General features: G+C 70.4%; 57 protein-coding genes (1 of these 57 cut by a window edge). 44 read left to right on the top strand and 13 right to left on the bottom strand.

Annotated elements, in window-relative coordinates; translation table 11 throughout:
- On the bottom strand, positions 1–675 hold the 5' portion of the coding sequence (locus BLR46_RS05560; protein ID WP_093249785.1) for a DsbA family protein. It extends 141 nt beyond the left edge of the window; the window shows 675 of its 816 coding nt (coding positions 1–675); it begins with the start codon at positions 673–675; its stop codon lies beyond the left edge, outside the window.
- A gap of 170 nt (positions 676–845) precedes the next feature.
- On the opposite strand from BLR46_RS05560, the gene BLR46_RS05555 reads away from it, so the two are divergent.
- From BLR46_RS05555 to BLR46_RS05540, 4 genes are read left to right on the top strand one after another with little or no spacing between them, the layout of a single operon-like run.
- On the top strand, positions 846–2,186 hold the full coding sequence (locus BLR46_RS05555; RefSeq protein ID WP_093250727.1) for a bifunctional folylpolyglutamate synthase/dihydrofolate synthase: 1,341 nt from the start codon (positions 846–848) through the stop codon (positions 2,184–2,186).
- Entirely contained in the window at positions 2,176–2,523 is a 348-nt protein-coding gene (locus tag BLR46_RS05550; protein WP_093249783.1) for a DUF4233 domain-containing protein, read from the top strand. The genes BLR46_RS05555 and BLR46_RS05550 overlap by 11 nt, the downstream gene beginning before the upstream one ends.
- Entirely contained in the window at positions 2,520–2,930 is a 411-nt protein-coding gene (ndk, locus tag BLR46_RS05545; RefSeq protein ID WP_093249781.1) for a nucleoside-diphosphate kinase, read from the top strand. Before BLR46_RS05550 ends, ndk begins: the two co-directional genes overlap by 4 nt.
- A 24-nt stretch (positions 2,931–2,954) precedes the next feature.
- Positions 2,955–4,895: a TIGR03960 family B12-binding radical SAM protein gene (locus BLR46_RS05540; protein WP_093250725.1), complete on the top strand. Its 1,941-nt coding sequence runs from the start codon at positions 2,955–2,957 to the stop codon at positions 4,893–4,895.
- A gap of 47 nt (positions 4,896–4,942) precedes the next feature.
- Here BLR46_RS05540 and ald read toward each other — a convergent pair whose 3' ends face one another.
- Both ald and BLR46_RS05530 read right to left on the bottom strand, forming a co-directional pair.
- Complete coding sequence (ald, locus tag BLR46_RS05535) at positions 4,943–6,058, bottom strand: alanine dehydrogenase (protein WP_093249779.1); 1,116 nt, start codon at positions 6,056–6,058, stop codon at positions 4,943–4,945.
- A gap of 92 nt (positions 6,059–6,150) precedes the next feature.
- Positions 6,151–7,344, bottom strand: coding sequence for an MFS transporter (locus BLR46_RS05530; RefSeq protein ID WP_093249777.1), 1,194 nt, complete (start codon positions 7,342–7,344; stop codon positions 6,151–6,153).
- Between the two features lie 36 nt (positions 7,345–7,380).
- On the opposite strand from BLR46_RS05530, the gene BLR46_RS05525 reads away from it, so the two are divergent.
- The 19 genes from BLR46_RS05525 to BLR46_RS05435 all read left to right on the top strand — a co-directional run bounded on the left by BLR46_RS05525 (position 7,381) and on the right by BLR46_RS05435 (position 28,096).
- Positions 7,381–7,854, top strand: coding sequence for an aminoacyl-tRNA deacylase (locus BLR46_RS05525; protein ID WP_093249774.1), 474 nt, complete (start codon positions 7,381–7,383; stop codon positions 7,852–7,854).
- A 19-nt stretch (positions 7,855–7,873) separates the two neighbouring features.
- On the top strand, positions 7,874–8,578 hold the full coding sequence (locus tag BLR46_RS05520) for a TIGR03936 family radical SAM-associated protein (protein ID WP_093249771.1): 705 nt from the start codon (positions 7,874–7,876) through the stop codon (positions 8,576–8,578).
- A 216-nt stretch (positions 8,579–8,794) separates the two neighbouring features.
- Entirely contained in the window at positions 8,795–11,401 is a 2,607-nt protein-coding gene (locus BLR46_RS05515; protein WP_093249769.1) for an Rne/Rng family ribonuclease, read from the top strand.
- Positions 11,402–11,516: 115 nt separating this feature from the next.
- On the top strand, positions 11,517–11,702 hold the full coding sequence (rpmB, locus tag BLR46_RS05510) for a 50S ribosomal protein L28 (protein WP_093249766.1): 186 nt from the start codon (positions 11,517–11,519) through the stop codon (positions 11,700–11,702).
- A gap of 70 nt (positions 11,703–11,772) precedes the next feature.
- Positions 11,773–13,974, top strand: a complete 2,202-nt coding sequence (locus BLR46_RS05505) for an ATP-dependent DNA helicase RecG (RefSeq protein ID WP_093249764.1) — start codon at positions 11,773–11,775, stop codon at positions 13,972–13,974.
- The gene (gene rsmD, locus BLR46_RS05500; protein WP_093249760.1) at positions 13,971–14,549 is read left to right on the top strand and encodes a 16S rRNA (guanine(966)-N(2))-methyltransferase RsmD; all 579 of its coding nucleotides are present in this window, start codon (positions 13,971–13,973) and stop codon (positions 14,547–14,549) included. The genes BLR46_RS05505 and rsmD overlap by 4 nt, the downstream gene beginning before the upstream one ends.
- Before the next feature lie 8 nt (positions 14,550–14,557).
- A complete protein-coding gene (gene coaD / locus BLR46_RS05495) occupies positions 14,558–15,031 on the top strand; it encodes a pantetheine-phosphate adenylyltransferase (protein WP_093249758.1) in 474 nt (157 codons plus the stop codon).
- A 22-nt stretch (positions 15,032–15,053) separates the two neighbouring features.
- Positions 15,054–15,977, top strand: a complete 924-nt coding sequence (locus BLR46_RS05490) for an asparaginase (protein ID WP_093249755.1) — start codon at positions 15,054–15,056, stop codon at positions 15,975–15,977.
- A 223-nt stretch (positions 15,978–16,200) separates the two neighbouring features.
- Positions 16,201–16,755, top strand: coding sequence for a YceD family protein (locus BLR46_RS05485; protein WP_093249753.1), 555 nt, complete (start codon positions 16,201–16,203; stop codon positions 16,753–16,755).
- A 15-nt stretch (positions 16,756–16,770) separates the two neighbouring features.
- Entirely contained in the window at positions 16,771–16,962 is a 192-nt protein-coding gene (gene rpmF, locus BLR46_RS05480; RefSeq protein WP_093249751.1) for a 50S ribosomal protein L32, read from the top strand.
- The gene (gene rnc, locus BLR46_RS05475; RefSeq protein ID WP_342689725.1) at positions 16,902–17,639 is read left to right on the top strand and encodes a ribonuclease III; all 738 of its coding nucleotides are present in this window, start codon (positions 16,902–16,904) and stop codon (positions 17,637–17,639) included. The genes rpmF and rnc overlap by 61 nt, the downstream gene beginning before the upstream one ends.
- Positions 17,632–18,462, top strand: a complete 831-nt coding sequence (gene mutM, locus BLR46_RS05470) for a bifunctional DNA-formamidopyrimidine glycosylase/DNA-(apurinic or apyrimidinic site) lyase (RefSeq protein WP_093249748.1) — start codon at positions 17,632–17,634, stop codon at positions 18,460–18,462. Before rnc ends, mutM begins: the two co-directional genes overlap by 8 nt.
- Positions 18,459–19,013, top strand: a complete 555-nt coding sequence (locus tag BLR46_RS05465) for a GtrA family protein (RefSeq protein WP_245701539.1) — start codon at positions 18,459–18,461, stop codon at positions 19,011–19,013. Before mutM ends, BLR46_RS05465 begins: the two co-directional genes overlap by 4 nt.
- 6 nt (positions 19,014–19,019) lie before the next feature.
- Entirely contained in the window at positions 19,020–22,556 is a 3,537-nt protein-coding gene (smc, locus tag BLR46_RS05460; RefSeq protein ID WP_093249744.1) for a chromosome segregation protein SMC, read from the top strand.
- Between the two features lie 57 nt (positions 22,557–22,613).
- Positions 22,614–23,804 carry a signal recognition particle-docking protein FtsY gene (gene ftsY / locus BLR46_RS05455; protein ID WP_245701537.1) on the top strand — a complete coding sequence of 397 codons (1,191 nt, stop codon included), beginning with the start codon at positions 22,614–22,616 and terminating at the stop codon, positions 23,802–23,804.
- Positions 23,805–23,807: 3 nt separating this feature from the next.
- On the top strand, positions 23,808–24,095 hold the full coding sequence (locus BLR46_RS05450) for a GNAT family N-acetyltransferase (protein WP_093249739.1): 288 nt from the start codon (positions 23,808–23,810) through the stop codon (positions 24,093–24,095).
- Positions 24,096–24,169: 74 nt separating this feature from the next.
- Positions 24,170–25,732: a signal recognition particle protein gene (gene ffh / locus BLR46_RS05445; RefSeq protein WP_093249737.1), complete on the top strand. Its 1,563-nt coding sequence runs from the start codon at positions 24,170–24,172 to the stop codon at positions 25,730–25,732.
- A gap of 42 nt (positions 25,733–25,774) precedes the next feature.
- The gene (locus BLR46_RS05440; protein ID WP_093249733.1) at positions 25,775–26,842 is read left to right on the top strand and encodes an amidohydrolase family protein; all 1,068 of its coding nucleotides are present in this window, start codon (positions 25,775–25,777) and stop codon (positions 26,840–26,842) included.
- A gap of 6 nt (positions 26,843–26,848) precedes the next feature.
- A complete protein-coding gene (locus BLR46_RS05435; protein ID WP_093249731.1) occupies positions 26,849–28,096 on the top strand; it encodes a S49 family peptidase in 1,248 nt (415 codons plus the stop codon).
- A 20-nt stretch (positions 28,097–28,116) separates the two neighbouring features.
- On the opposite strand, the gene BLR46_RS05430 is transcribed toward BLR46_RS05435, so the two are convergent.
- Positions 28,117–28,485, bottom strand: coding sequence for a metallopeptidase family protein (locus BLR46_RS05430; protein ID WP_093249729.1), 369 nt, complete (start codon positions 28,483–28,485; stop codon positions 28,117–28,119).
- 181 nt (positions 28,486–28,666) lie between these two features.
- Here BLR46_RS05430 and rpsP point away from each other — a divergent pair, with 181 nt between their 5' ends.
- The 20 genes from rpsP (at position 28,667) to BLR46_RS05335 (ending at position 46,813) form a co-directional block, all read left to right on the top strand.
- Entirely contained in the window at positions 28,667–29,122 is a 456-nt protein-coding gene (rpsP, locus tag BLR46_RS05425) for a 30S ribosomal protein S16 (RefSeq protein WP_093249727.1), read from the top strand.
- A gap of 2 nt (positions 29,123–29,124) precedes the next feature.
- A complete protein-coding gene (locus BLR46_RS05420; RefSeq protein ID WP_093249724.1) occupies positions 29,125–29,373 on the top strand; it encodes an RNA-binding protein in 249 nt (82 codons plus the stop codon).
- The gene (gene rimM, locus BLR46_RS05415) at positions 29,373–29,885 is read left to right on the top strand and encodes a ribosome maturation factor RimM (protein WP_093249722.1); all 513 of its coding nucleotides are present in this window, start codon (positions 29,373–29,375) and stop codon (positions 29,883–29,885) included. Before BLR46_RS05420 ends, rimM begins: the two co-directional genes overlap by 1 nt.
- Positions 29,882–30,580 (top strand): tRNA (guanosine(37)-N1)-methyltransferase TrmD, encoded by a 699-nt coding sequence (trmD, locus tag BLR46_RS05410; RefSeq protein ID WP_093249720.1) that lies wholly within the window; start codon positions 29,882–29,884, stop codon positions 30,578–30,580. The genes rimM and trmD overlap by 4 nt, the downstream gene beginning before the upstream one ends.
- A gap of 179 nt (positions 30,581–30,759) precedes the next feature.
- The gene (locus tag BLR46_RS05405; RefSeq protein WP_425441384.1) at positions 30,760–31,425 is read left to right on the top strand and encodes a succinate dehydrogenase cytochrome b subunit; all 666 of its coding nucleotides are present in this window, start codon (positions 30,760–30,762) and stop codon (positions 31,423–31,425) included.
- Positions 31,426–31,432: 7 nt separating this feature from the next.
- Positions 31,433–33,457 carry a fumarate reductase/succinate dehydrogenase flavoprotein subunit gene (locus BLR46_RS05400; protein ID WP_093249718.1) on the top strand — a complete coding sequence of 675 codons (2,025 nt, stop codon included), beginning with the start codon at positions 31,433–31,435 and terminating at the stop codon, positions 33,455–33,457.
- Complete coding sequence (locus tag BLR46_RS05395) at positions 33,454–34,203, top strand: succinate dehydrogenase/fumarate reductase iron-sulfur subunit (protein ID WP_093249717.1); 750 nt, start codon at positions 33,454–33,456, stop codon at positions 34,201–34,203. The genes BLR46_RS05400 and BLR46_RS05395 overlap by 4 nt, the downstream gene beginning before the upstream one ends.
- A gap of 210 nt (positions 34,204–34,413) precedes the next feature.
- Positions 34,414–34,764 (top strand): 50S ribosomal protein L19, encoded by a 351-nt coding sequence (gene rplS / locus BLR46_RS05390; protein ID WP_093249715.1) that lies wholly within the window; start codon positions 34,414–34,416, stop codon positions 34,762–34,764.
- Positions 34,765–34,833: 69 nt separating this feature from the next.
- On the top strand, positions 34,834–35,607 hold the full coding sequence (lepB, locus tag BLR46_RS05385; protein ID WP_093249707.1) for a signal peptidase I: 774 nt from the start codon (positions 34,834–34,836) through the stop codon (positions 35,605–35,607).
- Positions 35,604–36,251 (top strand): ribonuclease HII, encoded by a 648-nt coding sequence (locus tag BLR46_RS05380; RefSeq protein WP_176761703.1) that lies wholly within the window; start codon positions 35,604–35,606, stop codon positions 36,249–36,251. The genes lepB and BLR46_RS05380 overlap by 4 nt, the downstream gene beginning before the upstream one ends.
- A 7-nt stretch (positions 36,252–36,258) precedes the next feature.
- Positions 36,259–36,570 carry a DUF2469 domain-containing protein gene (locus BLR46_RS05375; RefSeq protein WP_093249704.1) on the top strand — a complete coding sequence of 104 codons (312 nt, stop codon included), beginning with the start codon at positions 36,259–36,261 and terminating at the stop codon, positions 36,568–36,570.
- A gap of 37 nt (positions 36,571–36,607) precedes the next feature.
- Positions 36,608–37,768, top strand: coding sequence for an ROK family transcriptional regulator (locus BLR46_RS05370; RefSeq protein WP_093249702.1), 1,161 nt, complete (start codon positions 36,608–36,610; stop codon positions 37,766–37,768).
- A gap of 106 nt (positions 37,769–37,874) precedes the next feature.
- Positions 37,875–38,969, top strand: coding sequence for a substrate-binding domain-containing protein (locus tag BLR46_RS05365; RefSeq protein WP_093249699.1), 1,095 nt, complete (start codon positions 37,875–37,877; stop codon positions 38,967–38,969).
- Between the two features lie 9 nt (positions 38,970–38,978).
- Positions 38,979–40,493: a sugar ABC transporter ATP-binding protein gene (locus BLR46_RS05360; protein WP_093249698.1), complete on the top strand. Its 1,515-nt coding sequence runs from the start codon at positions 38,979–38,981 to the stop codon at positions 40,491–40,493.
- Positions 40,490–41,458, top strand: a complete 969-nt coding sequence (locus tag BLR46_RS05355; protein WP_218118358.1) for an ABC transporter permease — start codon at positions 40,490–40,492, stop codon at positions 41,456–41,458. The genes BLR46_RS05360 and BLR46_RS05355 overlap by 4 nt, the downstream gene beginning before the upstream one ends.
- On the top strand, positions 41,455–42,441 hold the full coding sequence (locus tag BLR46_RS05350) for an ABC transporter permease (RefSeq protein ID WP_093249697.1): 987 nt from the start codon (positions 41,455–41,457) through the stop codon (positions 42,439–42,441). The genes BLR46_RS05355 and BLR46_RS05350 overlap by 4 nt, the downstream gene beginning before the upstream one ends.
- Positions 42,442–42,454: 13 nt before the next feature.
- Complete coding sequence (locus BLR46_RS05345) at positions 42,455–43,702, top strand: Gfo/Idh/MocA family protein (RefSeq protein ID WP_093249696.1); 1,248 nt, start codon at positions 42,455–42,457, stop codon at positions 43,700–43,702.
- Between the two features lie 89 nt (positions 43,703–43,791).
- Complete coding sequence (locus BLR46_RS15250; protein ID WP_218118357.1) at positions 43,792–44,166, top strand: YraN family protein; 375 nt, start codon at positions 43,792–43,794, stop codon at positions 44,164–44,166.
- On the top strand, positions 44,163–45,692 hold the full coding sequence (locus tag BLR46_RS05340) for a YifB family Mg chelatase-like AAA ATPase (protein ID WP_218118356.1): 1,530 nt from the start codon (positions 44,163–44,165) through the stop codon (positions 45,690–45,692). The genes BLR46_RS15250 and BLR46_RS05340 overlap by 4 nt, the downstream gene beginning before the upstream one ends.
- On the top strand, positions 45,692–46,813 hold the full coding sequence (locus BLR46_RS05335; protein WP_176761677.1) for a DNA-processing protein DprA: 1,122 nt from the start codon (positions 45,692–45,694) through the stop codon (positions 46,811–46,813). The genes BLR46_RS05340 and BLR46_RS05335 overlap by 1 nt, the downstream gene beginning before the upstream one ends.
- 53 nt (positions 46,814–46,866) lie before the next feature.
- On the opposite strand, the gene BLR46_RS15040 is transcribed toward BLR46_RS05335, so the two are convergent.
- The 6 genes from BLR46_RS15040 to BLR46_RS15035 form a co-directional block, all read right to left on the bottom strand.
- Positions 46,867–48,744 (bottom strand): hypothetical protein, encoded by a 1,878-nt coding sequence (locus BLR46_RS15040; RefSeq protein ID WP_093249693.1) that lies wholly within the window; start codon positions 48,742–48,744, stop codon positions 46,867–46,869.
- A 162-nt stretch (positions 48,745–48,906) separates the two neighbouring features.
- The gene (locus BLR46_RS05325) at positions 48,907–49,755 is read right to left on the bottom strand and encodes an ECF transporter S component (protein WP_245701532.1); all 849 of its coding nucleotides are present in this window, start codon (positions 49,753–49,755) and stop codon (positions 48,907–48,909) included.
- The gene (locus BLR46_RS05320) at positions 49,742–51,304 is read right to left on the bottom strand and encodes an ABC transporter ATP-binding protein (protein ID WP_093249690.1); all 1,563 of its coding nucleotides are present in this window, start codon (positions 51,302–51,304) and stop codon (positions 49,742–49,744) included. The genes BLR46_RS05325 and BLR46_RS05320 overlap by 14 nt, the downstream gene beginning before the upstream one ends.
- On the bottom strand, positions 51,301–52,452 hold the full coding sequence (locus BLR46_RS05315) for an energy-coupling factor transporter transmembrane component T (RefSeq protein ID WP_093249689.1): 1,152 nt from the start codon (positions 52,450–52,452) through the stop codon (positions 51,301–51,303). The genes BLR46_RS05320 and BLR46_RS05315 overlap by 4 nt, the downstream gene beginning before the upstream one ends.
- Positions 52,449–53,462 (bottom strand): hypothetical protein, encoded by a 1,014-nt coding sequence (locus BLR46_RS05310; RefSeq protein WP_143008220.1) that lies wholly within the window; start codon positions 53,460–53,462, stop codon positions 52,449–52,451. Before BLR46_RS05310 ends, BLR46_RS05315 begins: the two co-directional genes overlap by 4 nt.
- 2 nt (positions 53,463–53,464) lie before the next feature.
- Positions 53,465–54,067 (bottom strand): hypothetical protein, encoded by a 603-nt coding sequence (locus BLR46_RS15035; protein WP_093249687.1) that lies wholly within the window; start codon positions 54,065–54,067, stop codon positions 53,465–53,467.
- Between the two features lie 159 nt (positions 54,068–54,226).
- On the opposite strand from BLR46_RS15035, the gene BLR46_RS05300 reads away from it, so the two are divergent.
- Entirely contained in the window at positions 54,227–54,880 is a 654-nt protein-coding gene (locus tag BLR46_RS05300) for an HAD family hydrolase (protein ID WP_218118355.1), read from the top strand.
- A gap of 1 nt (position 54,881) precedes the next feature.
- Here BLR46_RS05300 and BLR46_RS05295 read toward each other — a convergent pair whose 3' ends face one another.
- Genes BLR46_RS05295 through BLR46_RS05285 form a run of 3 tightly spaced genes read right to left on the bottom strand, consistent with a single transcriptional unit; the run spans position 54,882 to position 56,261 of the window.
- Positions 54,882–55,457: a protein-L-isoaspartate O-methyltransferase family protein gene (locus tag BLR46_RS05295; RefSeq protein ID WP_093249686.1), complete on the bottom strand. Its 576-nt coding sequence runs from the start codon at positions 55,455–55,457 to the stop codon at positions 54,882–54,884.
- An 18-nt stretch (positions 55,458–55,475) separates the two neighbouring features.
- Complete coding sequence (locus tag BLR46_RS05290) at positions 55,476–55,841, bottom strand: hypothetical protein (protein ID WP_093249685.1); 366 nt, start codon at positions 55,839–55,841, stop codon at positions 55,476–55,478.
- A 30-nt stretch (positions 55,842–55,871) separates the two neighbouring features.
- Positions 55,872–56,261, bottom strand: a complete 390-nt coding sequence (locus tag BLR46_RS05285; RefSeq protein WP_218118354.1) for an NUDIX hydrolase — start codon at positions 56,259–56,261, stop codon at positions 55,872–55,874.
- Positions 56,262–56,501 lie beyond the last annotated feature (240 nt).

Here is a 56,501-nt window from a genome sequence, read left to right as displayed (position 1 = left end):
GAACGTCGGGGTCGATCCCACCTCGCGGTCGAAGAACTCCTGGTTGGCGGCGGTCGCGAAGTCCTTGAACGCGCGGGTGTTGTAGAGCTCCTGGAAGCGGGTCAGGTCCTCGCCCTCGATGCCGGCCAGCTGTGCGAACTCCTCACGGAGCTGCTTCTCGGTGAAGGAGTTGGCCTGGTTGTCGTAGATCGTCTGGTGGTACTCGCGGAACTTGCCCACCTCGTCGGCGGCGGCGGCAGCCATGGCGGCGCGGGCCGACGAGTCGCCGTTGGAGTTCTGGTCGAGGAAGTACGTGGTGCGGTACTCGACGGTGATCTGGCCGGAGTCCGCGAGCTCGTTGATGACGGGGCCGTACATCTCATTGCGGGACTGGCACGCCGGGCAGCGGTAGTCCTCGTAGATGATGACGTGCGGGGTGTCCTCGGTGGGCTCCGTGCCGTTGAGGAGGATGCCGTGCTCGGCGGTCGCGTTCGGGGGAGTGAGCTGCTCCTCCGCCACCTGCACGTCGCTGCGCAGCAGCGGGGGAATGGCGACGATTGCGATGATCGCGACGATGGCCAGAGCGACGATGCCGACGCCGATGCCGATGATGCGGTTGGTGCGCTTCTGCTTCTCTTCCAGCAACTGCTGCTGGCGCATCGCCGCGCGGCGGCTGAGGTTCTGCTGGTTGGCCATCTGGTGGGTCCTCCGGGAAAGTACTTGAAATCTGCCCTATCGGGATTGGCAACGCCGGAACGCGCCGGAAAGTTCCCGCTGGCAGCGACGCCAAGCTTATCGAGACGCAACCGTTATCCGAAAGCGGCGTCTACGTCGCGCGCGCAACTGGCACTAGGCTCATGGACATCATGGACGAAACCCACTACACCGCGCTGGCCCGCGAGTTGACCTCGCGTTGGCCCGAGCACCGCGTCGCTCCCAGCCTCGGCCGCATCTCGGCGCTCATGGAGCTGCTCGGGGAGCCGCAGCGCGCCATGCCCGTGATCCAGGTGGCCGGCACCAACGGCAAGGGCTCCACCGCCATCATGATCGACGCGCTGCTGCGTGCCGCGGGCCTGCGGGTGGGGCGGTTCTCGTCGCCGCACCTGTCCGACGTGCGCGAGCGCATCGTCATCGACGGGGCGCCGATCAGCCAGGAGGATTTCGTCCAGGTCTGGCAGGACATCGCGCCCTACGTCGCGATGGTCGACGAGCAGCGCCACGACGGTGTCGCCATGACGTTCTTCGAGGTCATCACCGGCATGGCGTACGCCGCGTTCGCCGACGCGCCGGTCGACGTGGCCGTCATGGAGGTGGGGCTCGGCGGACGCTGGGACGCGACGAGCGTCGCTGACGCGCAGGTGGCCGTGGTGGCCCCCGTCGGCATGGACCACACGCACATCCTCGGCGACACCCTCGCCCAGATCGCCGGCGAGAAGGCCGGCATCATCAAGGCCCACTCCACCGCGGTGCTCGCGGGCCAGGACCCGGCCGCGGCGGCGGTGCTGCTGCAGCGCGCCGTCGACGTCGGCGCCCGCGTCAAGGCCGAGGGTCCGGACTTCGGTCTTCTCGACCGTCAGCTGGCCGTCGGCGGGCAGGTCATCCGGGTGGAGGCGGAGGGCGGCCCCGTCGGCGACGTGTTCCTGCCGCTCCACGGTGAGCACATGGCGCGCAACGCGGCCCTCGCGGTGGCGGCGGTCGAGGCCTTCCTCGGCGGCAAGCCGCTCAACCCGGAGATCATCGTCGAGGGCCTCGACTCGGTGGAGGCGCCCGCGCGCCTCGAGCGGGTCCGCACCTCGCCGGCCATCGTCATCGACACCGCGCACAACCCGCCCGCGGCCCTCGCCACCGTGGCCGCGTTCTCGGAAGCGTTCGCCTTCCAGCCGACGGTGGGCATCGTCGCGATGATGCAGGACAAGGACTCGTCCGAGGTGCTGCGCATCCTCTCCCAGGTGATGGACATCGTCATCGTGACGAAGGTGCGCAGTTCGCCGCGCGCCCGCGACGTGGACGAGCTCGCCGCCGAGGCGCAGGAGTTCTTCCCCGACGGGGCCGTGCACCGCGCGCCCACCATGGCCGAGGCGATCGACCTCGCGGTCATGCTGGCCGACACGACCTCCGAGCACTCCGGCATCCTGATCGCCGGTTCGGTCATCGCCGCCGGCGAGGCCCGCGACCTGCTCGGCACGGAGGACGACCATGAGGCTTGAGCCGCGCAACCCCATGGCGCCGGCGCTGCTGTCGGTGCTCATCTTCGAGGCCATCATCTGCTGGCTCGCATTCCCCGGCATGCTGCAGATCGCCGACGCGCCCCTCGGGCCCGCCGTCGGGGCCACCGTCGTGGTCAGCCTGCTGTGCATCGCCGCGGCCGCGGGGCTGCGGAAGTCGTGGGGCTACCCCCTCGCCTGGGTGGCGCAGGCCGGGGTGATCCTCCTCGGCTTCCTCACGCCGTGGATGTTCGCCATGGGTATCATCTTCGCAATCATCTGGACGATCTCGTTCGTGCTTGGCAAGCGCATCGAGGACAGGAAGAGGGAAACTCCGTGAGCAAGACGTTCGTGATCATCAAGCCCGACGCCGTGGCCGCCGGCCTCGTCGGCGACATCCTCGGTCGCTACGAGCGGGCCGGCCTGCGCATCGAGGCGCTGCAGCTGCGCCAGATCGACGGCAGCTTCGCCGACCACCACTACGTCGAGCACATCGAGAAGGACTTCTACCCTCCGCTGCGCAAGTTCATGATCTCCGGCCCGCTCGTCGCGGCCATCCTGAGCGGCGACCAGGCGATCGAGAAGGTGCGCGAGATCAACGGCGCCACCGACCCTGCCCAGGCCGATCCGGGCACCATCCGTGCCGACCACGCGACGTCCGTGCGCGAGAACTGCGTGCACGGATCGGACAGCGAGAAGACGGCGGAGCGGGAAATCGCGCTCTGGTTCCCGGAGCTCACGGGGTAGGATTTTCGCGTTATGACTGCGACGATGCCCAGCCATTCGCTCTTCCCCCGCCTCGAGCCGCTCCTCGCGCAGGTGTCGAAGCCGATCCAGTACGTCGGGGGTGAGCTGAACTCCGTCGTGAAGGACTGGGACGCCGTCGACGTGCGCTGGTGCCTCGGCTATCCGGACGCCTACGAGGTCGGCCAGCCCAACCAGGGCGTGGCGATCCTCTACGAGATCCTCAACGAACGCGACTGGATCCTCGCCGAGCGGACCTACGCCGTCTGGCCGGACCTCGAGCAGCTGCTGCGCGAGCACGACGTGCCGCAGTTCACCCTCGACGCGCACCGCCCCGTCGGCGACTTCGACCTGCTGGGCCTCAGCTTCTCCACCGAGCTCGGCTACACGAACCTGCTGAACATCCTCGACCTGTCGGGGATCCCGATCCACGCCACCGACCGCGGCGAGGACGACCCCGTCGTGGTGGCCGGCGGCCACGCCGCGTTCAACCCGGAGCCGATCGCCGACTTCATCGACGTGGCCGTGCTGGGCGACGGTGAGGAGGCGACGCTGCTGATCTCGGAGATCGTCCGCGAGTGGAAGCTCGAAGGGCGCCCGGGCGGTAGGGAGGGGCTGCTCGAGCGGCTCGCCGCCACGGGTGCGTTCTACGTGCCCGCGTTCTACGACGTCGACTACCTCGACGACGGCCGGATCCAGCGCGTCGCGCCCAACCGCGCCGCCGCGCCCTTCCAGGTGCGCAAGCACACGCTCCTCGACCTCGACCAGTGGCCGTACCCGAAGAAGCCGATCGTCCCCCTCGCCGAGACGGTGCACGAGCGCTACTCGGTGGAGATCTTCCGCGGCTGCACCCGCGGCTGCCGGTTCTGCCAGGCGGGCATGATCACGCGGCCGGTGCGGGAGCGCAACATCCAGACCATCGGCCAGATGGTCGCCGGCGGCCTCGAGGCCACGGGCCTGGAGGAGATCGGGCTGCTGAGCCTGTCGTCGGCGGACCACTCCGAGATCGCCGAGGTCACCAAGCAGCTCGCGGACCGCTACGAGGGCACCAACGTCTCCCTCTCGCTGCCGAGCACCCGCGTCGACGCCTTCAACATCGACCTCGCCAACGAGTTGTCCCGCAACGGCCGGCGCTCCGGCCTGACGTTTGCGCCCGAGGGCGGCAGCGAGCGCATGCGCAAGGTCATCAACAAGATGGTGACCGAGGACGACCTGATCAACACCGTCGCTGCCGCGTTCAGCAGCGGCTGGCGCCAGGTGAAGCTCTATTTCATGTGCGGCCTGCCCACCGAGACCGACGAGGACGTACTCGCCATCGCGGACCTCGCCGCCCGCGTGATCGAGACCGGTCGTGCCGCGTCGGGCACCCGCGACATCCGCTGCACGGTCTCGATCGGCGGTTTCGTGCCGAAGCCGCACACCCCGTTCCAGTGGGCGGCCCAGGCCAGCGCGGAGACTATCGACCACCGCCTGCAGTTGCTGCGCGACACGATCCGTCAGAACCGCAACTACGGCAAGGCCATCGGCCTTCGCTACCACGACGGGAAGCCCGGCATCGTCGAGGGCCTGCTCAGCAGGGGCGACCGCCGCGTCGGCCGCGTGATCGAGCGGGTCTGGCGCGAGGGCGGCAAGTTCGACGGCTGGAGCGAGCACTTCAGCTACGAGCGGTGGGTGACGTGCGCGGAGGAGGAGCTGGCGCGCTTCGGCGTCGACCTCGACTGGTACACCACCCGCGAGCGCGACTACGAGGAGGTCCTGCCCTGGGACCACCTCGACGCGGGCCTCGACCGGGACTGGCTATGGGAGGACTGGCAGGACGCCCTCGACGAGCGCGAGGTGGAGGACTGCCGCTGGACGCCGTGCTTCGACTGCGGGGTCTGCCCGCAGATGGGGACCGACATCCAGATCGGTCCCACCGGCCAGACGCTGATCCCCCTCAGCGTGGTCAAGCGCGACCTGAGCGCTTAGCATCCTGATTGCCGTCGTCTAGACCACGGCAACCAGGATGTGAACCGTCAGCCGAGCAGCCGCTCGACTCTGCGCGCCTCGATGCCGAACGCCTCGCCCACCGGCTCGGAGTACAGGGCGCCTTCGTGCGTCGCCATCCCGAGGGCCAGCTCCGGCCGCTTCCGCATCGCCTCGCGCCAACCCTTGTCGGCCAGGAGCAAGCAGTAGGGCATCGTCGCGTTGGTGAGGGCCCTCGTCGACGTGACGGGCACGGACCCCGGCATGTTGGTGACGCAGTAGAACACCGAGTCGTGGACCTTGAAGATCGGGTCCGCATGCGTGGTGGGGCGTGAGTCCTCGAAGCAGCCGCCCTGGTCGATGGCCACGTCGACGAGGACGGACCCGGGCTTCATCCCGGCGACCATCTCGTTGGTCACCAGCGTGGGGGCCTTGGCGCCGGCGATGAGCGCCGCGCCGATGACCAGGTCGGCGTTCTCGACGAAGGTCTTGATCCCGTAGGGGGTCGAGTACTCGGTGCGGATGGTGCCGCCGGTGATCTCCTCGATGTAGCGCATCCGCCCGACGTTGATGTCGAACACCGTCACGTTTGCGCCCATCCCGCGAGCGACGCGCGCGGCGCACAGGCCGACGACGCCGCCGCCGAGCACGGCCACCTCGCCTGTGATCACGCCGGTGGCGCCGCCCAGCAGGACGCCTGCCCCGCCGTTGTACTTCAACAGCGCATGGGCCCCGACCTGCGTCGAGAGGCGCCCCGCGATCTCCGACATGGGTGCGAGCAGGGGGAGTGCGCCGCCCTCGAGCTCGACGGTCTCGTAGGCGATGGCGGTGACCTTGCGACGCAGCAGTTCCTCGGTCAAGCGGCGGTCCGCGGCGAGGTGGAGGTACGTGAACAGCATCGTCCCCTCGCGCAGGAGCTCGTACTCGTCGGGGACGGGTTCCTTGACCTTCAGCACCAGCTCGGCGGCACCCCACACGTCGGCCGCGGAGTCGACGATCGTGGCACCCACTCCGGCGTACTGCTCGTCGCTGATCCCGGAGCCGACGCCGGCGCCGCTCTGGATGAGCACCTCGTGGCCGCGGTCCGCCAAGGCGTGCACGCCGGCCTGCGTGATCGCGACGCGGTACTCGTTGTTCTTCACCTCGGTGGGGACACCCACGCGCATGTTCAATTCTCCTTCGAGCTCACCCGGTCAGCGCTGAGCGGGGTGGAGAAACTCTAGGGCAACGCGAGGCCCACGTGTGCGGTGGCGGCGGATCAGGCCGGGGGGAGTTGGTCCTCGATGACGCGCGGCTGCGACGCGTACCAGCCGGTGAGCGTGAAGGGCGCCGTGAGCACGATCATGAACATCAGCGAGAGCGTCCAGCCGCCCGACCAGCCGTTGAGCGTGCCGAAGAGGATCGGGCAGAGGGTCGCCAACGTGTAACCCACCGCCTGCGTGAATCCGCTGAGCGCCGCGGTCGACGAGGGGGTGAGGGCCCTCGTCGCGAAGAGCGCGAGGATCATGGGGAACGACGAGGTGCCCAGCGCCAGCAGCACGCTCCACAACCACGGCGCCGACATCGGCGCGACCAGCAGCCCGATCCAGCCGAGCAGCAGAGTCGCCATCATGGCGAGGAAGATGCCGGTGGGCTTCGGCGTGCGGGCGACGTACGCCGGGATGATGAACGCCAGCGGGATGCCGATGCCGGTGGCGATGCCCAGCATGAACCCCGCATTGATCTCGCTCATCCCGTACGAGCGGAAGATCGTGGGGAGCCACCCGAAGACGGTGTAGGAGGAGCCGGCCTGCAGACCGAACATGACCGCGAGCGCCCAACCCAGCTTGGTGCGCGCCACCGCCGCCACGGAGTGGGCGACGTGAGCCTTGCCGCCCCTGCGCTCCCGGTACTTCAGCATGGGAGCCCAGGTCAACAGTGAGGCCAGCGCGACGATGGCCCACGCCACCATCGCGCCCCGCCAACCGCCGGTGGCGTGCGCCAACGGCACCGTCACCGAGCTCGACAGCGTGACGCCGATCGAGATGGCCAGCGAGTAGAGGGCGGTGCCGAGGCCGACCTTGTTGGGGTAGTGCAGGCGCACCATCGGCGGGATGAGCACGTTGCCGAGCGCCATGCCGGCGAGTGCCAGCGCCGTGAGCAGGAAGAACGCCACGGGGCTCTCGACGAACGCGCGCGCCCACTGCCCGGCCACCAGCGCGACGAAGGCGACCCCGATCGCCACGTGGGCACCGACCTGCTTGCCGATCCACGGCGCCAGTGCCCCGAACACCGCGAAGCAGAGGGTGGGCAGCGACGTGAGGAAGCCGCTCCAGCCCGGCGTCAGGCCGAGGTCCGCGGAGATCTCGGCGAGGACCGGTCCCACCGACACCGCCACCGGGCGGAGGTTGAACGCCAGCACGACGATCGCCACCATCGGCATGAACCGCATGAATCCCGAGCGCTCAATCACGCGGACACTCTAGGCCCCCGGACGTAGGCTGAGCCCATGACCGACCAGCAGCCGAGCAACCCGGCCCTCGACGCCCTCGCCGCCAGCGGCCTCGACTACCGCATCGTCCGCCACGGGCGCGTCAACTCGTTGGAGGAGGCCGCGAAGGCCCGCGGCGTGGAACCCGGCCGCATCGTGAAGTCGATGGTGGTCAAGACGGGGGACACCTACGGCCTCGTCCTCGTGCCCGGTCTACGGAAGATCTCCTGGCCCAAGTTCCGGGCGGCGCTCGGCGTCAACAAGGCAGCGATGCCCCAGGCCGACGAGGCGCGCGAGCTCACCGGGTTCGAACGCGGCACGATCACCCCCTTCGGCACGAAGACCAAGCTGCCGGTGATCGCCGACTCCCACATCGGGCCCGGCGAGGTGTCCATCGGCGCGGGTGAGCACGGCGTCACCGCGCTGCTCGACGCGCAGGCCATGTTCGACTACCTGGGCGCCCGCGTGATCGACGTCACCGACGAGGAGTAGGCCACTAGACTCCCGTGTCGTGACGACCCGGAAGCAACCGCCACAGCAGCCGCCGCCCGTGCAGAAGCTGCGCCTGCGTTACGCCAAGCGGGGAGCCGCGCGCTTCACGTCGCACCGCGACTTCGGCCGCGCGCTCGAACGGGCGCTGCGCCGCGCCGACGTGCCGATGGCCTACTCCTCGGGATTCAACCCCCACCCGCGCATCTCGTACGCCAACGCCGCGCCGACGTCGGCGGCGTCGGAGGCGGAGTACGTGGAGCTCGGGCTCGCCGAGCGCTGCGACCCGGAGAAGCTCGCGCAGGCGCTGAACGAGTCGCTCCCCACCGGCTTCCTCATCCTCGACGCGGCCGAGGCCCTCCCGGAGGCGCTCGGCGACCTGCTCCAGGCCTCCGACTGGGAGATCGCGCTCGCCGGCGCCGAGCCGGGCGTCCTGGCCGACGCCGTGAGCCGGTTCCTCGCCGAGGAGGCCTTCGAGGTGGAGCGGATGACGAAGAACGGGCTGCGCACCTTCGACGCGCGCGGCGCGGTCCTCGCGGCCGAGGTGCCCGACGACAGCACCATCCGCCTCCGTATCGAGCACGGGGTGCCGCTCGTGCGCCCCGACGACGTGGTCACCGCACTGCGCAGCCTCGAGCCGCGGCTGCCGAAACTGGCGCTGCTGACCAGGCTCTCCCAAGGCCCGCTCCGGGCCGGCTCCATCGGCGACCCGCTCCGCACCGTCTGAGCGCTGGGCCGGGACTCGCCGGTGTGGAAGTTCGCCAGCGCTTTGGGCCTTGTGCGACAATGGGCCAAGGTCTAGGCGCCGCCGGCGCCACCTGGGAAGCCTCTGAGCTGCACCGCGACTCATTAGCCCGCGACTGTTCGAGCCCCCCGGTTGACCGTGAGTCTTGGTGCACAGCTTGTTGTGCCTGTCCGCGCTACGCGCGTAAGGAGTCTGTCTATGACCGATTCAGTCGAACCCCAATCCACCACCCCCGCGCCCCGTCGGCGCCGCGCCGCCGGGCGCCCTGCCGGCCCGCCGGCCGAGGTGCAGGTCGAGACCCCCGCGGTTCAGACACACATCGCGGTCGCGGACGCCCCCACCGAGGTGCGGACCCCCGCCGAGCCGCGCCCCACCCGTCGGCGCGCCACCCGCCGCACGGCACCCGCCGCCGCCGAGGAAGCCGTCGTCGTCATCGGCGGCGAGCCCCTGCACAAGGATGAGCCCGCGGCACCGACCCCGAACTTTGAAGTGGCGGAGGCGCCGTCCGAGGCGCCCGCTCCGGAACCGGAGGCCGCCCCGGCACGCCGCTCACGTCGCCGCAAGGCCGAGCCCGTCGTCGACGAGGCACCCGCGGCACCCGCGGAGCAGCCCAAGGCGCCGGAGGCCGACCTCACCGCAGTGATCGCCGAGGCCTTCGAGGCCGCACGGCCCGAGGAGGAGCGGCCCGGCCGTCGCCGGCGCGGCGCCGCCAAGGTCCCCGAGGCCGAGGAGCGGCCGGCCCGCGGCCGTCGACGTCGCCCGGCTCCTGCGGAGGACGCGGCCGTGGTGGAAGAGACGAGCGAGACCACCGACGCCGACGACGACCTCGGTATCGAGGCCGCCATCGCCGAGGCCGAGCGCCAGGCAGCCGCCCGGCGCGCGGCGCTCGGCAGCCCGTTCATGTCCGACGAGGACCGTGCTCAGCAGCTCGCCGCACTCGCCGGCGCCATCGCGGGCGGCGTCGACGACGACGACCTCGAGGACGAGGACGACGAGGACGAGACCGACGAGGAGGAGACCGCCGAGGACACGGACCAGGCGGACGAGGCCGAGGCCGCCGACGACGAGTCGGAGACCGACGAGGCCGCCGCCGACGACGAGCGGGGCACGCGCCGCCGCCGTCGCAGGGGTGGCCGCCGCCGCCGTCGCGGAGGAAGCGCGGACGCCGACAACGGCGTCGACACCGACTCCGAGGAGACGGGCGAGCCCACCGATTCCGACTCGGAGACCACCGCCGAGGGCACGGACGCCGAGGACGAGGGCGGCGACGCCTCCGTCACCTCGCGCCGTCGCCGTCGTCGCCGCCGCCGCTCCGGCGCCGGGGACGACACCGACTCCGTCGACGACGAGGTCACCGGCATCGAGGGCTCCACCCGCATGGAGGCCAAGCGTCAGCGTCGCAAGGAATCCCGCGCCGCCGGCCGCCGCCGCGCCCCGATCCTCAGCGAGGCGGAGTTCCTCGCCCGCCGGGAATCGGTCGACCGCAAGATGATCATCCGCCAGGGCGAGGAGTACACGCAGCTCGCGGTGCTCGAGGACAACATCCTCGTCGAGCACTACGTCGACCGCGCGTCGGCCACCTCCCTGATCGGCAACATCTACCTGGGCCGCATCCAGAACGTGCTGCCCTCGATGGAGGCCGCATTCATCGACATCGGCCGCGGCCGCAACGCCGTGCTCTACGCCGGCGAGGTCGACTGGGACTCCTTCGGCGTCACGGGCGAGAACCGCAAGGTCGAGAACGTCCTGAAGTCCGGGCAGACCATCGTGGTCCAGGTCACCAAGGACCCTGTGGGCCAGAAGGGCGCCCGCCTCACGCACCACATCTCGCTGCCGGGTCGCTACATCGTCTACTCGCCGGGCGGCCACCTGTCCGGCATCTCCCGCAAGCTTCCCGACGCCGAGCGCGCCCGCCTGCGCGACATCCTGAGCACGCTGATCTCGGACAACGAGTCCGTCATCGTCCGCACCGCCGCAGAGGGTGCCTCGGAGGAGGACCTCGTCCGCGACGTCAACCGGCTCAAGGCGCAGTGGGAGATCATCGAGAAGCGCGCGAAGCAGGGCGGCGCCCCGCATGCCCTCTACACCGAGCCCGACCTGACGCTGCGCATCGTGCGCGACCTGTTCACCGAGGACTTCGGTGAGATCGTGATCCAGGGCGACGGCAGCCAGGAGGACGCCCACGAGGCGATCCACGCCTACGTCGGCCACGTGGCGCCGTCGCTCACCGAGCGCGTCCGCCGCTACGAGCCCACCGACGACGGCCGCGACATCTTCTCGCAGTACCGCATCGACGAGCAGATCGCCAAGGCGCTCGACCGGAAGGTGTTCCTCCCGTCGGGCGGCTCCCTGGTCATCGACCGGACCGAGGCCATGACGGTCATCGACGTGAACACCGGCCGCTTCACCGGCTCCGGCGGCAACCTGGAGGCGACGGTCACGTCGAACAACCTCGAGGCCGCGGAGGAGATCGTCCGGCAGCTGCGCCTGCGCGACATCGGCGGCATCATCGTGATCGACTTCATCGACATGGTGCTCCCGTCCAACCGGGAACTGCTGCTGCGTCGCCTCGTCGAGTGCCTCGGCCGCGACCGGACCCGTCACCAGGTGGCGGAGGTCACCAGCCTCGGCCTCGTGCAGCTCACACGCAAGAAGATCGGGACGGGCCTCGCCGAGGCGTTCACCGAGGAGTGCGAGCACTGCCACGGCCAGGGTTATGTGAAGTACGACGAGCCCGTCGACTCGCAGGCCCCTGCCGACGGTGGCGAGCGGCGCGGCGGCGGGCGGCGGCGTCGCAAGAGCTGAGCCACAGGGCGACATCGACGGGCCGGGAATTTTTTGCAGATTCCCGGCCCGTTGCGTTACATTAGTGCGGTTGTCTTTTCAGGCGACAACCCAAGTTCTAACCGAGGAGATTCCGATGGCTGCCGTGTGTGACATCTGCGCCAAGGGTCCCGGCTTCGGGCACAACGTGCCCTGGTCCAAGAAGAAGACCAACCGCCGCTGGAACCCGAACATCCAGCGCGTTCGCGCCACGATCAAGGGCGCACCCCAGCGCGTCAACGTGTGCACTTCCTGCCTCAAGGCGGGCAAGGTCTCGCGCTAACGCGTTCGATCTGAAACTCAGGCGGTCCGTCAGGGCCGCCTGTTTCTTTTCCCCCGATAGGCTGGCAGGCATGTTCCACACCCCGATCTACCGCGATCTCAGCCGCAGCCTTCGCGACGTCGTCGGGGACAAGACCGCCACCCAGTTCGCCCGGCTCGGCGTCAACACCGTCGACGACCTCGTGCGGCACGTGCCCCGCCGCTACATCGCGGGCAGCCAGATGACCTCCTTCGAGACCCTCGTGCCGGGGGAGGAGGTCGCCGTGGTGGCGAGGGTGGAGAGGACCGACGTCAAGTTCGGGGCCCGCACCCGCGTCGAGACCATCCTGAGCGACGGCACCAACGAGAAGCTCCGCGTCACCCTGTTCGTCCCGCCCAAGAAGGACAGGATCAAGGACTACTGGGCCGGGCTCCTCAAGCCAGGGGTGCGGGGCATCTTCATCGGGAAGGTGGGCGAGTTCAACGACCAGCTCCAGCTCACGCACCCCGACTTCGTCATCCTCGACGGGGCACGCATCACCGCCAAGAAGGACTCCGACAGGGCCCAGAAGCAGGCCGCCATCCAGCGCGTCACCCAGCGGGCGACGATGATCGGCCTGTACCCGGCCACCGGCAAGCTGCCCACCTGGGTCATCGCCGACACGATCTCCATGGTCCTGCCCACGATCCACGGCGACACGCTGCCCGACTGGGTGGTCCGCGAGGCGCAGGTGCCGCCGCTGGAGGAGGCGCTCCGCGAGGTGCACGAGCCGGTCAGCCTCGACCACGCCGAGCGGGGCATCGAGCGGCTCCGCTTCGACGAGGCGTTCGGCATCCAGCTCGCCATGGCGCACCGGAGGGCGACACTCGCCTCGGAGACCGCCACCCCGCGGCCCAGGCGGGCCGGCGGCATCCTCGACGCACTCGACGCGCGGCTGCCGTTCGAGCTCACCGACGGCCAGAAGCTCATCGGCGACACCATCTTCGAGGAACTGGCCGGCGCCCAGCCGATGCACCGGCTCCTGCAGGGCGAGGTCGGCTCCGGCAAGACCGTCGTGGCGCTGCGGGCCATGCTCGCCGTCGTGGACGCCGGGGGCCAGGCGGTGCTCGTCGCGCCGACGGAGGTCCTGGCGAAGCAGCACTACCAGTCGATCACCGCGATGCTGGGCGACCTGGGCCAGGGCGGCATGCTCGGCACCCATCCCGACGCGACGTCCGTCGCCCTGCTGACCGGTTCGCTCTCGACGGCCGAGCGGCGAGAGGCGCTCAACCGGATCGTGACGGGGGAGGCGGGCATCGTCATCGGCACGCACGCCCTGTTCTCGGACCCGGTGGAGTTCTTCGATCTCGGCCTGGTCATCATCGACGAGCAGCACCGCTTCGGCGTCGACCAGCGGGCGGCGCTGAACGCCAAGGCGGCCAACAAGCCGCACATGCTGGTGATGACCGCAACGCCCATCCCCAGGTCGATCGCGATGACGATCTTCGGGGACCTCACCGTGTCCGAACTCCGCGACCGGCCCCGCGGGCGGGCGGAGGTGCAGACGGTGTTCGTCAACACCTACACGCACCCGGCGTGGGTGGAGCGCGCCTGGGAGCGGATCCGCGAGGAGGTCGCGGCCGGGCGCCAGGCCTTCATCGTCTGCCCGGCGATCAGCCCCGACGAGAAGACGGTCGAGGGGGAGCGCCGCCCCACCGCGGTCACCGAGCTGGCGAACCGTCTGGCCGCGGGGCCGCTCAAGGGCCTCAACCTCGGCATCGTGCACGGCAAGCAGCCCAGCGACGAGCGCGACCGCGAGATGGCCGCGTTCGTGGCTGGGAAGACCGACGTGCTCGTCGCCACCACCGTGATCGAGGTGGGCGTCGACGTGCCCAACGCCTCGGTGATGGTGGTGATGGACGCGGACCGGTTCGGCATCTCCCAGCTGCACCAGCTGCGCGGCCGCATCGGACGGGGCGCCCACCCGGGTCTCTGCCTGCTGATGGCGCCGCTGACGGGCGAGGAGCCGACGGCGATCCAGCGGCTCGACGCGGTGGCCGGCTCCACCGACGGGTTCCAGCTCGCGGAAATCGACCTGGCGATCCGTCGCGAGGGCGACGTCCTCGGCGCCGGGCAGTCGGGCGGCTCGTCGCTGAAGATCCTACGACTCGCCGACGTCGACCTCATCGAGCACGCCAAGGGCCTCGCCGAGCGGGTCATGCGCGACGAGCGCGCCGGCGACGACCCGCTGCTGGCCGACCTGATCGCCAAGGCCGAGCGCGTCGCCGCCGGGGAATGGTTGGAGAAGGGATGAGCCGCATCATCGCCGGTGCCGCCAAGGGCCGTCGCATCGAGACGCCCAAGGGCGACCGCACCAGGCCGACCACCGACCGGGTCCGGGAGGCGCTGTTCTCCGCACTGGCCAGCTGGTTCGGCACCGCCGAGCAGCCCGCGGCCGAGCACTTCGACGGGGTCGCGGTCCTCGACCTCTACGCCGGCTCCGGGGCGATCGCGCTCGAGTCCGCCAGCAGGGGGGCGAGGCGCGTCGTCGGCGTGGAGGGGGACGCCCCGACGGCCCGACTCATCCGAGGCAACGCGAGTACTACCCGGCTGCCGGTGGAGGTCGTCGCCGCCAAGCTGCCGGGCGCACTGCTCCAGGTGACGGGGCGGTTCGACCTGGTGTTCCTGGACCCCCCGTACGACGTGGGCGAGGAGCAGGTCGAGCGGGTGCTGGAGGAACTCATCGCGGGGGAGAAGCTGCAGCCGAAGGCGCTCGTCGTTGTGGAGCGCTCGAAGCGCAGCGAGGAGCCGCGCTGGCCCGCCGCGTTCACGGAAACCTGGTCCCGCCGCTACGGTGAGACGACGCTCTACTTCGGGGCGACCGAGTGAGGAACAACATGCTTGCTTTGTGCGCCGGGTCGTTCGACCCGATCACGCTGGGACACGTCGACATCATCGAGCGCGCGCACGCGCTGTTCGGACAGGTCCTCGTCGCGGTCGGCACCAACTCCACTAAGGAGTACCTGTTCGACTACGAGCAGCGGATGGAGCTCGTCCGCGGCGCGCTGGGCCACCTTCCGGGTCTCAAGGTCGAGCCGCTGTCCGGCCTCCTCGTCGACTTCGCCCGTGAGCACGGGGCGACGATGATCGTGAAGGGTCTCCGGTTCGCGTCCGACTTCGACTTCGAGCTGCAGCAGGCGCACATGAACCAGTCGTTGACCGGCATCGAGACCGTCTACCTGCCCGCCTCGAAGGGGTACGTCACCCTGTCGTCGACGATCATCCGTCAGGTCTCCAAGCTGGGCGGGGACGTCTCCGGCTACGTGCCCGCGAACGTGCTCGAGGCCATCACCGCGAGGCGCGGGAGGTAGCCGCCGTACTAGGGTGTTGGCCATGCAGGACGTCGAAGCAGGCATCATCTACCGGGGCTGGGTACCCGAATCGCACCACAGGGCCAGGATCGCGGTCACCGCTCCCGACGGGACGGTCCGGCTCGAGCTCGGACGGCCCGACTTCCCGACCCTGCCCCGCTCCGCACTGAAGCCGTTCCAGGCCATCGCGATGGTCGAGCACGGCCTCGACATCGACGGGGCCGAGCTGGCGCTCGCCGCCGCCTCCCACCTCGGCGAACCGATCCACACGGAGGCGGTGGAGCGCATCCTCGCCGGGGCCGGGCTCGGCGTCGGGGACCTGGTCAACACGCCCGACTTCCCGCTCGACGAGGCGGCCCGCGTCGCCTGGATCCGCTCCGGCCGCGACAAGGAGTCGCTCGCGCAGAACTGCTCCGGCAAGCACGCCGCCATGATGCGCACGTGCCGCATCGCCGGCTGGCCCGTCGAGACCTACAGGGACCCGCAGCACCCGCTCCAGCGCGCCATCCGCGAGGTCATCAACGACTACTGCGGCGTCGTGAACGAGCCCGTGACCGACGGGTGCTCAGCCCCCGCCTTCGCGTCGACGCTGCGCGGTCTCGCCCGGGGCTTCGGCCGCTGGGCTGCCGCCGACCACGGCGCCGCGAAGAGGGTCGCCGACGCCTACCGGCAGTTCCCGGAGTACGTCTCGGGCACCGCCGACGCCACCGTGCCGCTCATCCGCTCCGTCCCCGGCCTCGTCGCCAAGGTGGGCGCGGAGGGCATCATCGCCGCCGGCCTCCCCGACGGCACCGGGGTCGCGGTGAAGATGTCCGACGGCATGGGTCGCGGCCGGTTCGACGTGGCCCTCGCCGTCCTGGGTGCGCTGGGCCACACCGTCGAGGGGATCAAGCCGGAGATCGTCGTCAGCCCGGAGCTCCTCGAGGCGCTGGAGCCGCTGCGCTGAACCGAATCCCCGAGCCGCCAGCGTTCGCCACGCCCACCAGCGCTACATGGCTGGTGCACGTGGCGAACGCTGGCGGCTTTGAAGGGGGGCCACCGCCGAAGCTCTCGGCGCGGGAACCTGGGACGGCGCCGGCCCACGATTTTGGGAAGTCAAGCGGGGGGCCGTATAGTTGGCGGTCGGTCAACTACGAGGTCATGCTCGGCTAAGGAGTTGGGAAACTGCCATGAAGCCTGAACATCGCCATTCGGATCGCCGCTCACCGTACGTCTTCGACGTGCACGAGGTGGGTCGACGCGCCGGGTCGATGAAGGAGTTCGATGTCACGCTCCCCGCCCCCGCCGATCTGGTGTCGGGGTTGATCGGAGTGCCGGAAGACTCCGACGTCCAGCTTCACCTGAGGCTGGAAGCCGTTGTCGAAGGCGTCCTGGCAACGGGCACCGCTGACGTCGAACTCAGCGGCCAGTGCTCTCGTTGCCTGACGGACATCGACGGTGAGGACACCTTCGATTTCCAGGAGCTGTACTTCTACCCCGGTCACGAGGTGGAGGAGGACGACAAGCTCATCGTCGACGAGACGGTGGACGTCGAGGAACCGCTCCGTGGCGCCGTGGTGCTCGACCTTCCGTTCACGCCCCTGTGCCGTGAGGATTGTCTGGGACTGTGCCCCGAATGCGGGGTCAACCTCAACGACGATCCGACTCACGACCACGCTGACGCGGTGGATCCCCGGTGGGAGAAGCTCGCAGGGCTGTCGGAAGACACCCAGAACAAGATTTAGACCAAGGAGAAGATCGTGGCCGTTCCGAAGCGGAAGATGTCGCGCAGCAACACCCGTTCGCGTCGTTCGCAGTGGAAGACGTCCGTCGTCCCCACCGTCATCTGCGTGAACCCCGCGTGCCGTGAGCCCCACCTGCAGCACACCGCGTGCCCGTCGTGCGGCCAGTACGGCCCCCGCGGCAGCCGTCGCCAGGTCGTCGAGGCCTGAGCCGACTGCAGGACACATTCACCGAGCTGGGCGTCGAGGTCGACGCCCAGCTCTTTGAGTTGTCCCTGACCCACCGCAGCTACGCGTACGAGGCCGGTGGGATCCCCAGCAACGAGCGCCTCGAGTTCCTCGGTGACGCGGTGCTGCAGATCGTCGTGACCGACCACATCTACCGCAGCCACCCCGACCTCGCCGAGGGCGAGATGGCGAAGCTGCGCTCGTCGGTCGTCTCCTCGGTGGCGCTCGCGGAGGTCGCCCGCAGGCTCGACGTCGGGCCCCTGATCAAGCTCGGCAAGGGTGAGATCGCCACCGGCGGCAAGGACAAGCGCTCCATCCTCGCGGACACGATGGAGGCCATCATCGGCTGCCTCTACCTGTCGGGCGGCATGCCCGCCGCGTCCGCGTTCATCCACGACGTGTTCGACCCCCTCATCGCCGCTGCGGCCGAGCGTGGCGACTACGCCGACTACAAGACCACGCTGCAGGAACGGTGCGCCGCGCGCGGCTGGGAGGCCCCGCGCTACGTGATCACCTTCGAGGGTCCCGAGCACGACCGGATGTTCACGGCCGAGGTCGTCGTCGACGGTCGCGTCCTCGGCACAGGCACCGGCCCGAGCAAGCGCAGGGCCGAACAGATCGCCGCCGCCGCCGCGGTGGCGGAGTTGGGCGATGCCTGAGCTGCCCGAGGTGGAGGTCGTCCGCGAGGGCCTCCGGCGGCACGCGGTCGGGCGCACCATCGACGCGGTCACCGTCCTGCACCCCCGGCCGGTGCGCCAGCATCCCGGCGGCCCCGAGGCCTTCGTCGCCGACCTCCGCGGCCGCAGCATCGACGACGCGCGCCGCCGCGGCAAGTACCTCTGGCTCGCGCTCGGCCCGGACGCGCTGCTGATCCACCTCGGCATGAGCGGCCAGTTCCGCGTCGCTCGCGCCGACGACGAACTCCCGCGCAACACCCGCGCGCTGTTCGACCTCTCCGACGGCACCCAGCTCCGCTTCGTCGACCAGCGCATGTTCGGCGGCCTCGAACTGCGCCGCGACGCCGCCGCCGACCCCGTCCCGCACATCGCCCCGGATCCGTTCAGCGCCGACTTCCGCCTCCACGACGTCGCACGCGCGATCCGCTCCCGCCGCACGACGATCAAGCGCGCCCTCCTGGACCAGGGACTCGTCTCCGGCATCGGCAACATCTACGCCGACGAGGCGCTCTGGCGCGCCCGCCTCCATTTCGACACCCCGACCCCGCTGCTGGGCCCCCGACAGGCAACGGCCGTCCTGCGCGCCGCCACCGACGTGATGTACGAAGCGCTCGCCGCCGGCGGCACGTCGTTCGATACGCTCTACGTCAACGTGAACGGCGAGTCGGGCTACTTCGAACGTGGTCTGAACGCCTACGGTCGGGAGGGGCTGCCCTGCGCTCGTTGTGGGACCGCCATCCGCCGTAGCCCGTTCATGAACCGCTCCAGTTTCTACTGCCCGAGATGTCAGAAGGTCCGACGATGAGGAAGCTCTACCAGCGACACCGGCGTTCGCTGGGGCAACTCGTGAAGTTCGGCATCGTCGGCGGCTCCGGCGTGGTGGTCAACATGGTGGTGAACGTCGTCATGAACAAGCTCAACGGCGGTTCGGCCAACGCCCAGGAGATCCTCTGGTCGATCCCCGGCACCGACTGGAACATCCGGTTCACGATGCTGGCCTGGTTCGTGCCGTTCCTCGTCGCCAACGTCTGGAACTTCCAGCTCAACCGGTGGTGGACCTTCCAGTCCAGCAGGCACGCCGGCTGGTGGAAGGAGTTCTGGCCGTTCCTCGCCGTCGGCTCCGTGGCGATGCTCGTCGGCGCGCTGCTCAAGCTGCTGATGACTAACCCCTCGAGCCCGTTCTACCTCCCGGAGCCGTACTTCCACGAGGCGCGCGGCCTCAGCTCGCGCGAGTACTGGGCGCAGCTCATCGCGATCTTCCTGACGCTGCCGATCAACTTCGTCGTCAACAAGCTCTGGACGTTCCGAGCGGTGCGGCACCACGATCCGGCGCCGCCCACGACGGTGGCGGGCTGACCTGCCATGTACCTCAAGCGACTTACGCTGCGGGGCTTCAAGTCCTTCGCCTCCGCGACCACGATGGTGTTCGAGCCCGGAATCACCTGCGTCGTGGGACCGAACGGCTCCGGCAAGTCGAACGTCGTCGACGCCCTGAGCTGGGTGATGGGCGAGCAGGGCGCCAAGACGCTGCGCGGCGGCAAGATGGAGGACGTCATCTTCGCCGGCACGACGAAGCGGGCCCCGCTCGGGCGCGCCGAGGTGGAGCTCACGATCGACAACTCCGACGGCGCCCTGCCGATCGAGTACTCCGAGGTGACGATCACCCGCACGATGTTCCGCTCCGGCGGTTCCGAGTACCAGATCAACGGCGCCCAGGCCCGGCTGCTGGACGTGCAGGAACTGCTCAGCGACTCCGGCATCGGCCGCGAGATGCACGTCATCGTCGGTCAGGGGCAGCTCGACGCGATCCTGCAGGCCACCCCGGAGTCCCGCCGCGGATTCATCGAGGAGGCGGCCGGCGTCCTCAAGCACCGCAAGCGCAAGGAGAAGGCGCTGCGCAAGCTCGAGGCCACCAAGGCCAACCTCGAGCGGCTCACCGACCTCGTCGGCGAACTCGCCCGCCAGCTCAAGCCGCTCGGCCGCCAGGCGCAGGCCGCGCGCAAGGCCGCGGTCATCCAGGCCGAGCTGCGCGACGCCAAGGCCCGGCTCCTCGCCGATGACCTCGCCGCGGCCCGACGGGCCCTGGAGGAGGACCTCGCCGACGAGCGCGCGATGGCCGAGGCGAAGACCCGCGCCGAGCAGGCGGTGCGCGCGGCAGCCGCCGCGGAGGAGGAGGCCGAGCAGGCGCTGCGCGACGCGTCGGCGCGCTTCGACCGCGCCCAGGAGCACTGGTACGGGCTCGCGGCGCTGCGCGAGCGCGTCAACTCGACGATGTCCATCGCCGCGGAGCGCTCCCGCATGGGCGCGGACCAGCCGCAGCTCGACGTCGGCGGGAGGGACCCTGAGGCCCTCGAGAAGGAGGCCGCGGAGGTCCGCGAACGGGAGGCGAGGTTGCGCGCCGACGTCGAGGCCGCCCACGAGGAGCTCACCGAGGCGACCCTGCGGCGCAACGGGGCGGAGAAGCAGCACGCGGAGGCGGAGGCCGCCTACTCCGCGGCACTCCGGGCCGTCGCCGACCGGCGCGAGGGGCTCGCGCGCCTCACCGGCAAGGTCAACTCCATGAAGTCCCGCCTGGACGCCTCCCAGGAGGAGGTGGCCCGGCTCACCCGCCGCCGCGACGAGGCGCTCGCCCGCGCCGAGGAGGCCGCCCGCCACTACAACGCGACCGAGGGGTCGCTCGCAGGGCTGGGCGCCGACGAGTCGGACCTGGACGCCACCTACGAGGCCGCGCTGGCGAGGCTCGACGAGGCCAAGGCCGCGGTGGAGGCCGCGAAGACGCGCGAGACCGAGTTGCAGCGCGAGCGCGCCGCGCTCGAGGCGCGGGTCGGGGCCCTGCGGTTGATGACCGAGCGGAAGGACGGCTCCGCGTCGCTGCTGGAGTCCGGCCGCGACGACATCCTCGGCCGCCTGAGCGACTTCCTGACCGTCGAGCCGGGCTGGGAGGCGGCGATCGCCGCCGCGCTCGGCGCCGCGGCGGAGGCCGTCGTCGTCTCGGAGCTCGACGGCGCCGCACGCTCACTGGACCACCTCGCCGAGGCCGATCTGGGCCGCGCGCCCCTCGTCGTGGCCGGCGCGCACGCGCCAGACCCGGCCGCGCACCCCGGGAGGGCGGCCCACGCGGCCGTCACCACGAAGGACGGTGTCGGGCCGGCCGTGCAGTGGCTCCTGCGCGACGTGGTGCTCGCCGAGGACGGCGACGAGGCCGCCCGGCTCGTCCACGGCAGCCACCTCACCGCCGTCACCCGCGCCGGCGACGTCTACCGCGCCTGGCTCGTCGAGGGCGGCTCCACGTCGGCGCCGTCGCTCATCGAGGTCTCCGCACAACTGGCCGAGGCCGAGGAGGAGCTCGACGCCCTGGGCCACGCCCTCGACCGGCTCCGGTTCGAGCGGGAGCAACTGGCGGAGTCGCTGCAGGCGGCGCGGGCCGACGAGCAGGACGCCCTCGCCCAACTGCACGCCTCCGACGCGCAGCTCGCCGCCGTCGCGGACCAGCTGAGCGCCTACCGACAGACCCAGGCCGGCGCCGCGAAGGAGGCCGAGCGCCTCGCCGAGGCCATCGAGCAGGCGCGCGAGTCGCGGGTGCGCGACGAGCAGTCGCTGCAGGAGCTCGAGGCGCGCCTCGCGGCGGCCTCCGACGACGGCGACGAGCAGGAACCGGACCCCGAGGAGCGCGACCGGCTCGCCGTCGAGGCACGGCTGGCCCGGCAGAAGGAGATGGACGCCCGGCTGAAGCTGCGCACCGCCGAGGAGCAGGTCAAGGCCGTCGCGGGGCGGGCCGAGTCGCTGCTGCGCGCCGCGCAGCACGAACGGCAGTCGCGGGCCAAGGCCCGGGCCCGGGCCGAGCAGCTGCGCCGAGAGGCGGAGGTGGCGCAGGTCGTCCACGACGCGTCGCAGGAGCTCGCCCGGCTCGTCGAGCTCGCCCGGCAGAAGGCCACCGCCGAACGCGACCGCGCCGACGAGGACCGGCGCGAGGCGGAGGCCGCCACCACCCGTTCGCGGCACGCCACCAAGGCCGCCAGCGCCCACCTGGACGAGGTCGTCCGCGGGGCACACCGCGACGAGATGGCGCGGATCGAGCACCGCATGCGCATCGAGCAGCTCACCGAGAAGGCACTCTCCGAGCTCGGCCTCGAGCCCGACACGCTGGTCGCCGAATACGGCCCCGACCTCCCGGTGCCGGTGCTGACCCGCGACGACGGCACGGCCCTCACCGAGGACGACGAGCAGCCCGAACCCGTCCCATACGTGCGCGCCGAGCAGGAGAAGCGGCTGCGCGCCGCCGAACGCAATCTGTCGCTGTTGGGGCGAGTCAACCCGCTCGCGCTCGAGGAGTTCGACGCGATGACGGCCCGCCACCAGTTCCTGGCCGAGCAGCTCGAGGACCTCAAGCAGACCCGCGCGGACCTCGTCGACATCGTCAAGCAGGTCGACGCGAAGGTCCAGCAGGTGTTCGAGGAGGCCTACGTCGACGTCGAGAAGGCATTCAACGAGGTCTTCGCCCGCCTCTTCCCGGGCGGCGAGGGCAAGCTGGTGCTCACGGAGCCGGGGGACTGGCTGAACACGGGCGTCGACGTCGAGGCCCGGCCCGCGGGCAAGCAGGTCAAGCGGCTATCCCTGCTGTCCGGCGGCGAGCGGTCGCTGGTGGCGGTGGCGTTCCTCTTCGCCCTGTTCATCGCCCGCCCCAGCCCGTTCTACATCCTCGACGAGGTGGAGGCCGCGCTCGACGACGCCAACCTCGGCCGACTGCTGAGCATCTACGAGGAACTCCGCGAGAACTCCCAGCTGCTGGTGATCACGCACCAGAAGCGCACCATGGAGATCGCCGACTCCCTCTACGGCGTCACGATGCGCGGCGACGGCATCTCGACCGTGATCAGCCAGCGCCTGCACGCCGACTGAGCCGCGCAATCGCCGGGATCGGTGGGCCCGTGACGGGCCACCGGTAGGATGCGGCTCGTGGACCAATGGATTTTCTGGACAGTCGTAGCGCTCGTCGGCCTGGCGATCGTCGCCGCGAGCATCGTCGTCGCCCGTGACCGCCGCCGGCAGGAACTCGAGCGAGGCCGCGAGGAGGCCGAGCTCGAGGCGCCCACTGACGAGGAGGGCGCCCCGGCGGGGGAGGCCCCGGTCATCGAGGACCGCCGACCAGAACCGGCCCCCGTGCCGGAGGAGCCGCTGCCGGAGCCCGAGCCCGAGGTCCTCGAACCCGCGGTCGAGCAGCCGGAGGCGCCGCGCTCCCGGATGGCGCGGCTGCGACGTCGCCTGGCCAGCTCCAACAACGCCTTGGCCCGCGCGCTCGCGGACCTCCTGTCCGTGGACCAGCTCGACGAGGACACCTGGGACGACTTCGAGGCCACGCTCATCGCCTCCGACCTGGGCGTCGGGCCCACCACCGAGCTCACCGAGGCGCTGCGCCGCGACTTCGCCGTCGACGGCGTCTCGGACCCTGCGCAGGCGAAGGGCATCCTCCGCGACGAGCTGGTGCGGCTCGTCGACCCCACGCTCGACCGCACGCTCAACCTCGAGAAGGACGGCGACAACCCGGCCGTCGTGCTCGTCGTCGGCGTCAACGGCACCGGCAAGACCACGACGGTCGGCAAGCTGGCACGGGTGCTCGTCGCCGAGGGCAAGACGGTCATGCTCGGCGCCGCCGACACCTTCCGCGCGGCCGCCGCCGAGCAGCTCGCCACCTGGGGAGAGCGGGTCGGCGTCGAGACCGTCCGCAGCCATGAGGGCGCCGACCCCGCATCCGTCGCCTTCGACGCGGTCGCCAAGGGCGCCGAGGCGGGCGTGGACGTGGTCATCATCGACACCGCCGGACGCCTCCACACGAAGACCGGCCTGATGGACGAGCTCGGCAAGGTCAAGCGCGTCGTCGAGAAGAAGGCGAAGGTCTCGGAGGTGCTGCTCGTGCTCGACGCCACCACCGGCCAGAACGGCATGACCCAGGCCCGCATCTTCGGAGAGGTCGTGGACGTCACAGGTGTGGTCCTCACCAAGCTCGACGGCTCGGCCAAGGGCGGCATCGTCGTCCAGGTCCAGCGCGAACTGGGTGTGCCCGTGAAACTCATCGGCCTCGGCGAGGGCGTCGACGACCTCGCTCCCTTCGACACCCACGGCTTCGTCGCCGGCATCCTGGGGGAGTGACTCGTGAGTGACGTCGAGGTGTCGAACAACGCGGACCGGAAGCGCTACGAGGCATACCTCGACGGCGAGCTCGCCGGCTACGCCGAGTACATGCTGAGCAACGAACTCATCACGTTCACCCACACCGAGGTTGGCCCCGAGTTCGAGGGCAGGGGCGTGGGGTCCGCGCTCGTTCGCGGGGCGCTCGACGACGTCCGCGCGGCGGGGGAGCGCAAGGTGCTGCCGCTGTGCCCGTTCGTGAAGGGCTGGATGGCGAAGCACCGCGACTACCAGGACCTCGGGTACCGCTGATCCCACGCGTGGCCCCGCCGGGACCGGACTGGGTATCCTTGGCCGGGTAATTCATCTGCGAAGGGCAATTCCTAGTGTTTGACACGCTGCAAGACCGGCTCGCCTCCGTCTTCAAGGGCCTGCGCTCCAAGGGGCGTCTCACCGAGGCCGACGTCGACTCGTCCATGCGCGAGATCCGGATCGCGCTGCTGGAGGCGGACGTCAACCTCGGCGTGGTCAAGGAGTTCATCGCCGCCGTCAAGGAACGCCTGGTCGGCCTCGAGATCTCCAAGGCGCTCAACCCGACGCAGCAGATCGTCAAGATCGTCAACGAGGAGCTCATCGCCATCCTCGGCGGGGAGACGCGGCGCATCCGGTTCGCGAAGCAGCCGCCCACCGTCATCATGCTCGCCGGCCTCCAGGGCGCGGGCAAGACGACGCTCGCCGGCAAGCTGGGCCGCTGGCTCCGGTCGCAGAACTACTCGCCGCTGCTCGTCGCCGCGGACCTCCAGCGTCCCAACGCCGTCAACCAGCTGCAGATCGTCGGCGAGCGCGCGGGCGTGCACGTGTTCGCGCCCGAGCCCGGCAACGGCGTCGGCGACCCGATCCAGGTCGCGCGCGACTCCATCACGCACGCCCGCAACAAGCTCTACGACGTGGTCATCGTCGACACCGCCGGTCGCCTCGGCATCGACGAGGAGTTGATGCGCCAGGCCGCGGACATCAAGGCCGCGGTGAACCCGCACGAGACGCTGTTCATCGTCGACGCCATGATCGGCCAGGACGCCGTCAACACCGCCAAGGCGTTCGACGAGGGCGTGGGCGTCGACGGCGTGGTCCTCACCAAGCTCGACGGTGACGCCCGCGGCGGCGCGGCGCTCTCCATCGCCCGAGTGCTCGGCAAGCCGATCATGTTCGCCTCCAACGGCGAGAAGCTCGAGGACTTCGACCTCTTCCACCCGGACCGGATGGCCAGCCGCATCCTCGGCATGGGCGACGTGCTCACGCTCATCGAGCAGGCAGAGAAGACCTTCGACGCCGAGCAGTCCCGCGAGGCGGCCGAGAAGCTGCTCGGGGGGAAGAACAAGTTCGGCCTGAACGACTTCCTCGGCCAGATGCGCCAGCTGCGCAAGATGGGCCCGCTGTCGAAGATCATCGGCATGCTGCCGGGCGCCGGCCAGTTCAAGGACGCGATCAACGAGATCGACGAGCGCGAGATCGACCGCATCGAGGCGATCATCTGCTCGATGACCCCGAAGGAGCGCGACGACGTCTCCATCCTCAACGGCTCGCGCCGCGCCCGGATCGCGAAGGGCGCCGGGGTCGAGGTCTCCGCGGTCAACAACCTCGTCAACCGGTTCGTCGACGCCCGCAAGATGATGGAGTCGATGGCCGGCGGCGGCATGCCGGGGATGCCCGGGATGCCGGGGATGCCCGGCATGGGCGGGCGTCGCCAGCACGCGAAGGCCGCGGCGAAGAAGAAGGCCAAGGGCCGCAAGGGCGTCTCCGGCAACCCGGCGAAGCGGGCCGAGCAGGAGCGGATGAGGGCGCTGGGGCTCGACCGCAAGCCCGCGGCCGAGGCCATGCCGCAGTCGATGGACGACTTCGAGCTGCCCCCCGAGCTGCAGAAGATGTTCGACCAGCAGAACAAGCTCTGACCGCGCCCCCTGGGGTGCGGCGCGATCGATAGGGTGAGGGCCATGGAGCAGTTGCACGTCCGCGCCACCATCCTCCCCGGGGACCGTCCCGTCGACTTCTGGATCGCCGACGGGCGCGTCACGTTCACGCCCGTCGAGGGGGCCCGCACGCTCGTCGACGGCGTCTGGGCCATGCCCGGCCTCGTCGACGCCCACTGCCACATCGGCCTCGGGGTCGAGGGGGAGGTCGACCGTGCCACCGCCCAGGAACAGGCCCGGGCGGACCTCGCCGCCGGCGTCATGCTGGTCCGCGACGCCGGGTCGCCGTCGGACACCCGGTTCGTCCAGGAGGACCCCGGGATGCCCCGTCTGATCCGGGCCGGCCGCCACATCGCACGGACCCGGCGCTACATCCGCTACCTGGCTCACGAGATCGAGCCGGAGCAGCTCGTCGAGCAGGTGCGGCACGAGGCACGCGACGGTGACGGCTGGGTCAAGCTGATCGGCGACTGGATCGACCGCGGCGTCGGCGACCTGGCCCCCAGCTTCCCGGCCGACGTCGTCGCCCGCGCCATCGCCGTCGCCCACGACGAGGGCGCCCGCGTCACGGCGCACTGCTTCGGCGAGCAGTCCGTCGCCGAGATCGTCCGCGCCGGCGTCGACTGCATCGAGCACGGCACCGGCCTCGACGAGGAGACCATCGCGCTCATGGCCGAGCGGGAGGTGGCGCTCGTCCCCACGCTCATCAACCTCGACAACTTCCCGGACTACGCGGCGCAGGGCGAGGCGAAGTTCCCCGACTACGCCGACCACATGCGGGCGCTGCACGAGCGTCGCCACCTCACCATCCAGAAGGCCATCGAGGCGGGCGTGCCGGTCTACGCGGGCACCGACGCGGGCACCGTCGTGGCGCACGGCCGCATCGTCGACGAGATCGACGCGCTTGCGGACCTCGGGGGAGCGGAGTTCGCTCTCGGCGCCGCCGCGTGGCGCGCCCGTGACTGGCTGCGCGCCGACAACCTCACCGAGGGCGCGAGCGCCGACCTGCTGCTGCTCGACGCCGACCCCCGCAACGACCTCTCCACCCTGCGACGACCCACCCACCGCATCCTGCGCGGCCGAGTCCTGTAAGGAACCATGTCCGAACCCCAAGACCCCAAGCCGAGCTCGTTCCCCCAGAGCACCCACGAGGTGGGCGCACCCCCGCAGACCGGCCGCTCCGGTCCGACGCCGCAGTGGCAGCAACCCGCGCCGCCGGCCTCCCGCCCGGGCTACGCGCCCGCGCCCCCCAAACCGCGGAGCGGCTTCGGGCGCGGCTTCGGCACGGGGATGGGCTTCGCGCTCGGGCTGGGCGCCGTGATGGTGGTCGGGAGCATCGTCGCCTTCCTCATGGCGCTCGCGTCGCTGGCGACCATGAGCGTCAGCACACCGGCGGGGGTGGCGGCCACCGAGGTCGCCACCATCTGGGGCGACCCGGACGCCGAGGGCTCGCTGCGGGCCATCGACATCGCCGGCGCCATCATGGCCGACTCCAGCGACGGCGCACTACTTGGTTCCGGCACGTACGGCTACGAGGTGGCCTCCACCATCGACTCGCTGACCACGGACGACAGCGCCGGGCTCGTGCTGCTGGTCAACACCCCCGGCGGCTCCATCCCCGGTTCCAAGGCCATCGCCGACGCGGTGACCCGCTACCAGGAGCGCACCGGTCAGCCGGTGCTGGTGCACGTCGCCTCCATGTCCGCGTCCGGCGGCGTCTACGCCACCGCGACCGCCGACGAGATCCTCGCGGACCACGGAGCACTCGTGGGCTCCATCGGCGTGCTCTCCGGGCCGTTCCAGCAGTACACGAACGTGACCGCCATCGGCAGCACCATCCTCACCGCCGGCATCGAGGCCGAGTCCATCACCCAGGAGTACCTCTCCGCCGGTAAGGGCAAGGACTTCGGCAACCCCTTCCGCGCCATGACCGAGGAGGAGCGCACCCGCTGGCTGGAGATGCTCGACTACGAGTACGGTCAGTTCGTGAGCCACGTCGCGGAACACCGCGGCATCGACGAGGCCACCATCCGCGACGAGATGGGCGCCGGCATGTTCGCCAACAACAAGTCGCTCGAGTACGGACTGATCGACGGCGTGATGGGCCGCGACGAGTTCTTCCGGCACGCCGCGGAGACGGCAGGCCTCGACCCCGACGACACGCGTGTCGACGCGTTCACCTACCCGCAGTCGTTCTGGTCCGGCCTGCTCGGCATCGAGCGGATCTACGGGGAGAGCCCGGTCGCCGCGCAGGGCTCCGGGGTCACCCCGTCGCTCAGCCAGGCCATCTGTGGCCCGACGAGCGTGCTCGCCTACCACGGCCCCTTGACGGCGGTCTGCGGCTGACCCGGCCCACGTCCCGGGGCCTAACCCCAGCCGAGTTCGTGGAGCCTGTCCTCCTCGATGCCGTGGTAGTGCCCCAGTTCGTGGACGAGCGTGACGACGATCTCGTCGTAGAGCTCGTCCTCGTCGCCGCAGAGCCGGGTGAGCGGGCCCTTGAAGAGCACGATGCGGTCGGGCAGCTGCCCGTACCCGTACGCCTCGCGTTCGGTGAGCGCCGTGCCCTCGTAGTAGCCGAGCATGTCGGAGCCGTCCTCGGGCTCGTCCTCGACGACGAAGATGAGGTTGTCGATGTTCTCGAGGAGGGGGGCCGGGATCTCGTCGAAGGCCTCCTCGACGAGGGCGTCGAACGCCTCGTCGCTGATGTCGAGGGCGGGGGAGTGCGGCGCGTCCATGCGCCGAGCGTACCGGCCCGCCATTAGGCGAACGCCCGGGACTCTGGCACAATATCCGATGCACCTTTCTGGCCGGAGCCCTCTACTCGTCCGGTCGGTAGGACCACAGGTTTGCAGGCGCGCGTGCCCCACACGTGCGCATGCCGCCCCAAACTTCACTACTCGAGGAGACCCCACAACAGTGGCAACCAAGATTCGTCTCAAGCGCATGGGCAAGATCCGCTCGCCCCACTACCGCATCGTCGTCATGGACTCGCGCCAGAAGCGCGACGGCCAGGCCATCGAGGAGATCGGCCTGTACCACCCGAAGAACGACCCTTCGGTGATCAAGGTCAACTCCGAGCGGGCGCAGTACTGGCTGTCCGTCGGCGCCCAGCCCACCGAGGCCGTCGTCGCCATCCTGAAGCGCTCCGGCGACTGGCAGAAGTTCACCGGCGACAAGTCGCCGGAGGGCATCGACCCCCAGCCCGAGCGTCGCGACCGCGAGGCCGAGTTCGCGAAGGCGCTGGCCGAGGACTCCGACGCCACCGCCCCCGCCATCTCCAAGGCGCGCAAGAAGGCTGAAGAGGCGAAGACCGAGGCCCCGGCCGAGGCGCCCGCCGCCGACGAGGCCGAGGCTCCGGCCGAAGAGGCCTGACAGTGCTCGCCGAGGCTCTGGAACACCTGGTCGCGGGGATCGTCTCGAACCCCGACGACGTCTCCGTGCGCGACAAGGACCTCCGCCGTGGGCGGCTGCTCGAGGTCCGCGTCCACCCGGACGACGTCGGCAAGGTCATCGGGCGTCAGGGCCGCACCGCGCAGGCCCTGCGCACCGTCATCACCGCACTGGCCGGCAAGGAACAGGTCCGCATCGACTTCGTCGACGTGGACCGTCCCCGCCGCCGCTGATGCTCGTCGAGGTCGTCGTCGGGAGGATCGGGCGTGCCCACGGGATCCGTGGGGATGTCTTCATCGACGTGACCACCGACGAGCCCGAGCGGCGGTTCGCCAAGGGGGCGACGCTGCGGCTCGAACGCGGTTCGAACATCGAGGTGGCTTCGGTGCGCTGGCACCGGGGTCGCCTCGTCGTCTCGTTCAAGGGCTTCGCCGATCGCACCGCGGTCGAGCAGCTCACCGGTGATCGGCTGTATGTCGATGTGCCCGCCGACGAGCGGCCGAGCGAGCCCGACGAGTACTTCGACCGCCAGCTGGTCGGCCTCGAGGTCCGCCGCGCCGACGGGGAGGCCGTCGGCAGCATCGCCGAGGTGCAGCACATGCCCACCCAGGACCTGCTCGTCGTGACCATGGGCGACGACGAGCGACTGATCCCGTTCGTGACGGCACTGGTGCCGACCGTGGACGTCGAGGGCGGCTACGTCCAGCTCGCCGACGTGGGGGGACTCCTGGAGGACGTCGAGTGAAGATCGACATCATCAGCATCTTCCCCGACTACTTCGCGCCGCTCTCGCTCAGCCTCGTGGGCAAGGCGATCGCCAAGGGCATCATCGACGTGGACGTCCACGACCTGCGCACCTGGACCCACGACCGCCACCACACCACCGACGACACGCCCTACGGCGGTGGCGCGGGCATGGTCATGAAGCCCGAACCGTGGGGAGAGGCACTCGACCACGTCGAGGCGACGGCCGACGGGCCCCTCACCGTCATCATCCCGACCCCGGCGGGCCGCCCGTTCACGCAGGCCACCGCCTACGAACTCGCCGCCAAGTCCCAACTCGTGTTCGCCTGCGGACGCTACGAGGGGATCGACCAGCGGGTCATCGACCACTGCCACGACCGCTACGAGACGCTCGAGCTCAGCCTCGGCGACTACGTGCTCAACGGGGGCGAGGTCGCCACCCTCGCCATGGTCGAGGCGATCGTGCGGCTGGTTCCAGGGGTGATCGGCAACCCCCGGTCGCTGCTGGAGGAGAGCCACTCCGACGGCCAGGACGCGCTGCTGGAGTACCCGAACTACACGAAGCCGCCGCTGTGGCGCGGGCGCTCCGTCCCCGAGATCCTCCTGAGCGGCAACCACGCGGCCATCGCCGCCTGGCGGCGCGAGCAGGCCACCGCGAGGACCAGGGCCCGGCGCCCGGAGCTCCTCACCGACTGAGCCCGGCGACCGCCCGGCACGAAATTCAGCACGGAATCGTGCGGAAAATCGTTGGTTGAAAATCTCATAACCATCTGATCACTAACCGACCCTCCTGCGCCAAACAGGGGCCCAACTTGGCTAGAGTGCGGGGCGTGACGACAACACTGACTACTCACCAGCGAGCAGTCCGGTCCACAGTGGTCAAGAAGTTCACCATGGCGGTGACCGGCTTGATCATGATCGGCTTCCTGCTCATGCACATGTATGGCAACCTCAAGGCGTTCAACGGGGCCGAAGCGTTCGACCACTACGCGCACTGGTTGAAGGGGGCCACCGAGGACGGCGGCATCCTCTACCCGATCATGCCCGCCGGCACGTTCATCTGGGTCTTCCGGCTCTTCCTGGTGGCGGCCGTCGTGCTGCACTTCTGGGCCGCCGCATCGCTCTGGCGGAAGTCGAGCCAGGCTGCCGGCCGCGGCTACCAGCGCACGGTCCGCAAGGCACAGACGTACTCCGCGCGCACCATGCGCTGGGGCGGCGTCATCGTGCTCGCCTTCCTGATCTTCCACCTGCTGCAGTTCACGATCATTCCCGGCACGTTCCACGCCGACCCCTCGAGCCCCTACTCGATGGTCGTCGCGTCGTTCAGCCAGGTGTGGATGGTCGCCCTGTACGCGGTGTCGATGATCCTCGTGTGCATGCACATCCGCCACGGCTTCTGGAGCGCGTTCGCGACGCTCGGGCTCAACATGTCGGCGCGCTCGCGCGGGATCCTCAACGGCCTGGCGTACTTCGTCGCGGTGGTGCTCTACGTCGGCTTCATGATCATGCCGCTGGCCGTGCTCTTCGGATGGATTGGGTGAAACCTTCATGACTACTGATGTGACCGAGAACCGTCTCGCGGGCGACGCAGCGCTCGACTTCTACACGCTTGGCGAGGAGATCGCCGACACGAAGGCCCCCGACGTGTCGATCGACAAGGTCTGGCAGACGCGCCAGTTCCAGGCCCGCCTGGTGAACCCCGCCAACCGCCGCAAGCTGTCCGTCATCATCGTCGGCACCGGACTCGCCGGTGGTTCCGCCGCGGCGACCCTGGGCGAAGCGGGCTACAACGTCCTCAACTTCTGCTACCAGGACTCGCCCCGCCGGGCCCACTCCATCGCGGCCCAGGGCGGCATCAACGCCGCCAAGAACTACCGCAACGACAACGACTCGACGTTCCGGCTGTTCTACGACACCGTCAAGGGCGGCGACTACCGCGCCCGTGAGACCAACGTGTACCGCCTCGCCGAGGTGTCCGCCAACATCATCGACCAGTGCGTCGCGCAGGGCGTCCCGTTCGCCCGCGAGTACGGCGGCCTCCTCGACACCCGCTCCTTCGGCGGCGTGCAGGTGCAGCGCACCTTCTACGCCCGCGGCCAGACGGGTCAGCAGCTCCTGATCGGCGCTTACCAGCAGCTGGAGCGCCAGATCGCGGCCGGCACCGTGAAGATGTACCCCCGCCACGAGATGATCGAGCTCATCGTCGCCGGCGGCCGTGCGCGCGGCATCGTCACCCGCGACATGGTCACCGGCAAGATCGAGACCTGGACCGCCGACGCGGTCGTCCTCGCCACCGGCGGCTACGGCAACGTCTTCTTCCTCTCCACCAACGCGATGGGCTGCAACGTCACCGCGGCCTGGCGCGCGCACCGCAAGGGCGCCTACTTCGGCAACCCCTGCTACACGCAGATCCACCCGACGTGCATCCCGCAGCACGGCGAGACGCAGTCGAAGCTCACGCTCATGTCGGAGTCGCTGCGCAACGACGGCCGCATCTGGGTGCCCAAGCGCGCCGAGGACTGCGACAAGGACCCGCGCCAGATCCCAGAGGAGGACCGCGACTACTACCTGGAGCGCATCTACCCCTCCTTCGGCAACCTGGTGCCCCGCGACATCGCGTCGCGGCAGGCGAAGAACATGTGCGACGAGGGCCGCGGCGTCGGCCCCGCGGTCACCGAGCGCGACTCCCACGGGGTCGAGCGCCAGGTGCGTCGCGGCGTGTACCTGGACTTCTCCGACGCGATCCAGCGTCTCGGCCGCAAGGCCGTGGAGGCCAAGTACGGCAACCTCTTCGACATGTACCAGCAGATCACCGGTGAGAACCCGTACGAGGTGCCGATGCGCATCTACCCGGCGGTCCACTACACCATGGGTGGCCTGTGGGTGGACTACGACCTGCAGTCGTCGATCCCCGGCATGTTCGTCGCGGGCGAGGCGAACTTCTCCGACCACGGCGCGAACCGCCTCGGCGCCTCGGCGCTGATGCAGGGTCTGGCGGACGGCTACTTCGTCCTCCCGAACACCATCAACGACTACCTCGCCGACGCGCCGTTCGAGAAGCTCTCCGACGACGACCCGGCGGTCGTCGAGGCCCGGGAGGCCGCCACCGCGCGCATCGAGAAGCTCCTGTCCATCCAGGGCAGCCGCACGGTCGACTCCTTCCACAAGGAACTCGGCCACATCATGTGGGAGTACTGCGGCATGGAGCGCACCGAGGAGGGCCTGATCAAGGCCATCGGCCTCATCCGTGCACTCCGCGAGGAGTTCTGGCGCGACGTGCGCGTCACCGGCGTGAACGAGGACTTCAACCAGGCCCTCGAGCGTGCGGGCCGCGTCGCCGACTTCATGGAACTCGGTGAGCTGATGTGCATCGACGCGTTGCACCGGCGCGAGTCCTGCGGCGGCCACTTCCGCGCCGAGTCGCAGACCGAGGACGGCGAGGCGCTGCGCCACGACGACGAGTTCCTCTACGTCGCCGCGTGGGAGTGGGGTGGCGAGGCGGGGAAGCCTGTGCTGCACAAGGAACCCCTCAACTACAAGGCAATCGAACTGAAGCAACGGAGTTACAAGTGAAGCTCAAGCTACGTATCTGGCGTCAGGCGAGCACCAACGCGCAGGGCAGGATGGTCGAGTACGAGCTCGACGGCGTGTCCGAGGACATGTCCTTCCTGGAGATGCTCGACCTGCTCAACGAGGAACTCACGCTTCGCAACGAAGAGCCGGTCGCCTTCGACCACGACTGCCGTGAGGGCATCTGCGGCATGTGTTCGCTCGTGATCAACGGCGTGGCCCACGGCCCGCAGCAGACCACGACGTGCCAGCTCCACATGCGGTCGTTCTCCGACGGAGCCACGATCGACATCGAGCCGTGGCAGGCGGGCCCGTTCCCGGTGATCAAGGACCTCGTCGTGGATCGCACGGCGCTGGACAAGATCATCCAGGCGGGCGGCTACATCTCGTCCAACACGGGATCCGCGCCGGACGCCCACGCCACGCCCGCCCCGAAGCGGGAGGCCGACATCGCGTTCGACAACGCCACCTGCATCGGCTGTGGCGCCTGCGTCGCGGCCTGCCCGAACAGCTCCTCCATGCTGTTCACGGCTGCCAAGATCACGCACCTCGCGATGCTGCCGCAGGGCCAGCCGGAGCGCTACCGTCGCGTGAAGTCGATGGTGGCCGCGCAGGACGAGCTCGGCTTCGGCAACTGCACCAACATCGGCGAGTGCGCCGCGGTGTGCCCGAAGGGGATCCCGCTGGAGTCCATCTCCCAGCTGAACCGCGACATGATGAAGGCGATGTTCAGGGGCGACGGCAAGTAACCTGTCCCGGGGACGCGGCGGCCGCTCGGCCGCCGCGTCTTCGCGTCCAGGGGGGATTTCTCCCGCGGGGCCGGATCTGGCATAGTTGTCTGCTGGCGCTCGATCCGGGCGCCCGCTCGATGCTGCCGGCTCCTGCCACAGGGGGGTTGCCCGGGACATCGAGGAACGCATCAGACCGTGGTGGCCTGTGGCACTGACGAGGTGGAAATCATGACCAACCAGTTGATCAAGGATCTCGACAAGGGTTCGCTCCGCGACGACCTTCCCGACTTCCGCGCCGGCGACTCCGTGAAGGTGCACGTCCGCGTCGTCGAGGGTACCCGCTCGCGTATCCAGGTGTTCGCGGGCGTCGTCATCGCCAAGAACGCCGGTGGTGTCCAGGAGGCCTTCACCGTTCGCAAGGTGAGCTTCGGCGTCGGCATCGAGCGCACCTTCCCGCTCCACAGCCCCATCATCGAGAAGATCGAGGTCGAGCGCCGCGGTGACGTCCGTCGCGCCAAGCTGTACTACCTGCGCGGACTGCGCGGCAAGGCTGCCAAGATCAAGGAGAAGCGCTTCTGAGAGCGCGACTGCGAGGCCACCGGGTGTCAACCCGGTGGCCTTTTCCTTTCGCGGCTAATATCGGTCGGTGTGAGTGAAGAACCCGCCGCCGACCCGGCGGAGCAGCAGAAGACGTTCGGGCAGCGCGTGAGGGGATGGTTGCTCGAGACCGTCATCATCTTCGTGGGCGCGGTGGTCATCGCTGCCCTGCTGCGCACCTTCGTGGGTCAGATGTTCATCATCCCCTCCGGGTCGATGGAGAACACTCTGCAGATCAACGACCGGGTGCTGGTGTCGAAGTTCGGTGGGTTCCAGCGCGGAGACGTGGTCGTGTTCGAGGACCCGGGGGGCTGGCTGAACATCGAGAAGCCCGCGCCGGGACCGCTGCAGACCGCCCTCGAGTTCGTCGGCGTGCTGCCCAACAGCGGCACCGACCACCTCATCAAGCGCGTCATCGGCATGCCGGGCGACCACGTCCTGCTGAACGGCGACGGACGGATCGAGGTCAACGGGCAGCCGCTCGACGAGACGGCCTACCTCTACGCCCAGGACGGTGTCCAGGTGGCGCCCGCGACGGTGCCGTTCGACGTCGTGGTCCCCGCCGACCACATCTTCGTGATGGGTGACCACCGAAACGCCTCCGGCGACTCGCGCTGCCGGCTGGCGGCCATCAGCCAGGGCGAGGCGCCCGGCTCGAGCGCGTTCATCCCCGTCGACGACGTGGTCGGGGCGTCGGTGGCGATCGTGGCGCCCCTCGACCGCCTGTCGACGTTCCAGATCCCGACCACCTACGCCTCGGTGCCCGAGCCCGCCGAGGCCGCGCCCGAGCGTCCGGTGCTCAACCACGTGGAGCCGGGCTGCTGATGGTCAGGCTCGGTCGCGGCGCCTACTCCTACGAGCGAGCCCTGGCCCGCTCGGGGCTCGGGCCCGTCGCCGGCGCCGACGAGGCCGGCCGCGGGGCGAGTGCGGGCCCGCTGGTGGCCGCTGCGGTCGTGCTGGACCCCAACCGGCCCATCTCGGGCCTGGACGACTCCAAGGTGCTGACCGCCGCCGCGCGTGACCGCCTCTTCGAGGACATCCGACGGCGGGCCGTCGCGGTCGCCTGGGCCGAGGTCAGCCCGCGGGAGTGCGACGAACTCGGCATGCACCACGCCGACATCCAAGCGCTCCGCCGCGCCATCGGTCGCCTCGACGTCCGACCCAACTTCGTGCTCACCGACGGCTTCCCCGTCGACGGGCTCGGCGTCCCCGGCCTGGCCATGTGGAAGGGCGACAAGGTGGCGGCGTGCGTCAGTGCCGCCTCCATCGTCGCCAAGGTCACCCGTGACCGCATCATGGCCGCCATGGACGCCGAGTACCCCGCATACGGGTTCGCCATCCACAAGGGCTACAACACCGCCCTGCACCAGAACGCGCTCGCGCTGCACGGACCCTGTCGCATCCACCGCTACCGGTTCGCCAACGTCCGCGCCGCCGATGGCGCCGCCTCGGGCGCAGGGCTAGAGTGAGGGGACTATGAGCGCTGAAGATCTTGACGAGTACGAGGCGAAGCTGGAGCTCGACCTGTACCGCGAGTACAAGGACGTCGTGGGCATCTTCACCTACGCCGTCGAGACCGAGCGGCGCTTCTACCTCTGCAACGCGGTAGACCTGAAAGTCCGCACCGAGGGCGGCGACGTGTACTACGAGGTCTCCATGGGCGATGCCTGGGTCTGGGACATGTACCGGCCGGCGCGGTTCGTGAAGTCCGCCAAGGTCCTCACGTTCCGCGACGTCTCCATCGAGGAGATCGCCCACTCGGAGTTCCAGGTGCCGGAAGGCCGCTGATGCCGTCGGCCCGTCCTCGGGGCGGTAGCCTCGGGGCGTGACCACCTCAGCGCTCGCGCGGATCAACCGCGGCCGGTTGCTCCGAGCCCTCGCCCACTCGGAGCCGCGCTCGCGGGCCGAACTCGCCGAGGAGACCGGCCTTTCGGTGGCCACCGTGTCGCGGGCGGTCGCTTCGCTCAGTGCCCTGGGGCTGGTGACGCAGTCCGAGGCCGCCGATCCCACGGGCGGTCGCCCGAGGACGCTGGTGGCCTTCGGCGACGGCGCGGCCACACTCGTCGTCGACGTGGCCGACCGGCACACCGAGGTGGCGGCCATCTCCCTGACCGGCGAGACGCTGGAACGACGCCTCGAGGAGGTCGAAGCGGGCCAGGACCCGGAGGCGCGGCTGACGCACACCCTCGCCACTATCGACGCCGCCGTGGCGGCCTGGCCCCCCGGACGCCGGCTCCTGGGCCTGGGGGTCGGCGTGCCCGGGCCGGTCGACGAGAGGGGCGTGGTCGAGTTCGCCCCCGCGATCGGCTGGAGGGAGGTGCCGCTCGGGCCGCTGCTGCGCGAGCGCCTGGGCATCCCGGTGGCGGTCCACAACGACGCCAACCTCATCGCGGTGGCGGAGTCCGAGTTCGGAGCCGAACCGCGCCCGCGGTCGCTGGTGGTGCTGGCGGTCTTCGACGGCGTGGGATCCGGGATCGTCGTCGACGGGCGCCTCTGGGAGGGGGCCACCGGCGCCTCAGGGCAGCTCGGGCGAATGCTGCTGACGCTGCCAGCGGTACGGAACGTCTACGAGGGCTTCGGCGACCTCGAGTCGCACCTGGGCACGAGCGCCGTCGCCGAGCGGGCCCTCGAACTCGGCATCGCGCTCGACCCCGCGGGCGACGTGTGGGGACAACTGCTCGTCGACCTTCCCCCGACCGATCTGCGGGCCCGCGGGCTCGCGTCGGACGTCCTCGACGAGTTCGCGATGGCGCTGGTCAACGTCTGTGCGCTGATCGACCCGGAGGCGATCGTGCTGGCCGGGCGGTTCGCCCCGATCGCGGACGCCGTCGTGCCGGAACTGCACCGCCGACTCACACGGCGCGTGCTGCACGTCCCCCGGATCTTCCCGCAGACCACCGCGGCACCCGGCACCCTGCTCGGCGCCGCCCTCGCCGCCGAGCGAGCGTTCGGCCCGCTCGAGCAGTTGCTGGACACGCGGACGTAACGATTTCCGAAAGTACTCCCGGCGCCCGGCCGTCGGCTTGTAGCATGTCTTCATCACTTCGTCGCAATCTGCAAATAAGGCGGCGAGACCTCATCGGGGAGGAAACATGAGAAGGAAGTTCGGCACCGTCCTCGCCGCGCTGACCGCGGTCACGCTCGGTCTGGCGGCATGCTCCACCGTCGGCGAAGACGGCGAGACCACAGAGCCCACCGGGACCAGCAGCGCCACCGAGGGCGGCGAGGAACCGGCGGCGGGCCCGTTCACGATCGGCGTCAGCAACGGCTTCGTCGGATCCGAGTACCGCACCCAGATGATCCAGGACATCGAGGAGGCGGCCGCGCCCTACCAGGAGGAAGGGCTGCTCGAGGACCTGGTCCTCGAGAACGCGGACACCGACGTCAACGGGCAGATCCAGCAGGTGCGGAACCTGATCAACTCGGGCGTCGACGCGATCATCATCAACCCCAACTCCGGGACCGCGCTCGACGCGGTGTTCCAGGAGGCGGCGGACCAGGACATCCTCGTCTTCGCGATCGACCAGGCCGTGGAGAGCGAGTCCGTCATCAACGTCGGCATCGACCAGGCCGCCTGGGCCCGTACCTCGGCCGAGTGGCTGGCGGAGCAGGTCGGCGAGGGCGGCAACGTCGTCGTCGTGAACGGCATCTCGGGCCACCCGGCCAACGAGGCCCGCTGGAACGCCGCGAAGGAGGCGCTGGAGGCGGGCGGCGTCAACATCCTCACCACGGTCGACGGCGGCTGGGACCAGACGACCGGTCAGCAGCAGATGACCACGCTGCTGTCCACCTACCCGGAGATCGACGGCGTCTGGACGCAGGACGGCATGGCGCAGGGCGTGCTGCAGGCGCTCATCGAGGCGGGCAAGCAGAACGACGTCATCGTCTCCGGCGAGGCCCGCGGCGGCTTCATGCGCCTGTGGGAGGAGCACGGACTGGACTCCGTCGCGGTCGTGAACCCGCCCGGAACCGGTGCCACCGCACTGCACTTCGCGATGGGCATGCTCCAGGGCCAGACCATCAAGGACGACGCCCTCACCGACGGGCACAACGTCGTCCTCGAGTTGGAGCCCACCATCACCAACGAGAACTTCGACGAGGTGTGGGCCGAGCACAAGGACAAGCCGGACACCTACGTCCTTGACTCGATACTGAGCAAGGACGAGGTCGGCCAGATGCTCGAGTGACCCGTGCCGATGATTGAGGTCCGCGACGTCGGCAAGCGCTACGGCGGCGTCGTGGCACTCGCGGGCGCGCGGTTCGCGGCGGAGGCCGGCGAGGTCCACGGCCTGCTGGGACCCAACGGGTCCGGCAAGTCGACGATCAACAAGATCCTCGCCGGCTCGGTCCGCCCCGACACCGGTTCCCTGTGGGTCGACGGCCGACAGGTGCAGCCGGGGTCGCCGACGGAGTCCGCGCGACTGGGCATCGGCGCGGTCTACCAGCAGTTGACCGTCATCCCCACCCTCGACGTCGAGCAGAACCTACTGCTGGGGACCGAGCCCGGCAGGTGGGGGCTGCTCGACCGACGGGCCGGTCGTGAGCGGGCGTCTGCGATGCTGGAGCGGCTGCGGCCGGCGCTGGGGGAGCACGTCGGCCCGGGGTCGCTCGTAGGGGACCTCTCGCCTGGGCAGCAGCAGTTGATCGAGATCGGCAAGGTGCTGCTGCGCCGGCCGCGGATCCTCATCCTCGACGAGGCCACCGCCTCCCTCCACCGGCCCCAGGTCGACCTCCTGTTCGACATCGTCCGCGAGCTTCGGGAGGACGGCGTCTGCGTGCTCTTCGTCTCCCACCGGCTCGACGAGATCCTGCGGATCTGCGACCGTGCGACGATCCTCCGCGCCGGCCGGCACGTGGCGACCGTGGACCTCGCCGACACCCGGCCCGACGAGCTCGTCCGGCTTATGGTGGGCGAGAAACTGGCCGAGACGACGAAGGTCCCCTCGGCCCGCCGCGACGAGGTGGTGCTCCAGGTGGATGACCTGCACGCCCCCGGTGTCGCGGGCGTGAGCCTCAGGGCCCATGCGGGGGAGATCATCGGGCTCGGGGGGCTGCAGGGCCAGGGGCAGTCGGACCTGCTGATGACGATCTTCGGCGCGCTTCCGCGGACCGGGGGAACCGTCACGTTCCGCGGCCGCCGGCTGGGTCACTACCGCGCGGCGCGCGCCGCCCGCATGGGGTTCGCACTGGTGCCCGGCAACCGTGGCACGCAGGGCATGTTCTCGCTGCGCTCGATCCAGGAGAACCTGTCCATCGTCTCGCTGTGGCGTCGCACCATGGCGGGGTTCGGGATCTCCATGCGCCGGGAACGCTCCGCCGCGCGCGAGGCGGTGGAGAGGTTGGCGATCCGGCTGGGGTCGCTCGACGACCCGGTCTCCAGCCTGTCCGGCGGGAACGCGCAGAAGGTGATCGTCGCCAAGTGGCTCCTGAGCGACCCCGTCGTGATCCTGCTCGACGACCCCACCAAGGGGGTCGACGTGGGCGCCAAGGCCGAGATCTACCAGATCATCCGGACGCTCGCGGCGGAGGGCTGCACCATCGTGATCAACTCCTCCGACGACCGTGAGCTGGCCGTGCTGAGCGACCGCGTCCTGGTGTTGTTCGAGGGTGCCGTCGTCGCGGAGCTCGAGGGCGAGGAGATCGACGAGGAACGCCTCGTCAGCTCCGCGCTGCTGGTCTCCGCGAGGGCCGACCGGGAGGTGTCCGGATGACCGTCCGCACCGACGCCGGCGACGCCCTGAGACGCCTGACGACGACCCACCTGCCGTCATGGATGCCGTGGCTCCTGCTGCTCGTCGCGGTGGCGCTCTCCGCCACGCTGCGCGACAACTTCTTCTCCCAGTACTCCATCTCCTCGACGTTCGCGACGTTCGTCCCCCTCGTGCTCGTGGCCGTAGGTCAGGCCATCGTCATCATCGGTGGGGGACTCGACCTCTCGATCGGCGCGGTGGCCGCGCTGTCGTCCGTCGTCGCGATCACCGTCATGGGTGGTGACGACGGCCGAGTGTTGCTGGGGGTCCTCGCCGCGCTGGCCACGGGCATGGCGTGCGGGGCGGTCAACGGCCTCATCGTCGCGGGCCTCCGGCTCCAGCCACTGATCACCACCTTCGCCACCGCCTCGGTGTTCGGCGGCGTGACCCTGTGGGTGCTCCCGACCCCCGGCGGCCGCGTGCCGGGCATGATCACCGGCACGTTCCGGCTGGCGATCGTGGGGATCCCCGTCACCGTGTGGCTGGTCCTGCTCGTGGCGGCGGCATGGTTCCTGCTGAAGCGGACGCGACTCATGCGTCACATCTACGCCATGGGCGGCGACCCCGCCGCGGCCTACGCGTCCTTGGTGCCGGTGCGGCGCAGCCAGGCGCTCTCCTACGTCCTCGCCGGCGCCTTCGCGGGCCTGGCGGGCCTGGCCATCCTCGCCAACTCCGGATCGGGCGACCCCTTCATCGGCGGCGCGATGGCGCTGGACTCGGTGGCGGCGGTAGTGATCGGCGGCATCGCGCTCCGCGGAGGCATCGGCAGCCCGCTCGGCGCCATCGGTGGCGCGATGGTGCTGTCCCTCGCCTCCTCCATCCTCTTCTTCGTCGGTGTGCCGTCCACCTACCGTCCCTTGGCCGAGGGGCTGGTCGTGATCGCGGCCTTGGCGCTCTCGGCCCTCAGCGATCGGAGGAAGACATGACCGCCACCGTCGAGGCCGACCAGCGTCGTCGCGCGCTGCCCGGCTGGGTGCGGAGCCCGATCCTCGTGGCGGCCGTCCTGTCGGTTGCCCTCATCGTCGTGGGCGAACTCGTCTCACCGGGCTTCGGCTCCTACGGCCAGGTGGTGGCGATGCTGCGCGTCGCCGCCTTCCTCGGGCTCATCGCGGTCGGCCAGACGATAGTGATCCTGTCGGGCGGCGCGGGCATCGACCTGTCCGTGGGGAAGGTGGCCACGCTCGCCGCGATCATCGCCTCCCGAGTGATGCAGGGCGACGACGCGCAGACGGCGTCGGGGATCCTGCTCGCGCTGGCGGTGTGCGCCCTCATCGGACTGGCGAACGGGCTCGGCGTGGTCTACCTGAGGATCACCCCCTTCGTGATGACCCTCGGGATGATGGGCGTCGTGCACGGCCTGATCCTTGCCTACACCGGGGGCGTGGCCGACGGACGGGCCGCCCCCGCGCTGGTCTCGCTGGTCAATGGCCGCGTCTTCGCCAACATCCCCGGGGTGGTGCTGATCTGGGTCGTCGTGACCGTCCTGGTCACGCTGCTGCTGCGGCGCACGAAGCCCGGCTGGGACCTCTATGCGGTGGGCGCGAACCGCGTCTCCGCTGAGCTGTCGGGCGTGCGGGTGAACCGCACCGTGGTGGGTGCCTACGTCGCGTCCGCCTGCTTCGCGGGCCTCGGGGGCATCTTCATGGTGGGCTACACGCAGACGGTGTTCCTCAACCTCGCCGACGATCTCACCCTCCCCTCGATCGCCGCCGTGATCATCGGCGGCACCCTGCTGTCGGGTGGGGTCGGTGGTTACGTCGGCAGCGCCATCGGCGCGGTGGTACTCACCGTCCTCACCAACCTGTTGACCACCCTGCGGATGGGCGAAGCCTCCCGCACCGTCGTCAACGGGCTCGTCTTGATCATCCTGCTCGCGTTCTACGGACGCGGGCGTCGCCTGCGAAGTTGAGAAGGGAAACGCTATGACGCAGCGCAAGGTACTCGGGGTCGGCATCGTCGGCGCCGGATTCATCGGGCACTTCCACGCCCAGGCGTGGCAAGGGGTGCGCGACGCGGACATCGTCGCGGTCGCCTCCCGGACGCAGGAGTCGGCCGCGGACCTCGCACGGGAAGCCACACGGCTCGGCGTCGGCAACGACGTGGCCGTGCACGCCGACGCCGCCGCCCTGGCCCGCGACCCCCGCGTGGAGGCGATCTGGGTCCTGGTGCCCAACGACGTGCGGGTGGAGACGGTCCGCGCCATCTGCGACGAGGTGACGTCCGGCCGGGCGCAGCTCACCGGGATCGCCATCGAGAAGCCGCTGGGCCGCACCCTCGCGGAGGCGCGCGAGGTATTGCGCCTGGTCGAGGAGGCCGGCCTGCTGCACGCGTACCTGGAGAACCAGGTGTACTCGCCGGCCATCACCCGGGCCCACGAGCTCATCTGGGCGCGTGGGGCCGCCGTGGCGGGCAACCCGTACCTCGCCCGCTGCGCGGAGGAGCACTCCGGGCCGCACAAGGCCTGGTTCTGGGACGGGGTGCGGCAGGGCGGCGGCGTGCTCAACGACATGATGTGCCACTCGGTGGAAGCGGGCCGCTACCTGCTCACGCCGCCGGGAACCGACCCGTCCGAGTGGCTGACGCCGCTGTCGGTGTCGGCGTCGATCAAGTCGCTGAAGTGGTCTCGCCCCGACTACGCCGAGGCGCTGATGGACGCACACCCCGGGGCACCCGATTACCGGGACCGCCCGTCCGAGGACTACGCGAGGGCGTCGTTCGAGTTCCGGAACGGCGACGGCGAGACCGTCATCGCGGAGGGGACGACGTCGTGGTCCTACGTGGGGGCCGGGCTACGTCTCAGCTTCGAGCTCCTCGGCCCCGAGTACTCGATGGCCTCCGACACGCTGCGCACCGAGTCGCAGATCTTCCTTTCGCGGGCGCTCGAGCAGCGCGAGGGGGAGGACATGATCGAGAAGCAGAACGCGGAGCAGGGCCTCATGCCCATCGTCTCCGACGAGTCGGCCGCCTACGGCTACACGGCCGAGAACCAGCAGGTCACGGCGCACTTCCTGCGCGGCGAGCAGCCTCTGGAGTCGCTGCGCAACGGCGTGGCGGTGGTGGAGCTGCTGATGGGTGCCTACCTCTCGGCGCAGACGGGGCGGACCGTGCACTTCCCCGCGGACCTGGACGGCTTCGTGCCCGACGTCGCGAAGGGCACCTGGAAGGGCTGACCCTTCGCGGCGCCCCGGCGGCGAACCGGGCCTGTGGACAACGGACGCGGCGGGTGCGATGTCGCCACCATGTGGGCGGAGGTGCTCACATGGTCCGATTGGGCAAGGTTTCCCGGGCGCTCGGGAATCACGGAGAACGATGCGCGGCGCGCTATCTCGAGACGCTGGGGCTCGAGATCGTAGAACGCAACTGGCGATGTCCACGCGGCGAACTGGACATCGTCGCGTTCGATCCTGCGGAGGACACGCTGGTCTTCGTGGAGGTCAAGACGCGTTCGGGCCCTGGGTTCGGGAGCCCGCTGGAGGCCATCACCTACGCGAAGGCGCGACGGCTGTACCAACTCGCGCTGCTGTGGCTCGGCTCCAGCGGCCGGCGTGCGCGGCACATCCGCGTCGACGGGGTGGGCGTGCTGTTCGGCGGGGGCGCCCCCCAGATCTCCCACATCCGCGGGATCGCCTCGTGAGCGCCACGGCGTGGTGCATCGCCCTGCAGGGGCTCGAGGGCACCAAGGTGGAGGTGGAGGCCGCCACCAGCATGAACCTGCCGAAGACGGTGTTCGTCGGTCTGCCGGACACCGCGCTCAACGAGGCGAAGGAACGCGTCAAGCACGGCGTGAAGTCATCGGGCATGAAGTGGCCCGACGGCGTGGTCACCATCAACCTGTCGCCGGGCTCGGTGCCCAAGTACGGCACGCACTACGACCTCGCGATCGCGGTCGCGGCGATGTCGGTCGAGGCCACCAACGAGGTCCGCACCGAGCAACTGCCCCGGATGGTGATGTTCGGCGAGCTCGGCCTCGACGGGCGGATCCGCCCGGTCAGTGGCATCGTCCCGCTGCTGCTCGCCGCGTCGAAGCACGGGTTCTCCACTGCGATCGTCCCCGCGGCGCAACTCGGCGAGGCGGAGTTGGTGCCCGGCATGGCGACGTGGGGTGCCGAGCACCTGCTGGAAGTCCTCCGCATCCTCGCCGGACATCCCACGAGCCACCGGGCCGACGCGCCGGCCGCGGGGGAGACGTCGCCGGGCATGCTCCGGGATCTGGCGGACGTGCAGGGCAACGAGGACGGAAAATTCGCGCTGGAGGTCGCCGCAGCCGGACGCCACCACCTCTTCCTGCACGGTCCCCCCGGCGTGGGCAAGACGATGCTCGCATCACGGCTCACGTCCATCCTGCCGGACCTCACGCCGGACGAGGCGATCGAAGTGTCGGCGATCCATTCGCTGGCCGGACGCAGCCTCACCGACGGGCTCATCACCCGGCCGCCCTACCAGGACCCCCACCACACGGCCAGCCGGCAGAGCATCGTGGGAGGAGGCGGTCGCGAGATCCGGCCGGGGGCCATCTCATTGGCCCATCGCGGCGTCCTCTTCCTCGACGAGGGGCCCGAGTTCGGGCAGAAGACGCTCGAGTCGCTGCGGGTCCCGCTGGAGAACGGCTCGGTGAGCATCGGGCGGGCGATGAGCCAGGTGACGTTCCCCGCGAGATTCCAACTCGTCCTCGCAGCCAACCCCTGCCCCTGCGGGTTCTCGGGCGTGGTGGGCAAGGAGTGCATGTGCCCACCGTTCCGGGTCCGCCAGTACCAGGACCGGCTGAGCGGACCCATCCTCGACAGGGTCGACATCATGCATTCCATGCCGGCCCTCAACCGGTTCCTGGCCATCGACGAGGTCCCTCGCGAGTCGAGCGCCACCGTGCTGGCGAGGGTCGTCGAGGCCCGCGACCGGCAGCGGCGACGCCTGCGCGGTAGCCCGTGGTCCACGAACAGCGAGGTGCCCGGTTCCTACCTGCGCAAGGCGCTGCCCGTTCCGGCGGACCTCGGCCCGGTCAACCGCGCGCTCGCACGGGGGACGCTGAGCCCCCGTGGCGTCGACAAGGTCCTGCGGGTGGCCTGGACGCTCGCCGACCTGGCGGGCAAGGACACGGTGGGCGCCGTGGAACTCGGCGCAGCCATGCAGCTGCGCCTCGGCGAGACGGCGAGGGCGGCATGATGCTCGACGAACGCACCGCGAGGATGGCGCTCTGCGCGCTGGGCCATCTCGGCGCCCCGAAACTCACCCGGCTCGTCGAGGAGGAGGGGCCGGCCGACGTGTGGCAGGCCCTGCTCCAGCGCGGCGAGGAGTCGATGTGGGCCCGCCGCGCGAGGGCGATCGACCCGGCGCAGATCGAGAGGGAGACCGCGCGTTGCGGCGCGCGGTTCCTCATCCCGGGCGACGAGGAATGGCCCGCCGGGCTGGACGACCTCATCACCGCGGAGGTGGGGGAGCAGACCGGCCGGCCGTTCGGGCTCTGGGTCCGCGGCGCCCCGCTGCCGGACCTGACCGGCGGCGTGGCGATCGTCGGCGCGCGGGCGGCCACTCACTACGGGCAGAACGTGGCGCTGGAGCTCGCGGCGGACCTCGCTGCCGAGGGCCGCTCCGTGGTGTCGGGGTTGGCGTACGGGATCGACTCCGCCGCGCACCGGGGCGCGCTCTCCGTCTCCGGCCACACGGTGGCGGCGGTGGCCGGTGGCGTGGACCGTCCCTACCCGGTGGGCAACCTGGCGCTGGCGGGCATGATCCTGCGCGACGGCGCCGTCATCTCGGAGCTACCTCCCGGACACCAGCCCACCCGGCCGGCGTTCCTGGCGCGCAACCGCCTCATCGCCGCGCTCACCGGAGGGTTGGTGGTCGTCGAGGCGGCGCTCCGGTCCGGTGCCAGGAACTCGGCCGCCTGGGCGAGTGAGCTCGGTCGCGTGTTGATGGCGGTGCCCGGCCCGATCACCGCGGCCACGTCGCAGACGCCGCACCTCCTGATCCGCGACGGGCAGGCGGTGCTCGTCGCCGAGGCCCGGGACGTGCGCGAACTGCTGTCGCCGCTGGGCGCGGTTCCCGACTCGAGGCGACGTGACGACGCCACGCCCCTCGACCGGCTGCCCGCCGAACTGCGCGACGTCCGCGAGGCCATCCGAGCGGGGGAGGAGGTGGGAGCAGCGGTCCTGGCGGCCCGCACAGGCCTCGCGGTCACCGCCTGCCTTTCTGCGCTGGGCGAGTTGGGTGAGCTCGGCTGGGTCGAGCAGGGCGACGAGGGCGGCTGGCGATTGCCTGGGCGATGCGTGCCGCAGGTGTCCTAGAAGGGCGATGGGGCGGCGGCCGACGCCGCCGCCCCACCGTCATGGGTGTTCGGTCACCTGGTCCGGGTGAAGCTGAACTCGGGGCTCCGCAGCACGTCGCCGTTCGGAAGTGCCGTGGCCACTCGCCAACGGTAGGTCCCCGGCGTCGTGGCGCCGTAGGTCAGCGGGATGGCGTAGTAGCCGGTGCTGGAGGTCAGGCGCTCCTGCGACTTCGCCCAGCCGCCGCCCAGGTTGACCTCGGTCCAGGTCTGGAGCGACGGTCCGCCCGCGACCGTGCCCCACACGTAGGCGGTCGTGCCCAAGGGGGCGCTGCCGGCGGAGGTGGCCGTGGGACGGCCCACGCGCTGCAGGGTGAACTCCCGGGTGCGCTCCACCTGCCCGAACGAGTGCTCGACCCCGACGCGCCAACGGTAGGTGCCTGGAGTCGTCGCGCCGTAGGTGAGCGGGATGCTGTAGGAGCCGTCAGCGGACGTGGTGGACACCTGCGAGCGCGACCAGCCGCTGCCGGCGATGTAGACCTCGGTCCACACGCGCACCGGCGCCGACGTGGAAACCCGCCCCCACGTGTAGGTGGCCAGGCCCGTCTGCTTGTAGCCGGCGGACGCCGCCGTGGTGCGCGCCACTCGTCGGAGGGCGAACTCGGCGCTGTACTCCACCTGCCCGGAGGTGTGCCGGACACCGACGCGCCACCGGTACGTGCCCGGGGTGTTGGCGCCGTAGGTGAGCTGGATGCTGTACGCCCCGCTGGGCGAGCTCGTCGTCTGCTGCGACCGGGACCAGCCCGAACCCGGTATGTACACCTCGGTCCACACCGGCACCGCAGAGGCGGTGGTCACCTGGCCCCACGTGTAGGTGACGTCCCCCACGAGCTTGGCGCCGGCCGAGGCCGCGGTGATGCCGCGGGTGGCCCCCTCGTCGAGGAAGGCGTAGTTGGCAGGCGCGAACGCGAGGAGCGCCTGGGGCGTCGCCCGGATCGCCCCGCTCCGCTGGGCGCTGGTCAGTTCGCCGCCGGTCCATCCGTCACGCTGGGTGCGCAGGAAGGCGATCGCGCCGGCATCGGGGCCGGAGGGGTACGTCAGAGCCGCGACGAAGTCGGCGGCGCGCTGCGCGGCCTCCGGGGCTGCGTCGCGCAGTGCGGCGGCCGCGAGACCGGTGCTGTTGGAGTTGGCGGTGGGCGTGAACCGGGAACCGGGGAAGCCCCCGGAAGCCTCCTGCATCGAGGCGAGCCACTTGCGCCCGCGCTCGAGGGGCGCGGCGGCCGCGTCGATGCCGGCCTCATCGGCCGCCTCCAGCGCGAACAGCGCCAGCGCCGTGCCGTCGACGTCATACCCCGACCCGGCGGCGTCGCACGTCTTCCCGTCGGTGTAGTACATCCGGAAGTACCCGGCCGAGCACTGCTGGTCGGCGAGGAACGAGACCGTGGCGGCGGGCAGCTTGCCCTGCTGGGCCAGCCCGATCATCACGAAGGCCTGGGAGAAGAGGTTCTTGCCGGTGTCACCGGGGCCGCCGTCGACCTTGCCGGTGGCGTCGACGGAGCGCTGCGCCAGGGCGACGAGGTCCTTGCCGTGGAAGTTCGTGACCGGGTAGTCGCTGACGTGGGCCGCCACCAGCGCCTTGCCGACCATGCCCGTGGTGACGGAGCCCTGGTACTCCAGCCGGTCGCCGATGCCGCCCATCGCGTCGAGGATCGGTTTGACCTCGGAGGGGGTCTCCCCGGCGGCACGCATGCCGAGCACCGTGTCGAGGCTGAGGCCGTAGTCGGCGGTGCCGAACTGTTGGATGAGGTTGCCGCTCAGCTGCGACCGGAGCCAGGCGACGCTCGCGTCGGCCTTGGCCTGGTCGCCCGTGAAGGCGTTGGCGGGTGCCGCGGTGACGACCAGCAGCAGGAGCGCGCTGAGGAGCGCAAGGAATTGGGGGAATCGGCGTCGCACTGTGACGTCCCTTCGCGTTGAAAGAAGTAATGGCGACTGGTCTTGGTCCGACTGTAACGGTTGCGCGTCAGCCCGGAATCCCACCGGCTTCTCCACCAGTCCGGGGCTCAATCTAGCACCGTCGGCTCACGGCGCCGCTCCCGGCCCCGGACGGGAGGCCGGTCAGGCGTTCGTCGTCGCCCGGACCCTCGACATCGTCGAGGCCCTCCGGAGCACGGTCAGGAGGGGCCGGCCCAGCACCAGGATCGCCACGGCGGTCGTGATCGCACGTCCGGTGTCCCAGCTGCCGGTGGACGTGACGAGCGTGAACCACAGGAAGCTCCGCAGGTTGTCCGGCAGGGGCGCCCCGGGAACGTAGTCGAGCGAGCCGGCCGCCACGCCCGGGACGTCGACGCCCGTGACGAACGGCCAGAACCAGAGGTTCATCAGCGCTCCGAAGGCGTAGGCGGACACCACTCCGAGCGCGACGAGCATCCACACCTCCGCCCGTCCGCGGACGCGGCGGGGCAGCAGCCCGGCCGCGAGCCCGACCCAGCCCGCGCACATCATCTGGAACGGGAGCCAGGGCCCGACTCCCGCCGTCAGCAGGGCGGAGGCGAAGAGCGAGGTGTAGCCGAGGAGGAAGCCGAAGCCGGGCCCGAACACGCGGCCCGCGAGGATGAGCAGGAAGAACACGCTCTCTACGCCCGCAGTCCCTGCGCCCAGCGCGGGCCGGATCACCGCGTTGATGGCGGAGAGCACCCCCAGCATGGCGAGCGCCTTGGAGTCGAGTCCACCCTCGGTCACCTGGGCCACCACGAGGAGGAGGATCAGCGGCAGCATCCCGGCCAGCACGAGCGGCGCGTCCTGTGCGTGCTCCGGGGCGACGTCGACGGCGGGCAGGACCAGCGGCCAGCCGAGCGCGAAGAGCCCGAAGGCGCTGGAGAGCACGATGAGCAGCCAGGTGCGCGGACCGAGCCGCACCCCGACCACAGGCTCCGGGATGTCGAGGCGGTAGTCAGCGCGCGGCACGCTCGTACTCCTCCACCGTCAGCAACGGCAAGGGGTTCGCGACCTTGGCGACCTGGGTGGCGAGCAGCTGGCTGGACGCCAGCACCTCCCGGGCGGGGCCGTCGGAGACCACCTCGCCCTCCGCCATCACCACGACTCGGGAGCAACTGCGCGCCGCCATCTCCACGTCGTGCGTGGCGATGACGACGGAGCGACCCTCGGCCGCCATCCGGGCGATGGTGTCACCCAGCACCGCCTTGGCGGCGTAGTCGAGGCCGCGGGTGGGCTCGTCGAGGAGCACGACTTCCGGATCGCCCACCAGCTCCACCGCGAGGACGACGGCGATCTTCTGCCCCTCCGAGAGGTCGCGCGGGTGGGCGTCGAGATCGATCGTGGGGACGAGGTTCCGCAACAGGGCCTCGGTGGTGCCCCCGGGCGCGCCCGCGGCGACATCGCCCGCCTCGCACTCTGCGCGCACGGACGCAAGGTAGAGGAGGTCGGACGCGGTCTGCGGCACGAGCGACACCCGGCGCGCCGTCGTCACCCTGCCCGCCGACGTGCGGCCGGCCCCCTGCAGGGCCCAGAGGAGGCTCGACTTGCCGCAGCCGTTGCGGCCCATCAGGGCGGTGACCTCGCCCTCGCGCAGCGCCAGGTCGACGCCGCGGACCGCCACCACGCCCGGGTACTCGACCACCACGCCCTCGGCGCGCAGGATCGTCTCGCCCGCCGCGGGCGGCGCCGGCAGCGCGGGCGGGTCGTCCTGCCAACGGCGGCGTTGGAGGGCGGCGAGGCGTCGTCCCTCGCGGATCGTCAGGGGCAGCGGGTCCCAGCCCTGGCCAAGGCCCAACTCGACGAGCGGCGGCTGGATCGGGGCGTCGCGGAGCACGTCACGGACTGGGCCGTGCCGCACCGTCGCGTCCGGGTGCACGAGCAGCACGCTGTCGGCGAACTCGATCACCCGTTCCATCCGGTGCTCGGCGAGCAGCACGGTGGTGCCGAGGTCGCGCACGAGGCGGGAGATGAGCGCCAGCACCTCCTCGGCGGCGATCGGATCGAGGGCCGAGGTCGGCTCGTCGAGCACCAACACGCGGGGCGAGCTCGCGAGCACGCTGCCGATCGCGACGCGCTGCTGCTGGCCGCCGGAGAGGCTGCGCAGCGGGCGGCGACGCAGGTCGGCGATGCCGAGCAGGTCGAGGGTCTCCTCGACGCGGCGCCGCATCTCCGCCTCGGGGAAGCCGAGCTGCTCCATGGAGTAGGCCAGCTCCTCCTCGACAGTGTCGGTCACGAACCCGGCGAGCGGGTCCTGGCCGACGTACCCCACCGTCGTCGCGAGCTCGCGGGTCGGCAGCAGGGTGGTGTCGCGGTCGTCGACGGTGATGCGCCCGGTGCGGACGCCGCCGGTGAACAGCGGCACGAGGTTGTTGACGCAGCCGAGCAGCGTCGACTTGCCCGAACCTGTGGGGCCGATGACGAGGCAGAGCTCGCCCTCCTCGATGGTGAAACCCACCCCGTCGAGGCGGAAGAGGTCGTTGCTCGCGTAGCGGAACGTGACGTCATCGAAACGGATCATGAGAGCCCCTCCAGGGCCGGTCCCGCGGTGGACAGCGCGGGCGGGGGAGTAATGAAGGCGGGAAGCGCCGCTACGGCGACGGCGGCCAGCAGAAGTGGGTCGAGGGCCGGCCAGACCAATGGTGTGATGGACGGGTGCAGCACCGACGGGTCGCCGTAGGAGCGCACGTACTCGACGATGGCGGCCGGCACGAGGCCGCAGACGAGCGTCAGGGTCTCCGCGACGCGCCATCGGTCGCGGCGGTACCGGGTCCGTCGCACGTGGCGGCCGATGACTCGCATGGCCAGCACGATCAGCCCGATCCCCACAAGCAGGAGCCCCAGTTCGACGAGGTTCGTCCGCAGCACCGTCGGCCCGATCCCCGGCCGGGCGAGCAGGAAGTAGGACCACACGGCGAGGACCGCGACCCCGGCGAGGCCGGCGCCCGACGACAGCGCCCGCTCCCTGGCGGTCGCCACCCCGCCGCGCCCGTACCCGCGGACCTCCATGCTGGCGGCCAGCGCCACCGAGCGCTCGAGCGCGTCGGAGAGCACCGGCACGATGATCGTCTCCACGACCCCGAGCCGCTGCCGACGGGTGCGAGCCTCGCGCGAGCGGCGCAGGCGGCGGACCCTGAGCACGCGGGTGAACGAGTCGCCGAGTTGGGGGAAGACGCTGAACGACACGACGAGGATGGTGCCGAGTTCGTAGAGGGCCGAGGGGAGCGCCGCCAGCAGCCGCTTGGGGTTGGCGAGTGAGTTGGCGGCACCGACGCAGATGATCATGGTGGCGAGCCGGAGCCCGTCGTACAAGCCGTACAACAGTGACTCCAGCGACACGGGCCCGAGCAGGCGGACACCGCGGACGAACTCCGGGAGGGGGACCTCCGGCAACGTGAAGAGGATCGTCGGCCCGTCGCCGCCCCCGAACACCACGCGGAAGGCAACCCGGAACGCGACGACGAAGAGGCCGAGCCACAGGTAGAGCTTGAACCCCTTCGCCCACGGGTTGTCGCCACGCCGCGCGATGGTGACCAGCGTCACCACGGCGACGATGGCCAGCAGCAGCAGGGGGTTGCTCGTCGCGCCGGCCGTCACAGCGAGCGCGATGGCGTAGCCCCACCAGGCGAACGGGTGGAGCGGACGCGGCAGGAAGTACCGCCTCGTCATCCCTCGCGCCGACGCCACCACACGAAGGCTCCCGCCAGAGCGGCCGCACCGACCGCACCGACCCCGGCCAGCGTGCCGGCCGGGACCCCGCTGTCGGAACCCACCTCGGCGGTGACCGGCGGGGCCACGGCGGACGCGTCGCCTTCCGGCTCCGGGCTGTCCGCCCGTTCGGACGGCGTCACGGAGACGGTGTAGGAGGCGGGGCCGGACTCGGATGCGGCCTCCGACGGGCGCGCGGAGGCGGAGGGCGTCGGGGAGGCGACGGACGGCGTCGGCTCCGGGGTGGGGGAGTGTGTCGGCGGTGCCGGCGTGGGCGACGCGCTGGGCGTGGCGCTGGCCGGCCTGCGGGTGGCGGGCGTGGTGCTCGCCGCGCTGGATGAGGGCTGCTTCGTCGTCGCCGGTGAGGAGGTGACCGGGGCGGGCGCCGAAGGGGGCGCCGGTTGCTTCGTCGGCGGTGCCGGCGTGGGGGTCGGCTCCTCCTTCACGACGGTGTGCGACGGCTGCACCCGTGGGGCCGGGTTGGACGTCGCCTCGTTGTTCAGGGAGAAGGACCAGCCCTCATAGCCTCCGGGGATCACCTCGCGGCCGGTCGCGCCCAGGTTGGAGAAGGACCAGCTGCCCCCGTTGGGAGCCTGCCAGTACGACCAGAAGGCGGACTTCGGCGGCGTCTGCACACAGTCCTCGCGGTAGGTCCCGCCGTCGACGGGGATGTCCTCCGTCGCGGACGGGCGACCCGCCAGACGGCACACGAAGCCCGGCCCGTCGTGGAGCGTCCCGGTCGGGTTGAGGCCGGCGCCGAGCAGGGCGTCGTACCCCGTCGAGCCTGCAGGCAGGCCGCTCACGCACTTGACGACGGTCGAGCCGCCCAGTTCCTGGAAGTCCACCACCACGGTGACCGACGTGTCGTCGGTGCAGTGACCGGTGGTCACCGAGGTGGCGGCTTCCGAGGGAACCGTGGAGAGTGCAGTGAGGAGCAGGCCGCCGAGCACACTGGCTGCGAGCCTGCGCATGCTCACACGCCGGTCTTGGGCAGGCCGGGCGCGGCCTCCTCAGGGGTGGCCGACGCCGACGGTGCGGGCGACGCGGTGACGGACGGAGCGGCCGTGGCAGACGGCGACTCGGAGGGCGACGGGGACGCGGTCGGGGTCTCCTCGACGGGGACCTCGACGGCGAACGGGTCGGCGGCGGGTGCCACCGCGTCCAGGTTCCAGTCGGGCTGGAGCACCCAAGCGACGACCTGGCCGCCCTCGAGGGTCAGCTCGTGGGCGCCGACCGTGGCGAAGTCCCACTCGTCGACGCCGGCGCCGGCGGGCAGGGAGTAGAGGCTCCACCACTCGCGGGCGGTGGTGCCGTTCGCGGTGCGGCCGTCGATGGTCGTGTAGAAGGGTCCGGCTTCCTCGGTCAGCCCTGCGGAGGTGGTGGCCTCCTGCGCGGTGGAGAACTCGGTGGCGCACGCGCCGGTGGTGGTGTCGTCGTACTCGACGTGCACCCAGACGTCGCCGGCGGCGACGCAGTCGGACGCGGTGGTAGCGGGTTCTGCCGCTGCAGGGACACCGGAGCCGATCGCAAACGCGACGATGGCTGCGGTAGCCAACTTGGAGGTGAACGTAGCCATGTGGCTGCCTTTCATTGAGATGTGGCCGAGCCGGTCCGACTACCCGCACGGGGATTACGGTTGCGCGACAGTACCGGGATCTCACCGGAATTTCGGGGCTCGGTGCCCAACACTATCCCGTCTGGAACAATGGACCGAACCGGGCTCGGAAGGACTGGCATGGCGCTGGATGCAGTGATCTTTGATTTGGACGGCACGCTCACCGACACCGAGGAGGTGTGGGACGAGGTACGACGGGGTCTCGCGGCCGAGGCGGGCATTCCGTGGGGACCGGACGACACCCGGGCGATGATGGGGATGTCCACCCAGGAGTGGAGCCACTACCTCACCGAGAGCGTCGGTCTGCCCATGACGCCGGAGGAGGCCGCCCGGGCGACGGTGCAGGGCATGGCCACCAAGTACCTCGAGGGGATCCAGTTGATGCCAGGAGCCGTGGAGGCCGTGAAGCGGATGGCCGAGCGCTACCCGATCGCCATCGTGTCCTCGTCGCCGCGACTGCTGATCGAGACGGCCACCGAGGTGATGGGTGTGGCGGACCTCCTGCGCGCGACGGTCTCCACGGAGGAGGTCGACCGCGGCAAGCCTGCACCGGACGGCTACCTCCGGGCGTGTGAACTGCTCGGCGTGCGCCCCGGCCACACCCTCGCCGTCGAGGACACGCACAACGGCATCCTGTCCGCGCTCAACGCAGGACTGGAGGTCGTGGCCGTGCCCGGCAGGTTCCACCCGCCGGGCCCGCAGATCCTGGAGCGCACCACCGTGATCCCCAACCTCGACGAGCTGACCTACGAACTCGTCGAGAGCCTCTTCTGAATCAGCGCAGAGGAACGAAGAGGTACTGGCCGAAGCGGTCGATCGTCGCCTTGCCGTTCTCGTCCTTGGTGACCCGCCACAGCTGACCGGCGACGGGCATCACCATGATGCCGCCAGGCGCGAGCTGGGAGACCAGTTCGGGCGGCAGCTTGCGGGAGCCCGCCGAGACGAGGATGCGGTCGAACGGCCCCTCGCTGGCATGGCCCAGTTTGCCCTTGACGGCCTGCTGCACCCGCGCCCACGGCCGGTCCACCTTTGCCAGGTTGGCGCGGCCGAACTCGACGAGCTCGGGCTCGATCTCGAGGCCGAGCACCGAGCCCTCGGGGCCGGTGAGGTGCGCCAGGATGGCCGTCGTCCACGCGGAGCCCGAGCCGACGTCGAGCACCTTCGCACCCTCCGGGACGTCGAGGAGGTAGAGCATGTCGCGCACCGTCGTCGGCTGGGAGTTCGTCTGGTTGCGGGGGATCGGCAAGGGGCGGTCCTCGTCGGCCCGGTCCTTCACCTTCTCGGGGAGGAAGTCCCTCCGCGGCGATGCCGCGATGGCTTCCTCGACCCGCGCCTCAAGCTGCTCAGTCATGCCGCAAACTCTAATCAGTCAGTCGAGGAGCGCGTCCAGTGCGCGAACCACGCGTTCGTTCTCCGTGGACAGGGCGGCGTACTCGGCCGGCGGGTTCCCTCGGTAGAGCGGGCGCACCGTCGTGCCGAAGTCGTAGAGGTCCTGGCGGGTGAACTCCGTCTGCGCGGCGAGCTGGTCGGCCTCCTTCCGGGCGCGGGCCAGGTCATCGATGCGACCCTGCCAGCCCGGGTTGTCGACGGGGAACTCGTCGTCACGCATCCGGTCGGTCAGTGCCCGCAGTGCCGAGGACAACTCGTCCAGGCCGCGCTTCTTCTCGGCCAGGTCGATCGCGATGACCGGTGTCTCGTCACGGTCCGAACCGAAGATCCTGCTGAAGAGCCCCATTGCTTTCGCCTCCCTTTGTCTGCGCCAAACCTAGCCGATGGCGGGGAACACGTTGAGCAGCAGCATGGGAGCCAGGTCGTCGGCGTGCTCATCCGGTGACTGCCAGCGCAGCTCAGCGATCTCGCCGGCGATGCGAGGGGCCCCGACGAGCGGGTGGCGGTAGACGGTGGAGATGAGGAGGTGGTCGGGTTCGTTCGCCGCGGGGGCTTCGAATTCACCGAGCAGTTCCATCCGCTCCCGGTCCAGGACGAGCCCGACCTCCTCCTTGGCCTCCCGCATCGCTGTCTCCACCGGTGACTCGCCCGGCTCGGGCTTGCCGCCCGGGAGCATGAAGCGCGACGTGCCGCGCTTGCGGACGGTGAGCACCCGCCCGTCGGGCTTCTGCAACACCACCGCGCTCACACGGATAGTCCTGTTCACTCGGGAAGGCTATCGCGGCCCGGCTCATTTTCGAAACTTCGATATTTCGCAATAGATTCTTGGAATAAATATCCGGGAGTGGGACAGCGAATCATTTTCAGGGTGGAAAGGCTAAAATCCCTAGTCGGGGCGGCGCGGCCTCGACGATATTGGGGATGGTTGTCGATTACCCCGACCCCTCGAGAATCGACACTACCGCACGTAGTAACCTCCTTGTCGAAGAAGTTTTCACGTCTATAG

The sequence above is a fragment of the Tessaracoccus oleiagri genome (genome assembly GCF_900103275.1).
In the GTDB taxonomy this organism is placed as follows: Bacteria; Actinomycetota; Actinomycetes; order Propionibacteriales; family Propionibacteriaceae; genus Arachnia; species Arachnia oleiagri.
This window is presented reverse-complemented; position numbering and strand designations above follow the sequence as displayed.

Bases quoted from the DNA above. Each gene is read 5' to 3' on its own strand.
- BLR46_RS05555 (WP_093250727.1), top strand. From the start codon at position 846: ATGGACGAAACCCACTACACCGCGCTGGCCCGCGAGTTGACCTCGCGT.
- BLR46_RS05550 (WP_093249783.1), top strand. From the start codon at position 2,176: ATGAGGCTTGAGCCGCGCAACCCCATGGCGCCGGCGCTGCTGTCGGTG.
- BLR46_RS05540 (WP_093250725.1), top strand. From the start codon at position 2,955: ATGCCCAGCCATTCGCTCTTCCCCCGCCTCGAGCCGCTCCTCGCGCAG.
- ald (WP_093249779.1), bottom strand. From the start codon at position 6,058: ATGCGCGTGGGTGTCCCCACCGAGGTGAAGAACAACGAGTACCGCGTC.
- BLR46_RS05525 (WP_093249774.1), top strand. From the start codon at position 7,381: ATGACCGACCAGCAGCCGAGCAACCCGGCCCTCGACGCCCTCGCCGCC.
- BLR46_RS05515 (WP_093249769.1), top strand. From the start codon at position 8,795: ATGACCGATTCAGTCGAACCCCAATCCACCACCCCCGCGCCCCGTCGG.
- rpmB (WP_093249766.1), top strand. From the start codon at position 11,517: ATGGCTGCCGTGTGTGACATCTGCGCCAAGGGTCCCGGCTTCGGGCAC.
- BLR46_RS05505 (WP_093249764.1), top strand. From the start codon at position 11,773: ATGTTCCACACCCCGATCTACCGCGATCTCAGCCGCAGCCTTCGCGAC.
- rsmD (WP_093249760.1), top strand. From the start codon at position 13,971: ATGAGCCGCATCATCGCCGGTGCCGCCAAGGGCCGTCGCATCGAGACG.
- coaD (WP_093249758.1), top strand. From the start codon at position 14,558: ATGCTTGCTTTGTGCGCCGGGTCGTTCGACCCGATCACGCTGGGACAC.
- BLR46_RS05490 (WP_093249755.1), top strand. From the start codon at position 15,054: ATGCAGGACGTCGAAGCAGGCATCATCTACCGGGGCTGGGTACCCGAA.
- BLR46_RS05485 (WP_093249753.1), top strand. From the start codon at position 16,201: ATGAAGCCTGAACATCGCCATTCGGATCGCCGCTCACCGTACGTCTTC.
- mutM (WP_093249748.1), top strand. From the start codon at position 17,632: ATGCCTGAGCTGCCCGAGGTGGAGGTCGTCCGCGAGGGCCTCCGGCGG.
- BLR46_RS05465 (WP_245701539.1), top strand. From the start codon at position 18,459: ATGAGGAAGCTCTACCAGCGACACCGGCGTTCGCTGGGGCAACTCGTG.
- smc (WP_093249744.1), top strand. From the start codon at position 19,020: ATGTACCTCAAGCGACTTACGCTGCGGGGCTTCAAGTCCTTCGCCTCC.
- BLR46_RS05440 (WP_093249733.1), top strand. From the start codon at position 25,775: ATGGAGCAGTTGCACGTCCGCGCCACCATCCTCCCCGGGGACCGTCCC.
- BLR46_RS05435 (WP_093249731.1), top strand. From the start codon at position 26,849: ATGTCCGAACCCCAAGACCCCAAGCCGAGCTCGTTCCCCCAGAGCACC.
- BLR46_RS05430 (WP_093249729.1), bottom strand. From the start codon at position 28,485: ATGGACGCGCCGCACTCCCCCGCCCTCGACATCAGCGACGAGGCGTTC.
- rimM (WP_093249722.1), top strand. From the start codon at position 29,373: ATGCTCGTCGAGGTCGTCGTCGGGAGGATCGGGCGTGCCCACGGGATC.
- BLR46_RS05400 (WP_093249718.1), top strand. From the start codon at position 31,433: ATGACTACTGATGTGACCGAGAACCGTCTCGCGGGCGACGCAGCGCTC.
- rplS (WP_093249715.1), top strand. From the start codon at position 34,414: ATGACCAACCAGTTGATCAAGGATCTCGACAAGGGTTCGCTCCGCGAC.
- BLR46_RS05375 (WP_093249704.1), top strand. From the start codon at position 36,259: ATGAGCGCTGAAGATCTTGACGAGTACGAGGCGAAGCTGGAGCTCGAC.
- BLR46_RS05365 (WP_093249699.1), top strand. From the start codon at position 37,875: ATGAGAAGGAAGTTCGGCACCGTCCTCGCCGCGCTGACCGCGGTCACG.
- BLR46_RS05360 (WP_093249698.1), top strand. From the start codon at position 38,979: ATGATTGAGGTCCGCGACGTCGGCAAGCGCTACGGCGGCGTCGTGGCA.
- BLR46_RS05355 (WP_218118358.1), top strand. From the start codon at position 40,490: ATGACCGTCCGCACCGACGCCGGCGACGCCCTGAGACGCCTGACGACG.
- BLR46_RS05350 (WP_093249697.1), top strand. From the start codon at position 41,455: ATGACCGCCACCGTCGAGGCCGACCAGCGTCGTCGCGCGCTGCCCGGC.
- BLR46_RS05345 (WP_093249696.1), top strand. From the start codon at position 42,455: ATGACGCAGCGCAAGGTACTCGGGGTCGGCATCGTCGGCGCCGGATTC.
- BLR46_RS15250 (WP_218118357.1), top strand. From the start codon at position 43,792: ATGGTCCGATTGGGCAAGGTTTCCCGGGCGCTCGGGAATCACGGAGAA.
- BLR46_RS05335 (WP_176761677.1), top strand. From the start codon at position 45,692: ATGCTCGACGAACGCACCGCGAGGATGGCGCTCTGCGCGCTGGGCCAT.
- BLR46_RS05320 (WP_093249690.1), bottom strand. From the start codon at position 51,304: ATGATCCGTTTCGATGACGTCACGTTCCGCTACGCGAGCAACGACCTC.
- BLR46_RS05315 (WP_093249689.1), bottom strand. From the start codon at position 52,452: ATGACGAGGCGGTACTTCCTGCCGCGTCCGCTCCACCCGTTCGCCTGG.
- BLR46_RS05310 (WP_143008220.1), bottom strand. From the start codon at position 53,462: ATGCGCAGGCTCGCAGCCAGTGTGCTCGGCGGCCTGCTCCTCACTGCA.
- BLR46_RS15035 (WP_093249687.1), bottom strand. From the start codon at position 54,067: ATGGCTACGTTCACCTCCAAGTTGGCTACCGCAGCCATCGTCGCGTTT.
- BLR46_RS05300 (WP_218118355.1), top strand. From the start codon at position 54,227: ATGGCGCTGGATGCAGTGATCTTTGATTTGGACGGCACGCTCACCGAC.
- BLR46_RS05295 (WP_093249686.1), bottom strand. From the start codon at position 55,457: ATGACTGAGCAGCTTGAGGCGCGGGTCGAGGAAGCCATCGCGGCATCG.
- BLR46_RS05290 (WP_093249685.1), bottom strand. From the start codon at position 55,841: ATGGGGCTCTTCAGCAGGATCTTCGGTTCGGACCGTGACGAGACACCG.